This is a genomic window from Tropicibacter oceani, from assembly GCF_029958925.1.
In the GTDB taxonomy this organism is placed as follows: domain Bacteria; phylum Pseudomonadota; class Alphaproteobacteria; order Rhodobacterales; family Rhodobacteraceae; genus Pacificoceanicola; species Pacificoceanicola oceani.
The window spans coordinates 2,758,639-2,816,309 of record NZ_CP124616.1 but is presented as its reverse complement, the minus strand read 5'-3'; the positions used below and the strand labels follow the sequence as shown (position 1 = coordinate 2,816,309).

At 63.1% G+C, this 57,671-nt stretch carries 41 protein-coding genes, 4 tRNA genes and 3 rRNA genes (2 of these 48 only partly in view); 27 read left to right on the top strand and 21 right to left on the bottom strand.

Going from position 1 to position 57,671, the window contains the following annotated elements; genetic code table 11:
- Positions 1-2,105, top strand: the 3' portion of a protein-coding gene (gene mfd / locus QF118_RS13530; RefSeq protein ID WP_282299577.1) for a transcription-repair coupling factor. The gene continues 1,360 nt to the left of window position 1, outside the view; only the last 2,105 of its 3,465 coding nucleotides appear in the window; its start codon lies beyond the left edge, outside the window; the stop codon is at positions 2,103-2,105.
- Between the two features lie 93 nt (positions 2,106-2,198).
- Positions 2,199-3,104 (top strand): endonuclease/exonuclease/phosphatase family protein, encoded by a 906-nt coding sequence (locus QF118_RS13525; RefSeq protein ID WP_282299576.1) that lies wholly within the window; start codon positions 2,199-2,201, stop codon positions 3,102-3,104.
- Between the two features lie 51 nt (positions 3,105-3,155).
- Here QF118_RS13525 and QF118_RS13520 read toward each other — a convergent pair whose 3' ends face one another.
- The 4 genes from QF118_RS13520 to QF118_RS13505 are packed head-to-tail and all read right to left on the bottom strand — an operon-like array spanning position 3,156 to position 6,160.
- Positions 3,156-4,235: a methyltetrahydrofolate cobalamin methyltransferase gene (locus QF118_RS13520; RefSeq protein WP_282299575.1), complete on the bottom strand. Its 1,080-nt coding sequence runs from the start codon at positions 4,233-4,235 to the stop codon at positions 3,156-3,158.
- Positions 4,232-4,891, bottom strand: a complete 660-nt coding sequence (locus QF118_RS13515; protein ID WP_282299574.1) for an HAD family hydrolase — start codon at positions 4,889-4,891, stop codon at positions 4,232-4,234. Before QF118_RS13515 ends, QF118_RS13520 begins: the two co-directional genes overlap by 4 nt.
- A gap of 13 nt (positions 4,892-4,904) precedes the next feature.
- Entirely contained in the window at positions 4,905-5,837 is a 933-nt protein-coding gene (locus tag QF118_RS13510; protein ID WP_282299573.1) for a methylenetetrahydrofolate reductase, read from the bottom strand.
- A 26-nt stretch (positions 5,838-5,863) separates the two neighbouring features.
- Entirely contained in the window at positions 5,864-6,160 is a 297-nt protein-coding gene (locus QF118_RS13505) for a virulence factor (RefSeq protein ID WP_282299572.1), read from the bottom strand.
- Positions 6,161-6,425: 265 nt separating this feature from the next.
- Here QF118_RS13505 and QF118_RS13500 point away from each other — a divergent pair, with 265 nt between their 5' ends.
- Together QF118_RS13500 and QF118_RS13495 are read left to right on the top strand one after the other, a co-directional pair.
- Entirely contained in the window at positions 6,426-7,538 is a 1,113-nt protein-coding gene (locus tag QF118_RS13500; RefSeq protein ID WP_282299571.1) for a Ppx/GppA phosphatase family protein, read from the top strand.
- A gap of 118 nt (positions 7,539-7,656) precedes the next feature.
- The gene (locus tag QF118_RS13495) at positions 7,657-8,382 is read left to right on the top strand and encodes an RlmE family RNA methyltransferase (RefSeq protein ID WP_282299570.1); all 726 of its coding nucleotides are present in this window, start codon (positions 7,657-7,659) and stop codon (positions 8,380-8,382) included.
- On the opposite strand, the gene QF118_RS13490 is transcribed toward QF118_RS13495, so the two are convergent.
- Positions 8,371-8,595, bottom strand: coding sequence for a hypothetical protein (locus QF118_RS13490; protein WP_282299569.1), 225 nt, complete (start codon positions 8,593-8,595; stop codon positions 8,371-8,373). The two genes, QF118_RS13495 and QF118_RS13490, sit on opposite strands and share 12 nt — an antisense overlap.
- 174 nt (positions 8,596-8,769) lie before the next feature.
- Between QF118_RS13490 and QF118_RS13485 the strand changes: the two genes are divergently transcribed.
- The 4 genes from QF118_RS13485 to QF118_RS13470 are packed head-to-tail and all read left to right on the top strand — an operon-like array spanning position 8,770 to position 12,563.
- On the top strand, positions 8,770-9,396 hold the full coding sequence (locus tag QF118_RS13485) for an SGNH/GDSL hydrolase family protein (protein ID WP_282299568.1): 627 nt from the start codon (positions 8,770-8,772) through the stop codon (positions 9,394-9,396).
- A complete protein-coding gene (locus tag QF118_RS13480) occupies positions 9,393-9,839 on the top strand; it encodes a lipocalin/fatty acid-binding family protein (protein WP_282299567.1) in 447 nt (148 codons plus the stop codon). Before QF118_RS13485 ends, QF118_RS13480 begins: the two co-directional genes overlap by 4 nt.
- Positions 9,836-11,281 (top strand): carnitine 3-dehydrogenase, encoded by a 1,446-nt coding sequence (locus tag QF118_RS13475; RefSeq protein WP_282299566.1) that lies wholly within the window; start codon positions 9,836-9,838, stop codon positions 11,279-11,281. Before QF118_RS13480 ends, QF118_RS13475 begins: the two co-directional genes overlap by 4 nt.
- 13 nt (positions 11,282-11,294) lie before the next feature.
- Positions 11,295-12,563: a glycerate kinase type-2 family protein gene (locus QF118_RS13470; protein ID WP_282299565.1), complete on the top strand. Its 1,269-nt coding sequence runs from the start codon at positions 11,295-11,297 to the stop codon at positions 12,561-12,563.
- On the opposite strand, the gene QF118_RS13465 is transcribed toward QF118_RS13470, so the two are convergent.
- Positions 12,554-13,303, bottom strand: coding sequence for a hypothetical protein (locus tag QF118_RS13465; RefSeq protein WP_282299564.1), 750 nt, complete (start codon positions 13,301-13,303; stop codon positions 12,554-12,556). The two genes, QF118_RS13470 and QF118_RS13465, sit on opposite strands and share 10 nt — an antisense overlap.
- A 113-nt stretch (positions 13,304-13,416) precedes the next feature.
- Here QF118_RS13465 and QF118_RS13460 point away from each other — a divergent pair, with 113 nt between their 5' ends.
- The gene (locus QF118_RS13460) at positions 13,417-14,292 is read left to right on the top strand and encodes a glycosyltransferase family protein (RefSeq protein ID WP_282299563.1); all 876 of its coding nucleotides are present in this window, start codon (positions 13,417-13,419) and stop codon (positions 14,290-14,292) included.
- Between the two features lie 3 nt (positions 14,293-14,295).
- Here QF118_RS13460 and QF118_RS13455 read toward each other — a convergent pair whose 3' ends face one another.
- The 7 genes from QF118_RS13455 to fabI form a co-directional block, all read right to left on the bottom strand.
- Positions 14,296-14,832 carry a hypothetical protein gene (locus tag QF118_RS13455; RefSeq protein ID WP_282299562.1) on the bottom strand — a complete coding sequence of 179 codons (537 nt, stop codon included), beginning with the start codon at positions 14,830-14,832 and terminating at the stop codon, positions 14,296-14,298.
- 263 nt (positions 14,833-15,095) lie between these two features.
- Entirely contained in the window at positions 15,096-16,610 is a 1,515-nt protein-coding gene (gene trpE / locus QF118_RS13450; protein WP_282299561.1) for an anthranilate synthase component I, read from the bottom strand.
- Positions 16,611-16,624: 14 nt separating this feature from the next.
- Positions 16,625-18,451, bottom strand: a complete 1,827-nt coding sequence (locus tag QF118_RS13445; protein ID WP_282299560.1) for a peptidyl-prolyl cis-trans isomerase — start codon at positions 18,449-18,451, stop codon at positions 16,625-16,627.
- A gap of 56 nt (positions 18,452-18,507) precedes the next feature.
- Complete coding sequence (locus QF118_RS13440) at positions 18,508-19,704, bottom strand: aminotransferase (protein ID WP_282299559.1); 1,197 nt, start codon at positions 19,702-19,704, stop codon at positions 18,508-18,510.
- Positions 19,705-19,838: 134 nt separating this feature from the next.
- Positions 19,839-20,357: a xanthine phosphoribosyltransferase gene (gpt, locus tag QF118_RS13435; RefSeq protein ID WP_282299558.1), complete on the bottom strand. Its 519-nt coding sequence runs from the start codon at positions 20,355-20,357 to the stop codon at positions 19,839-19,841.
- A gap of 12 nt (positions 20,358-20,369) precedes the next feature.
- Positions 20,370-20,972, bottom strand: a complete 603-nt coding sequence (locus QF118_RS13430; RefSeq protein WP_282299557.1) for a LysE family translocator — start codon at positions 20,970-20,972, stop codon at positions 20,370-20,372.
- Between the two features lie 6 nt (positions 20,973-20,978).
- A complete protein-coding gene (fabI, locus tag QF118_RS13425) occupies positions 20,979-21,785 on the bottom strand; it encodes an enoyl-ACP reductase FabI (protein WP_282299556.1) in 807 nt (268 codons plus the stop codon).
- A 120-nt stretch (positions 21,786-21,905) separates the two neighbouring features.
- Between fabI and pdxH the strand changes: the two genes are divergently transcribed.
- The 5 genes from pdxH (at position 21,906) to QF118_RS13400 (ending at position 28,026) form a co-directional block, all read left to right on the top strand.
- On the top strand, positions 21,906-22,511 hold the full coding sequence (gene pdxH, locus QF118_RS13420; RefSeq protein WP_282299555.1) for a pyridoxamine 5'-phosphate oxidase: 606 nt from the start codon (positions 21,906-21,908) through the stop codon (positions 22,509-22,511).
- Positions 22,512-22,652: 141 nt separating this feature from the next.
- On the top strand, positions 22,653-23,180 hold the full coding sequence (locus tag QF118_RS13415) for a cold-shock protein (RefSeq protein WP_282299554.1): 528 nt from the start codon (positions 22,653-22,655) through the stop codon (positions 23,178-23,180).
- Complete coding sequence (locus QF118_RS13410) at positions 23,156-23,632, top strand: DUF192 domain-containing protein (protein WP_282299553.1); 477 nt, start codon at positions 23,156-23,158, stop codon at positions 23,630-23,632. The genes QF118_RS13415 and QF118_RS13410 overlap by 25 nt, the downstream gene beginning before the upstream one ends.
- A 58-nt stretch (positions 23,633-23,690) precedes the next feature.
- Positions 23,691-23,767, top strand: a tRNA-Pro gene (locus tag QF118_RS13405).
- Positions 23,768-24,351: 584 nt separating this feature from the next.
- On the top strand, positions 24,352-28,026 hold the full coding sequence (locus tag QF118_RS13400) for a vitamin B12-dependent ribonucleotide reductase (protein ID WP_282299552.1): 3,675 nt from the start codon (positions 24,352-24,354) through the stop codon (positions 28,024-28,026).
- Between the two features lie 186 nt (positions 28,027-28,212).
- Here QF118_RS13400 and QF118_RS13395 read toward each other — a convergent pair whose 3' ends face one another.
- Complete coding sequence (locus QF118_RS13395) at positions 28,213-29,355, bottom strand: Hint domain-containing protein (RefSeq protein ID WP_282299551.1); 1,143 nt, start codon at positions 29,353-29,355, stop codon at positions 28,213-28,215.
- A 938-nt stretch (positions 29,356-30,293) separates the two neighbouring features.
- Between QF118_RS13395 and QF118_RS13390 the strand changes: the two genes are divergently transcribed.
- From QF118_RS13390 to QF118_RS13365, 6 genes are all read left to right on the top strand, one after another.
- Positions 30,294-31,755 (top strand): 16S ribosomal RNA (locus QF118_RS13390).
- A 239-nt stretch (positions 31,756-31,994) separates the two neighbouring features.
- Positions 31,995-32,071, top strand: a tRNA-Ile gene (locus QF118_RS13385).
- Between the two features lie 81 nt (positions 32,072-32,152).
- Positions 32,153-32,228 (top strand) — tRNA-Ala (locus tag QF118_RS13380).
- A 427-nt stretch (positions 32,229-32,655) separates the two neighbouring features.
- Positions 32,656-36,187 (top strand): 23S ribosomal RNA (locus QF118_RS13375).
- A gap of 198 nt (positions 36,188-36,385) precedes the next feature.
- Positions 36,386-36,500, top strand: a 5S ribosomal RNA gene (rrf, locus tag QF118_RS13370).
- The 16S, 23S and 5S rRNA genes sit together here with 3 tRNA genes alongside, the layout of an rRNA operon.
- Positions 36,501-36,574: 74 nt before the next feature.
- Positions 36,575-36,651: transfer RNA gene (locus QF118_RS13365), tRNA-Met, on the top strand.
- A gap of 12 nt (positions 36,652-36,663) precedes the next feature.
- Here the strand turns inward: QF118_RS13365 and QF118_RS13360 are convergent.
- Together QF118_RS13360 and QF118_RS13355 are read right to left on the bottom strand one after the other, a co-directional pair.
- Positions 36,664-37,320 (bottom strand): response regulator transcription factor, encoded by a 657-nt coding sequence (locus QF118_RS13360; RefSeq protein WP_282299550.1) that lies wholly within the window; start codon positions 37,318-37,320, stop codon positions 36,664-36,666.
- The gene (locus QF118_RS13355) at positions 37,317-39,482 is read right to left on the bottom strand and encodes a sensor histidine kinase (protein WP_282299549.1); all 2,166 of its coding nucleotides are present in this window, start codon (positions 39,480-39,482) and stop codon (positions 37,317-37,319) included. Before QF118_RS13355 ends, QF118_RS13360 begins: the two co-directional genes overlap by 4 nt.
- A gap of 175 nt (positions 39,483-39,657) precedes the next feature.
- On the opposite strand from QF118_RS13355, the gene QF118_RS13350 reads away from it, so the two are divergent.
- Both QF118_RS13350 and QF118_RS13345 read left to right on the top strand, forming a co-directional pair.
- Positions 39,658-40,368 carry a hypothetical protein gene (locus tag QF118_RS13350; protein ID WP_282299548.1) on the top strand — a complete coding sequence of 237 codons (711 nt, stop codon included), beginning with the start codon at positions 39,658-39,660 and terminating at the stop codon, positions 40,366-40,368.
- A 155-nt stretch (positions 40,369-40,523) separates the two neighbouring features.
- A complete protein-coding gene (locus tag QF118_RS13345; protein WP_282299547.1) occupies positions 40,524-41,795 on the top strand; it encodes a surface lipoprotein assembly modifier in 1,272 nt (423 codons plus the stop codon).
- A 30-nt stretch (positions 41,796-41,825) separates the two neighbouring features.
- Here QF118_RS13345 and QF118_RS13340 read toward each other — a convergent pair whose 3' ends face one another.
- The 5 genes from QF118_RS13340 to QF118_RS13320 all read right to left on the bottom strand — a co-directional run bounded on the left by QF118_RS13340 (position 41,826) and on the right by QF118_RS13320 (position 49,236).
- Positions 41,826-43,277 carry a Dyp-type peroxidase gene (locus QF118_RS13340; protein ID WP_282299546.1) on the bottom strand — a complete coding sequence of 484 codons (1,452 nt, stop codon included), beginning with the start codon at positions 43,275-43,277 and terminating at the stop codon, positions 41,826-41,828.
- A 3-nt stretch (positions 43,278-43,280) separates the two neighbouring features.
- Positions 43,281-44,516 carry a hypothetical protein gene (locus QF118_RS13335; RefSeq protein WP_282299545.1) on the bottom strand — a complete coding sequence of 412 codons (1,236 nt, stop codon included), beginning with the start codon at positions 44,514-44,516 and terminating at the stop codon, positions 43,281-43,283.
- Between the two features lie 39 nt (positions 44,517-44,555).
- The gene (locus QF118_RS13330) at positions 44,556-46,418 is read right to left on the bottom strand and encodes a thiamine pyrophosphate-binding protein (RefSeq protein WP_282299544.1); all 1,863 of its coding nucleotides are present in this window, start codon (positions 46,416-46,418) and stop codon (positions 44,556-44,558) included.
- A gap of 3 nt (positions 46,419-46,421) precedes the next feature.
- The gene (locus QF118_RS13325) at positions 46,422-48,191 is read right to left on the bottom strand and encodes a flavin monoamine oxidase family protein (RefSeq protein WP_282299543.1); all 1,770 of its coding nucleotides are present in this window, start codon (positions 48,189-48,191) and stop codon (positions 46,422-46,424) included.
- 463 nt (positions 48,192-48,654) lie between these two features.
- Positions 48,655-49,236: a hypothetical protein gene (locus QF118_RS13320; RefSeq protein ID WP_282299542.1), complete on the bottom strand. Its 582-nt coding sequence runs from the start codon at positions 49,234-49,236 to the stop codon at positions 48,655-48,657.
- 14 nt (positions 49,237-49,250) lie between these two features.
- Between QF118_RS13320 and QF118_RS13315 the strand changes: the two genes are divergently transcribed.
- The 5 genes from QF118_RS13315 to QF118_RS13295 form a co-directional block, all read left to right on the top strand.
- The gene (locus tag QF118_RS13315; RefSeq protein ID WP_282299541.1) at positions 49,251-49,487 is read left to right on the top strand and encodes a hypothetical protein; all 237 of its coding nucleotides are present in this window, start codon (positions 49,251-49,253) and stop codon (positions 49,485-49,487) included.
- Between the two features lie 160 nt (positions 49,488-49,647).
- A complete protein-coding gene (locus tag QF118_RS13310; RefSeq protein WP_282299540.1) occupies positions 49,648-54,882 on the top strand; it encodes a DUF6603 domain-containing protein in 5,235 nt (1,744 codons plus the stop codon).
- Between the two features lie 2 nt (positions 54,883-54,884).
- Positions 54,885-56,270 (top strand): hypothetical protein, encoded by a 1,386-nt coding sequence (locus QF118_RS13305; RefSeq protein WP_282299539.1) that lies wholly within the window; start codon positions 54,885-54,887, stop codon positions 56,268-56,270.
- 1 nt (position 56,271) lies between these two features.
- Complete coding sequence (locus QF118_RS13300) at positions 56,272-57,465, top strand: hypothetical protein (RefSeq protein ID WP_282299538.1); 1,194 nt, start codon at positions 56,272-56,274, stop codon at positions 57,463-57,465.
- Positions 57,462-57,671 carry the start of a hypothetical protein gene (locus QF118_RS13295; RefSeq protein ID WP_282299537.1) on the top strand. It continues 3,750 nt past the right edge of the window, so 210 of the gene's 3,960 nt are visible here — the first part of the coding sequence; it begins with the start codon at positions 57,462-57,464; its stop codon lies beyond the right edge, outside the window. The genes QF118_RS13300 and QF118_RS13295 overlap by 4 nt, the downstream gene beginning before the upstream one ends.

Here is a 57,671-nt window from a genome sequence, read left to right as displayed (position 1 = left end):
ACGTGCTGGGCGATCGCCTGATCCGCCAACCGCGCAAGAAACGCCGCGCCGAAAACTTCCTGACCGAACATCAAAGCCTGTCGCCCGGCGACCTGGTGGTTCATGTCGACCACGGCATCGGCCGCTACATGGGGCTCGAGGTGATCACCGCGGCCGGGGCTGCGCATGAATGCATCAGCCTGGAATATGCCGAAAGCGCCAAGCTGTACCTGCCGGTCGAGAACATCGAACTGCTGAGCAAATACGGCCACGAAGAGGGGCTGCTTGACCGCCTTGGCGGCGGCGCATGGCAAGCCAAGAAGGCCAAGCTCAAGGAACGTATCCGCGAGATGGCGGATCGCCTGATCCGCATCGCCGCCGAACGCGCCCTGCGCAAGGCCCCGGTGATGGACCCGCCCCCCGGTGCCTATGAAAGCTTTGCCGCGCGCTTTCCCTATCAGGAAACCGATGACCAGCTGTCGGCCATCAGCGACGTGATGACCGATATGCACTCTGGCCAGCCGATGGATCGCTTGATCTGCGGCGACGTCGGCTTTGGCAAGACCGAGGTCGCCATGCGCGCGGCCTTTGTCGCCGCCATGTCCGGCGTTCAGGTGGCGGTGATCGCGCCGACGACCCTGCTGGCGCGTCAGCACTACAAAAGCTTTGCCGAACGGTTCCGGGGCTTTCCCCTGCAAGTCGCGCCGCTGTCGCGGTTTGTCGGCACGAAACAGGCCAATCTGACGCGCGAGGGGATTTCGAAGGGGACCGTCGACATTGCCATCGGCACCCATGCGCTGCTGGCCAAGGGCATCCGCTTCAACAACCTTGGTCTGTTGATCATCGACGAGGAACAGCACTTTGGCGTGCAGCACAAGGAACGTCTGAAACAGCTGCGCAGCGACATCCACGTTCTGACCCTGACTGCCACGCCGATCCCGCGCACCTTGCAGCTGTCGCTGACCGGCGTGCGCGACCTGTCGATCATCGGCACGCCGCCCGTCGACCGCCTGGCGATCCGCACTTATATCAGCGAATTCGATCCCGTCACGATCCGCGAGGCGCTGCTGCGCGAACATTATCGCGGCGGGCAGTCGTTTTACGTGGTGCCACGCATCACCGACCTGCCGGAAATCGAGGCCTTTCTGAAAGAGCAGATGCCCGAGGTGACCTATGTTGTCGCCCATGGCCAGATGGCGGCGGGCGAACTGGACGACCGGATGAACGCCTTTTACGACGGCAAATACGACGTGCTTCTGGCGACGACGATCGTCGAATCCGGATTGGATATTCCCACGGCCAACACCATGGTCGTGCACCGCGCCGATATGTTCGGGCTAAGCCAGCTGTACCAGATCCGCGGCCGTGTCGGGCGATCGAAAACCCGCGCCTATGCCTATATGACCACGAAACCGCGCGCCAAGCTGACCACGACCGCCGAAAAGCGTCTGCGCGTTCTGGGCAGCCTGGACACGCTGGGGGCAGGGTTCAACCTTGCCAGCCAGGACCTGGACATTCGCGGGGCGGGCAACCTTTTGGGCGAAGAACAGTCCGGCCAGATGCGCGATGTGGGCTATGAACTGTACCAATCCATGCTGGAAGAGGCGATCTCCAAGATCCGGTCGGGCCAGATGGAAGGGTTGACCGAGGACGATGGCCAATGGGCGCCCCAGATCAACCTGGGCGTGCCGGTGCTGATCCCCGAGGACTATGTCCCCGATCTGGACGTGCGGTTGGGGCTGTATCGACGCCTGTCGTCACTGACGACCAAGGTGGAACTGGAAGGCTTTGCCGCCGAGTTGATCGACCGTTTTGGCAAGCTGCCGCGCGAAGTGAACACCCTGCTGCTGGTGGTGCGGATCAAGGCCATGTGCAAACGCGCCGGGATTGCCAAGCTGGACGGCGGCCCCAAGGGGGCGACTGTGCAGTTCCACAACGACAAATTCGCGCGCCCCGAAGGGCTGGTGCAGTTCATCAACGCGCAGAATGGTCATGCCAAGGTCAAGGACAACAAGATTGTCGTGCGCCGCGACTGGTCGACGGAAAAGGCCAAGATCCAGGGCGCCTTTGCCATCGCAAGGGACCTGGCCGAGGCGGCCGGGACGATCAAGAAACGTCAGGGGTAGGGCCTTTGGCAGGCCGCCGGGGGTTTTGCACCCCCGGACCCCCGCAGGATATTTGTGGCAATTGGAAGCAGCGGGGCGGGTTGACGGAAGTTCATGTCCGTCCGACGCTGGGCCATGCGCATTGCCAGCCTGAACATGCAGAACCTGCGACTGCTCACCGAAGGGGGGGCGCATCTGTATGGGGCGCGCGACCGCGACGATATCGAGGACCCGGCGCTGGACGCGGAGGACCGGCGGCTGAGCGCGGAACTGCTGGCGCGGACCGGGGCGGATGTGATCGCGCTGCAAGAAGTGTTCGACCAGCAAAGCCTTGATTTCTTTCACGACCATTGGCTGGCGCGGATTTGTGCGCCCTATCCGTATCGGGTTTGTCTGCCGGGCAATGACGGGCGGGGGCTGGATGTGGCGGTGATGGCCCGGCGGCCCTGGGATACGGTGATCAGCCATGCGGCGCTAATGCCTGGGGACCTGGGGCTGGCGGTGCCAGAAGGCGGCGATCCGGCGATGCCGGTCTTTCGACGCGATTGTCTGGAGCTGCGGTTCGGGGCGCTGACCCTGTTCGTGGTGCATTTCAAGGCGCCTTATCCCGATGCCGACAGGGCCTGGGCCGTGCGGCGGCTGGAGGCGCAGGCGGCGACGCGGCTGGTGCAGGGGGCGGGCGCGCTATGGTTGGTGGTTGGGGATCTGAACGAGCCGGAAGGGGCCGAGCGGGCCGTGGCGCCGCTGGAGGCCCTGGGCGAGAACCTGATGTTGAGAGTGCCGCAGGCGCAGCGCTGGACCTATTTCGAGACACATGACCAGCGCTATGACGCGCCAGATGGGATGATCGCCTCGCCCGGGTTGGCGGCGCGCTATCCGCAGGTGGTGCCGCAGGTGTTGAAATGCGGGATGGGGCGGGAAACTGGCCGCTATCATGGGGCGCGGCTGGTGGGGACCGGGGTGCACAGGCCGCACGCCAGCGATCATGCGGCCCTGGTGGTGGAGTTCCCGGAGTTGTGAATGAAAAGAGCCGCTTGCGCGGCTCTTTTGAGGTAGTGCGTGAGGTTTCGATCAGCCGCGACGGCGGCGGCTTCCGGCGCGGCCACCGCGCCCGCCACTGGCGCCAGCCTCGGCGGGGGCCTTGTTGAACTTGATCCACTCACCGCCGGATTCGTCGTTGTTGGTCAGGAAGTTGGCGGCACGGATCGCCTCCATTTCCTTGCCGGGGCGGGGTTTGGTGCTGCCCATGCCAAACAGGGTGACAAAGGTTTCGTCGTCGATGTCCTCGGGCAGGATGATGCCTGCCGCCTCGACCGCTGCGCGCTTTTCGGCGATGGCCTTGGGGCCGACGGGCAGGGCGACCGGGTTCATGATCGCCGATGTCATGCCCGCGCCCATGGCCATGGGCAGGAAGGCGTTGTTGATGCCGTGCCGGTTGGGCAGGCCGAACGAGATGTTCGATGCGCCGCAGGTGGTGTTCACGCCCAGTTCCTCGCGCAGGCGGCGCACAAGGGTAAAGACCTGAAGGCCGGCGGTGCCCATGGCGCCGATCGGCATGACCAGCGGATCGACCACGATGTCATGCGCCGGGATGCCGAAATCGGCGGCGCGCTGCACGATCTTCTTGGCGACGGCAAAGCGCACGTCGGGGTCTTCGGAAATGCCGGTGTCGTCGTTGGAAATCGCCACCACCGGCACGTTGTATTTCTTGACCAGCGGCAGGACCAGTTCCAGCCGTTCCTCTTCGCCGGTGACCGAGTTCAGCAGCGGGCGGCCCTTGGCGGCCTTTAGCCCGTTTTCCAGCGCGCCCGGTACCGACGAGTCGATGCACAAAGGCGCATCGGTGACGGCCTGCACGCATTCGATCAGCTGGGTCATCAGCGTCGGTTCGACAAAGTTGTTGTCGGCATAACGCGGGTCTTCGGCCATCTTGTTGGAAAACACCGCGCCCGAGTTGATGTCGAGCACCGTGGCCCCGGCGGCGACCTGCGCCAGCGCGTCGGCCTCGACCCGGGAAAAATCGCCGCGCTCCAGCTCTTCGTTCAGGATCTTGCGGCCGGTGGGGTTGATGCGTTCGCCGATCACGCAAAACGGCTGGTCAAAGCCGATGATTGCGGTTTTTGTCTGCGATTCGATGACGGTGCGGGTCATACTGTCTCTCCTGAAAGGCGCGCCAGGATGGCCGGTAGCGCCGTGTCGTTGAAATCTGCGATGGTTTGATGGGCGCCTGCGGCGCGCAATTCTGCGTCGCTGGCCGAGGACCGGATGCCCACGGTATAGGCGCCCGATCCGCGCGCCGCGCGCAGGCCCGATGGGCTGTCCTCGAAGGCGATGCAGTGGTCGGCGGCGACGTCCAGCGCGCGCATGGCGGCCAGGTAGGGGTCCGGGTCGGGTTTGCCGCGGGCGCATTCGTCGCCGATGATCAGCGTTTCAAAGGCATCGCGCAGCCCGATGGCGTTCAGCATGTATTCGGCGTTGATGCGCGGGGCATTGGTGACGATGGCGACGCCCCAGCCGCTTGCCTTGGCCTGGGCGATCACGCGGTCGGCGCCGGGCATGCAGGGCTGACCGCCGATCAGGCGTTCGCGAAAGCGGGTTTCCTTCAGGTCCGACAGGGCCTGCGCATCCTCGCCGGGGAAAAGCTGCGGAAAGCTTTCCAGGTTATGGGTGCCATGGATGTGCTTCATGTAAAAAGCCTCGTCCATGGATTTGCCGCGTTCTGCGAACATCTCGGCAAAGACGGCCAGGTGCAGCGGGTCGGACTGGATCAGCGTACCGTCCAGATCAAAAAGCAAAGCGTGTTTCATGGGGCGGCTTTTATCAGCCTGCCTTGGCGGCGGGAACCGCAGAAGCACCGCCATTTTCAATTGCCCAGGTGGCATTCGTCTTGATCCCGCCCAGCGGGAAGAAATGCACGCTTTGGATATTGAAATCGGGGTTGGCGGCCTTGTGCGCGGCCAGTTGGCCCAGAACCTCGGTCGGCTCGTAGGGCAGCAGCAGTTTGCTGACGTCCATGGCGCGCTTTTGCAGGACCTTGAGCGAGGGGCCGACACCGCAGGCAATGGCGAATTTGATCAGGGTTTGCAGTTTCGCCGGGCCCGCGATGCCGATGTGGATCGGCAGGGTGATGCCCTCGGCCGTCAGGCGGTTGGCCCAGTCGATGATGGGGCCCGCGTCAAAGGCGAACTGGGTGGCCAGCGCCATCTGCGCATCGCTGCGGTTGCTGAAATCCTGTTTCCAGCGCAGGGCGTCCATGACCAGCGCATCGCCGCCCTTTGGGTCGATGTCCTTGTTGCCTTCGGGATGGCCCGCGACGTGCAGGCGTTTGAACCCCGCCTTGTCGAACAGCCCGGTTTCCATCAGCTGCATCGAGCTGTGGAAATCGCCGTGCGGCTGGGCCACGCCGCCGGCCAGCAGCAGCGCCTGATCGACACCGGCCTCGCCCTGATAGCGGGCGATCCAGTCGCCCAGCGTGGCCTTGTCCTTGATGATGCGCGCGGGGAAATGCGGCATGACCTTGTAGCCTTCGCCCGCGATGCGTTTGGCGGTGGCGACCATGTCCTCGATCGGGGTGCCCTCGATATGGGCGATGTAGACGCGGGTGCCGCTGGGCAGCAATTCGCGGAAATCCTCGACCTTTTCGGCGGTGCGCGGCATGACCTCGATCGAATAGCTCTGAAGGAAGGCTTCGAGATCGCCATTGGCGGTGGCCGGGCTGCTGTCGTCGCGCTTGCGGAAGTTGAAAAGGGCCATGATCTTGTCCTTCATGTTCACGGGCCTCAGGCCCAGCCGTCGTTGTCGATCAGCGCCTTGATGCGCGCGGTGTCGTATTCGGTGTCGATGCGCGCCGCTTCGGCGTTGGCGGCCTCTTGCATGTCGCCCTCGACCTCGCCGCTGGGGACCTTGCGCCATTCGGCCAGGTAGGCGTCGGTGTCCGAGGCGCCGACTTTCATGGCGGCGCGGTCGATGGCCTTTTCAAAGCGTTCGGGCAGGATCGCCTTGGCGCCGCGACGGCCCTTGCCGACGATGACCTGGGCGGGGATGTCGCGCCAGTAAACGATTGTCAGTTCAGCCATGTGGTGTCGATTCCTGTTGTCTTGTCCTGGTTCTAGCGACAGGCCCGGGCTTTGCAGGGTCGAATTTCGACTTGTGCCGCGCCATGAGCGACAGGCTAGGGACCAAGGCGCGATTGTCCAGCCTTGGCGGCCCCCCGAGGGCAAAAGATTCGCCGCGCGCGCAGCTTTGGGAAAATCCTTCCCAAGCGGGCGGTCAACGTGCTTGCGCGATGTTGGAACGGGGCGTATCGTGACCCCAAGTTGATATCGGAAAAGGCGCAACATCATGGCGCCAAAGCGTCCCAAGGGTGCGGGCGCTTTCCCGAAACCGGTCGAGAGCACCGCGCCTGACAGGCCTGACCCCAATGCGCTTTATGCGGCCTTGGATTTGGGTACAAATAGCTGCCGCATGCTGATCGCCCAGCCAAAGGGCAGTCAGTTCCATGTGGTCGACAGCTTTTCGAAGTCCGTCCAACTGGGGCACGGGCTGGAAAAGACTGGCCGGCTCAGCCGTTCGTCGATGGCACGAACGGTATCGGCCCTGCGCGTCTGCCAGCAAAAGATCGAACGCCACAAGGTGCAGAACATGCGTCTGGTGGCAACCGAGGCCTGCCGGCGCGCGCGCAATGCCCGTGATTTCATCCGCCAGGTCAAGCGCGAGACCGGCCTGACGCTGGACATCATCCAACCCGAGGAAGAGGCGCGCCTGGCGGTGATTTCCTGCGCGCCTCTGGTCAGCACCAAGACCGAACAGCTGTTGGTGGTGGACATTGGCGGCGGCTCGACCGAGCTGGTCTGGATCGATCTGTCCAAGGTCGAGCCGCGCGACCGACCGCGCGCGATCATGCGCCTGCACGCCGGGTTCCACGCGCCTGCCAGCCCCTTTCCGACGGCGCGTGTGGTCGACTGGATTTCGGTTCCGCTGGGGGTGGCGACGCTGCGCGACCAGTTCAGCGATGTCGACGACGACGCCGCGCGCTACGCGTTGATGAGCTGGTATTTCGAGGAAAACCTGGCCGAGTTCGCGCCCTACAAGGACGAACAGCAGCGCGAGGGGTTCCAGATCGTCGGCACCAGCGGCACGGTGACGACGGTCGCGGCCTCGCACCTTGGGTTGCGGCGCTATGACCGGACCAAGGTGGACGGTCTGCGGATGAGCAGCGACCAGATCGAAGAGGTCATTCAGCGCTATCTTCAGATGGGGCCGACGGGGCGGCGGCGCGATCCGCGCATCGGACCGGACCGGCATGCGCTGATCATGAGCGGCTCGGCCATCTTGCAGGCGTTGTTGCGGCTGTGGCCGACCGATCGTCTGTCGGTGGCCGATCGCGGCCTGCGCGAAGGGTTGCTGTATGCGCAGATGTCGGCGGATGGCGTTCTTGAGGATGGGCCGCTATAGAGCGGACGGTGAAAAATTTTTAGATTAAAAATTTTCACCGGTGGGGGCTCTGCCCCCGTCGCAAGAGCGACTCCCCCGGGATATTTGGGGCACAAAGAAACACGAAGGCTGAGTGATCATGGCGAAGGGACCGAAAAACGATTCAGGGCGCGGGCAACGCGATCTGAAGGTCAAGGTAAAGTCTGCGCGCGGGCGCAAGCTGTCCTCGACACTGTGGCTTCAGCGGCAGTTGAACGATCCTTATGTCAAGCGCGCCAAGGCGGATGGCTATCGCGGGCGCGCGGCCTACAAGATCCTTGAGATCGACGACAAGTACCGGTTCCTGGTGCCGGGGGCGCGGGTGGTCGATCTGGGCGCGGCGCCCGGGGGGTGGTGTCAGGTCGCGGTCAAGCGGGTCAATGCGCTTGGCGAAAAGCAGGGCAAGGCCGTGGGCACCGTTCTGGGCGTGGACCTTCAGGAAATGGACCCGATTGCCGGCGCCGAGTTGCATCAGCTGGATTTCATGGAAGACGGCGCCGACGACAAGGTCAAGGCCTGGCTGGGCGGCAAGGCTGACGTGGTGATGTCGGACATGGCGGCCTCGGCCTCGGGGCACAAGCAGACCGATCACCTGCGGATCATCGCCCTGTGCGAGGCGGCGGCGCAGCTGGCTTTTGACGTGCTGGAGGACGGCGGCACCTTTGTGGCCAAGGTTCTGGCGGGCGGGGCCGAAGGATCGCTTCAGCACATCCTCAAGCAGCGGTTCCAGAAGGTGGCGAATTTCAAGCCGCCGGCCAGTCGGTCGGATTCCTCGGAAAAGTTCGTCGTGGCGACGGGGTTCCGGGGCGCCCTGTCAGAAGAATAGGGTCTTGCGGCGCGCGGTCAGGCTGGGGCGATCCAGCGAGCGCGCGGCGCGGTCCTGAAAATCGCGGGCAAAGCCCGGGGACACCGTGCGGTAGAAGTTGGCGGTGTTTGGTTCCGGGTCTTCGGGTTGGGGCACCTGCCTGTGCAGTCTGAACAGCAGGCTACGTCGGCCTTGCAGGTCGGGCGGCGGCAGGGGCGGATCGGTTCGGGTCATGGTGGCAGCACTCCCATTGGCAGATGTTCGTGATAGCGGCTGATTGCGGCAAGATTGGAGCCAGCGCGTGCCAGGGCTGCGGCAAAGCCGGTTCCTGGGGGATTGACCCCGGCGGCAAAGCCCGGTCCGATGTCGAAAACCCGCCGGGGTGCGGTCAATTCGGGAGAAAACGGCATGGCGGTGATTCTGTGTTACGGCGACAGCAACACCCATGGCACAAGGCCCATGGCACTGGCTGGTGTGTCCGAACGCTTTGACGTCGGGCGCCGCTGGCCCGATGTCATGGCGGCCGAGCTGGGCGACAGCCACCAGGTGATTGCCGAAGGGCTGCCGGGGCGCACGACGGTGCACGACGACATGGTCGAAGGCGGCGCCCGCAACGGGCTGAGCGTGTTGCCCGCCATTTTGCACAGCCACAAGCCGCTGGACCTTATGGTGCTGATGCTGGGGACCAACGACCTCAAGAACCGGTTTTCCGTCACCGCCTATGAAATCGCCCGCTCGGTCGAGCGGTTGGTGCTGGCGACCCGGGCCGAACAGCTGGTCGATCGCATCGTGATCGTCGCCCCCGCGCCGGTGCGTGAATGCGGAACGCTGGTGGATGTCTTTGCCGGGGCCGAGGCCCGCCAGCAGGGGCTGGAGGCGCATTTACAGGACGTGGCGGGCCGCCTTGGCTGCGGTTTCGTTGCAGCGGGGGACACGGTGGCCGTGTCCGGGCGCGACGGCGTGCATTGGGAAGAAGAGGCGCACCTGCGCTTTGGCGCGGTCATGGCCAAGGCGCTGCGGACCGACCTGGCATGAGGGCGCTTTGGGGTCTTGTGTTGCTGGCGGGCTGCGCCGCCAAGGCGCCGTTGCCCGAAGTGCCGGTGCCGCTGCGCAATCCGACGGTGCAGGTCGCATCGCAGGCGGATGCGACGCTGGACCGGCTTCAGGGCGACTGGATCGTCCTGCAGGGCGCCGGGATGCCAGCGGGCAGCCGGCTGCGCATCGACGGGCAGGGGGTGCAGGTCAACGGCACACGCCTGAGCTTTGTTCCCGAAGGATACGGGCGGTTTCGGCTGGGGGAACAGGCCGTCTGGGTGCATTGGCTGGATGCGGACAACCGCACGGCGGCTTTGGGCGATCCGGCGGGCGGCCGGGTCTGGATCATGGATCGCGGCGGCAAACCGGCAGAGCGGCTGGCCGCGGCGCGGGAAATTCTGGAATGGTACGGCTATGACCTGAGCCGGATGGAGGCGAAATGAACAAGATTGCGGCAATCGTCGGCGGCGGTGTCATCGGGGGCGGCTGGGCCGCGCGCTTTGCGCTGATGGGATGGGACGTGCGGGTCTTTGACCCCGATCCCGAGGCTCAGCGCAAGATCGGCGAGGTCGTCGCCGGGGCGGAGCGTGCCCTGCCGATGCTTTATGATGCGCCCATGCCCGCGCGCGGCACGATCAGCTTTCACACCGATTTGGCCGAGGCAGTGGCCGGGGCGGCCTATATCCAGGAAAGCGTGCCAGAGCGGCTGGAGCTGAAACACAAGGTGCTGGCTGCGATCCAGGCCGCCTGTTCCCCCGAGTCGGTCATCGGGTCATCGACCAGCGGTTTCAAACCGTCGGAATTGCAGCAGGGCGCGGCGCGGCCCGGCCAGATCGTTGTCGCGCATCCTTTCAACCCGGTTTACCTTCTGCCGCTGGTCGAACTGGTGCCGGGCGACGACGCGGACGAGCCGATCTTTGAACAGGCCTGTGACATCCTGCGCGCCATCGGCATGTACCCCCTGCACGTTCAGGCCGAAATCGACGCCCATATCGCCGACCGTTTCCTTGAGGCCGTCTGGCGCGAGGCGCTGTGGCTGGTCAACGACGGCATCGCCACGACCGAGCAGATCGACAATGCCATCCGCTATGGCTTTGGTCTGCGGTGGGCGCAGATGGGGCTGTTCGAAACCTACCGCGTGGCGGGCGGCGAGGCGGGGATGCGGCATTTCATGGAGCAGTTCGGTCCTTGCCTGAAATGGCCGTGGACCAAGCTGATGGATGTGCCCGAGTTCACCGACGAGCTGGTCGATCTGATCGCCGGTCAATCGGATGCGCAATCGGGGCATATGTCGATCCGGCAGCTTGAGCGGCTGCGCGACAACAACCTGGTCGCCATGCTGCGCGCGCTGAAGGGGCAAGAGGCGGCGGCGGGCAAGCTGATCCTGGATCACGAGGCGACGATGCAGCAGCCGCTGGTTGACGAGGTGCCGTTGATCACCGTGCGGCGCAAGGTGCCGGTGGATTGGGTCGATGTAAACGGCCACATGAACGAAGGACGCTATGGCCAGGTGTTCAGCGATGCCTCGGAGGCGGTGATGACCCATGTCGGCGCGGACCGGGCCTATATCGCGGCTGGGCACAGCTATTTCACCGCCGAGACCAGCATTAAGTACCTGGCGGAAACCCTTGTGGGAGAAGACATTCTTGTTGAAACGCGGGTGACGCTGGGGGATGGTAAAAAGCTGCGGCTGTGGCACGAGATGAAGCGGGCGGCGGATGGCGAAATGCTGGCCAGTTGCGACCAGTTCCTGCTGCATGTCTCGCTGGCGACGCGGCGATCCTGCCCGCCGCTGGCGGATGTGCGCGATGCGGTCGAGCGTCTGGCGCGGTTGCACGCGGGCGCAAGCGAGGGGCCAGCCCCTCGCGCTCCCCGGGATATTTGAGGCAATTGGAAACATGGAAGACCGCAAGTTTCTGAGCGATCTGTTCGACACCGCCGTTGCGGCCGCCGATCCGATGAAGGCCTTGGCCGGGGTATTGCCCGACAGGCCCAGTGGGCGCACCGTGGTGATTGCCCTTGGAAAGGGGGCGGCGCAACTGGCGGCGGCCTTCGAGGTGCTTTGGGATGCCCCTGTCGAGGGGGTGGTGGTCACGCGCTATGGCTATGGGGCACCTTGCCGGTATCTGCCGGTGCTGGAGGCGGCGCATCCGGTGCCGGATGCGGCGGGCATGGCGGCGAGCGAGGCGGTGTTCCGGGCGGTCGAAGGGCTGAGCGAGGACGATCTGGTTGTGGCCCTGGTCTGCGGCGGCGGATCGGCCCTGTTGCCGGCGCCGCCGGATGGGTTGGGCCTGGAGGATGAGCAGGCGTTGAACCGGGCGCTGCTGGCCTCGGGGGCGCCGATCGGCGTGATGAACGCCATTCGCAAGCATGTCAGCCGGATCAAGGGCGGGCGGCTGGCGGCAGCGGCGGCGCCGGCGCGGGTTGTCAGCCTTGTGGTGTCGGACGTGCCGGGGGACGATCCGGCGCAGGTTGCCTCGGGACCGACGGTGCCGGATGCGGTGTCGGCGCAGGATGCGCTGGCCATGATTGCGGCCCGCAATATCGTTTTGCCAGAACGGGTTATGGCGCATATTTCAGGCAAAATCTCAGCCGCGCCAAGGCCCGATGACGCGGTGTTTGCGCGCAACAGCGTGCGGGTCGTCGCCTCGGCCCGGTTGTCGCTGGAGGCGGCGGCGGCGCGCGCCGAGGCCTTGGGTGTTCCGGCGGTCATCCTGTCAGACGCCATCGAGGGCGAGGCCCGGGACATCGGGTTGATGCACGCCGCCATTGCCCGGGAAATCGCCCTGCGCGGGCGGCCCTTTGCGGCGCCGGTGGTCCTGCTGTCGGGCGGCGAAACCACGGTCACACTCAGGGAAAACCCGGGCCGTGGGGGGCGCAACACTGCCTTTTTGCTGAGCCTTGCGCAGGGCATCGAAGGGTTGCCCGGGATCACCGCCCTGGCCGCCGATACCGACGGGATCGACGGATCGGAAGACAACGCCGGGGCCTTTGCCGATGGTGGGTCATTGCCGCGCCTGCGCGCCCTTGGCCAGGACCCGTCGGCCTATGTCAAGGCGCAGGACCCCTATGGCGCCTTTGCCGCATTGGAGGATGTTTTCGCGCCTGGGCCGACCGGGACGAATGTCAATGATTTCAGGGCGATATTGATCAAACCTCAGGTATAGTCATACCCCAGGGCGGTTTCCTGCGCGGGGTCGATGCGGCCAAGTAGATAAGCCAGGTCGGCCTGGTCCAGTTGGCTGGGCGTTTCAGGGCGCTGGTCGATCGCGGGCAGGAATTTTGACCCCAGCCGTTTGAGCACCGGGCGAAATGCGCTGTCCGGCGCCGGAACGCCGAGACCCTCATGCAGCGCCTCAAGAAAGACCTGGGGCGCGGCTTGAACCGCTTCGAGCCGGCAAAACACCACCGTGCAGCCGCGTTCGAAAAAGGAGAGAAGGCCCTGCAGCTTGGCCTGGCGCAGGGCAAAGAGATCGGCAAAGGGGCGGCCGGTCAGCGGGTGGCGGTCGTGTTGCAGCGGCTGGCCCTGACCACCAAGCGCCGCGACCTGCGGGAAATAACGCGGCCTGTCCGCGAGGGTGCGCCATTCGGCGCGGATGAACTGGGAAAAGCCAAGCGCCTGCATGTCCGGCGGGCAATGCCAGGGCTTGGCATGCATCGAGCGCGCCCAGTCGCGGGCATCGCGCACCACGCAAATCACCGCCACGTCGGGGGGAATTGCGGTCATGTGGGGAAAACCGTGTTTCCAGCCCAGATCCTCGATCGGGCGCAGGGCGCTGTTGCGTCCGATCAGGCGCTTGACGAAATTGGTCCCCGAGGAGCGTTCGCCAAACACCTGGTAGCGGGTCGGAACCTGCGGGCCGGGCATGAATTGCCAGCCGGTCCGGGGAAAATCCTGCGCGATCATCGGGGCCTCGTTCGTGTTGCGCGCAAGGATAACGCGCGGCGGCGCAGATTGCGATTCTCAAAACGCTGCGGGTGGGGTAGGCTGCGGCAAAAGAACAACGCGAGGCAGAGCAGATGCAATCGGTGGCCGCCGCCCTGACAATGGTGCGCGACGATGCCTTTTTCCTGAAGGCATGGCTGCGCCACTACGGTGACGCGCTGGGACGCGAGAATTGTTATATCGTCAATCATGGCCGGGGGGACGAGGTTGCCCAACTGGCGCAGGGCTGCAACATCATCGGCATCCCGGGCGATCCGCACAAGAACTTCGACATGAAGCGGTGGCGGATGCTGAACAACTTTGTCCAGGGGCTGCGCTGCTATTACAACCATGTGATCGTCGGCGATGTCGATGAACTGGTGGTGGTGGACCCCGGCGCCGGCATCGGGCTGCTGGACTATCTGCGCGCGGCAAAGCTGCGGCGCAACCTGACGCCCCTGGGCCTTGAGGTCATCCACCGGATCGACATCGAGGATCAGCCGATCACCGATACCATCCTTGGGCCCCGCCGGCACGTGCGCCTTGCGCCGCATTATTCCAAGCCTTGCGTCATCAGCACCGGCCACAAGATCGCGCGCGGCGGCCATTTCACCCAAAGCGACAAGCTGTTCGCGCCGGATGACCTGTACCTGTTCCACCTCAAGTTCTGCGATTTCGCGGCCTATGCCCGCGCCATGGATCAGCGCAACAGCGTGACCGCGGCGCTGGACGGCGGGGTCAAGGATATCGCCATCGGGCGCCATTGGTTCGCCGAGGCGCGCGGCGAGGATCGCGCGGTTTTCGAAGGCTTTGCCGCGCTGCCGGTGCAGGCGGGCTTTGACATGGGGCCGATCCGTCAGCGCATGGTGCAAAGCTGGCAGGCGCGCGGAGATACCGGGTTTTGGCAGTTCGATCGGCCGGATTATCCGGGGCAGTACGTGTTGCCGGACCGGTTTGTCGGGGTGATCTGACGCTTAGCGACCCTGCGAGGACACGAAAGCCACGCTGCCCAGGTCGATGCTGGGGATGGCGCCGGACATGGTGGCCGAGGCGGTTTGCACAAAGCTGCGCGAATTGCCGTCCATCATGTCGAAACCGGCGTCCCAGACGCTGGTAGGGGTGTAGACCAGCACCAGCGCGCCCAAAGCGCCAACAAGCAGGCCGCCTGAATTGCGCTTTTTGCCACCGGTCTTGGTGAAATAGCGCACGAGGTGCAGCAGCAGCATGACGCCCGAGGCCGCCAGCAGCGCCGCCAGTGCCATAAGCACATAGCCGTGGTAATCGGTGTGCAGGTTGCCCTGGTGCAGCGACTGTTCGATCACCGTGCGGTTGTTGGCGACCGAGATGACAAGATAAGCCCAGCCAAACCCCAGCAGGGCCGAGCCGATGGGCCGCTGCGCTGTCGCATCCTTCATCGCGCCGCGTTCACCGTTGCGGTAGAACGTCGGGTCGACGGATTTGATCCGTCGGCGAAAATCCTGATGGGTTTGTTTGCGAAGCGTGCGTGCCATGGCCAGAGGGTTAAATTCCAATTGGGGCATGTCTTTGGTGAAATGAGGCAATGATTGCCTTAATCTGGCTTGGATCGTTAAAAATGGGTTGAAATCTGGCGTGACCTAAGGTGAAGGACAGCCAGAGCATCCCCAAAATGCGCGGAATGGCAGAACGAGCGCCGTATTTCGCGCTATGGGCGAGGCCGCGCGTTACGAATCAGTTAACCCTTGTGCGCGAAACAAGGCAGCCTGCCCCAGAGTAGGCGCTGGAAACCGGTCGCTCAGCCGTTGCCATTGCCCGCAAAGCGCGCCGCATCGGCCGCCGCACGGCGGATCGCGTTCGATTTGTGAACGGTCTCCTGGTACTCGGCCTCGGGGTCGCTGTCATAGACCACGCCGCCGCCGGCCTGGATGTACAGCTTGCGATCCTTGACCAGCGCGGTGCGCAGGGCGATGCACATGTCCATATCGCCGCCGGCGCTGAAATAGCCGACACCGCCGCCATAGACGCCGCGCTTTTCCGGCTCCAGCTCGTCGATGATCTCCATCGCGCGGACTTTGGGCGCGCCGGATACGGTGCCCGCAGGCATCCCGGCGAAAAAGGCGGAGAGGGCGTCCTGATCCTCGGCCAGTTCGCCGACGACGTTGGATACAATGTGCATCACGTGGCTGTAGCGTTCGATGATGAACTGTTCGGTCGGACGCACGGTGCCGATTTTCGACACCTTGCCGGTGTCGTTGCGGCCGAGGTCCAGCAGCATCAGGTGTTCGGCCAGCTCTTTCTTGTCGGCCAGCAGATCCGCCTCGAGCGCGCGGTCCTCTTCGGGGGTCGCGCCGCGCGGGCGGGTGCCTGCGATCGGGCGAATCGTCACCTGGCGATCAAAGACCCGGACAAGGATTTCCGGGCTGGCGCCGATGACCTGAAAGCCGCCAAAGTTGAAATAGAACATGAAGGGCGACGGGTTGGTGCGCCGCAAGGAGCGGTACAAGGCAAAGGGCGGCAGCGGGAAATCCTGCGTCCAGCGCTGCGACGGCACCACCTGAAAGATGTCCCCGGCGCGGATGTATTCCTTGGCCGCCTCGACCGCCTGTTTATAGCCGTCGTGGGTGAAATTCGACACCGGTTGCCCCAGATCGGCGCTGTCGCCCAGATCGCGCGTCGCCTCGGGCAGGGCGCGTTCCAGATCGCGCACCGCATCCATGACACGCTCGGCCGCCTGGGCATAGGCGGCGCGGGCCGACAGCCCGTCCTGCACCCAGGCAGGGGACACCACGGTGACCTCGCCCTTGACGCCGTCAAGGACCGCGATGACCGAGGGGCGCTGCAACATGGCGTCGGGCAGACCAAGCGGATCGGGGTTCACGTTGGGCAGGTGTTCGACCAGCCGGATCATGTCATAGCCCAGATAGCCGAACAGGCCGGCGGCGGCCTGCGGCAGGTCCTCGGGCAGGTCAATGCGCGATTCCGCGATCAGGTCGCGCAGGGCGGTCAGCGGATCGGCGGACTGATCCTGAAAGGCATCGGGGTCAAAGCGCGCCTGGCGGTTGATCCGCGACGTGGTGCCGTGACACTGCCAGACCACATCCGGTTTCATCCCGATGATGGAATAGCGCCCGCGCACTTCGCCGCCGGTCACCGATTCCAGCATGAAGGCATCCTTGGCCGCGCCCGTCAGTTTCAGCATCAAGGACACCGGAGTGTCCAGATCGGCGGCAAGGCGGGTATAGACCAACTGGTTCTGCCCGGCGTCGTAGCCTTTGGCAAAATCGTCATACATCGGGGTCAAACTGGACATCTGGGAAACGGACCTTACTGGAAATTCGCGTGAACGGCGTTGATCACCTGCTGGTCGATCACCACGCCGGCGCGTTGCTGGATATCGCTGGACAGCGCCTGGAACAGGTCCTGCGCGATGTCGGCTGCGGCCTGATCGCCAAAGATCTGCCTTAGCGTCTGCACCTCGTCGCTGCTGCGGTCGGGGGCAATGACCTGGTCCAGCCGCAGCACAAAGGCGCTGCCTGCGCCGGGCAGCGAGGCAATGGCGCCCGGCTCGAGCGTAAAGGCCTGGGCGACCAGCCCGGCCGGCAGGTCCGAAGGCTGGGCATTGCGGCTGAGGCCGGTTTCCGCGCGGGCGGTCAGGCCCAGGTCCTCAAAGCTGGCGCCGCCGCGCATCTGCTCGGCCAGGGACTGGGCCTGTTCCAGCAGCGCATCGGTGCGGGCCTGCTGTTCCCAGCCTTGCTCGACCGCATCCCGCACGTCCTCAAAGGGCTGGGGGGCCGGATCGCGGATTTCCTCAAGGCGCATGGCAAAGATGCCGCCGTCGCCCAGCTGGCCGATCTGCGGGTAATCGTCGGCGGTCAACGCCTGCGCGGCCTCGCGGAAGGCTTCGTAGCTGGCGATGCCCTCGGCGGTCTCGGCGCTCCAGCCGATCTGGCCCAGTTGCAGGTCGCTGTCCTGCGCCAGTTCCTCGAGCGTGGCACCGGCGGCCAGTTCATCGTCCAGGCTTTGCGCCATGCCGTCGATCACGCGGCGGGCACGGTCCAGCGCCAGCGCGTCGCGCAGCACCGGCTGGGCCTCTTCAAAGGTGGTTTCCTGCGCGGGCAGGACGGCGTTCAGACGGAACAGCGCCGGGCCAAGGCCGGTCGGCGCGGGGCCGGCGATATCGCCCACCTCGGCGGCAAAGACCGCATCGGCGGCACCGTCCAGATCGGCGCGGGTGACATCGCCCATGTCGGTATCTGACAGCGTCAGGCCGCGTTCCTCGACAAGCGCCTCGAACGTCGTCTCGCCGGCGGCCAGCCGGTCGGCGGCCGCCTGGGCCTGGGCCTGGTCGCCAAAGACCAGCCGTTCGACCAGCCGCCGTTCGGGCATGTTGAATTCCGCCTCGCGTTCGGCATAGGCGTCGCGCAGGCTTTGCTCATCGACCTCGACGGTGTCGACGATCATGTCCGGGGTCAGCCAAGCATAGGTGATCTGCTTGGTTTCCGGCAGGGTAAAGCGGTCGATGTTCGCCTCGTACCAGGTGGTCAGCTCGGCGTCGGTGGGGACGGGCAGGCCGGTGGTCAGGGCCTCGGCGCCCAACTCCGCCCAAGTGAAGGCGCGGCGTTCGGCGGCATAGTCGATCAGCGTGTCGATATAGGTGTCCGGCAGCCGGGTGCCTGCCAGCACGGCGCCTTGCAGCAAGGTGGCGGCGCTTTCGCCGCGCAGCTGTTCTTCGAATTCGCGTTCGGTCAGGCCGATGTTGTCCAGCGCGGCGGCATAGGCGACGCGGTCCAGTTTGCCATCGGGGCCGTGAAAGGCCTGGATGTTGTTCAGTTCCTCGGCCAGCTGCTGGTCACCGACGGAAATTCCCAGGGTTGCGGCTTCGTTTTCCAGCGCGGCGCTGACGACCATCTGGCTGAGTACGCGCTGCGGCAGGCCCATGGCCTGCGCCTGCACAAAGCTGACCGGCTGGCCGACCTGGGCCTCGATCGCGCGGATTTCGTTCTGCAGGGCGCGGGCATAGCCATCGACAGGCATGTCCGCCCCGCCGACCGAGCCGATCTTGCGCACGTTCCCCGAGAAATTCGTGACCCCAAAGCCGCCAAGCCCGAGCACGAGCATGGCAATCAGGATCAAGCCAAGAGATTTGGGCATGCCGCCGCGTTTCGATGCCATTTGGTTCTCCCCCGGGGTTTAAAGGCTGGCCTTGTCTACGCTGCACCTTTCGGGGCTGCAAGGGGCCAGTCCAGCGCCGCAAGTCGCGCGGTGAAATCGGCGATGCCGGCGGCGTCGGTATTGGCAAAGGCGACGCGGAAATGCCGGTCGCCGCTGGGATCGCCCTTGGGAAAGAACATCGAGCCGGGCAGCAGCAGCACGCCCGCTTCGCGCACCAGTTTGGGCGCGATCTGGGCGGCGGTGTCCGCGAACGGGTGTTCGATATAGGCGAAATAGGCGCCCAGCCCCAACAGTTTCCAGCCCTTGGCCTGAAGGGCCGGGAAGTGTTCGGCGATGGCGCGGCGGCGGGCGAGGATTTCATCGCGCTGCTCGGCCACCCATTGATCGAGATTGCGCAGCCCCCATTCGGCGGCCATCTGGCCCATCTGCGGCGCGCAGATGGCGACGGTGTCCTGGAATTTCTCCATCTCGTGCAGCAGGGCCGGATCGGCGATGATGGCCCCGGCGCGGTGGCCGGTCAAACGGTAGGACTTGGAAAAGCTGTAAAGCTGGATCAGCGTTTGATCCCAGTCTGTTACGGCCAAAAGATCATGCGGTGCGCCGGACTGGCTGTGGAAATCGCGGTAGGTTTCGTCAAGGATCAGCCGCAGCCCGTATTTGCGCGCCAGATCGAAAAAGGCGCGCAGGGTCTGCGGCGGATATTCCACGCCGCCCGGGTTGTTGGGCGACACCAGCGCGATGGCGCGGGTGCGGTCGGTGATCAGCGTTTCGGCGGCGGCAGCATCGGGGATCAGGTCAGGGCCGGTGTGCAGCGGCACCGCCGTCACGCCGGACATGTCCAGCCACATCTTGTGATTGAAGTACCACGGAACCGGCAGGATCACCTCGTCGCCTTCGGTGGTCAGGGCAGCGATGGTCGCGGCAAAGGCCTGGTTGCAGCCTGCGGTGATGGCGATCTGGCCCGGCTGGACGGTGCCGCCATAGTGGCGCGCCCAGTTTTCGGCCAGCGCCGCGCGCAGGCTGTCGTTGCCCAGAACCGGGCCATAGAGATGGGTTTGCGGCGTCTCGATCGCGCGGGCCATGGCGGCGCGCATCTGCGGCGGGGGCGGGTCGACCGGGGCGGCCTGGCTGAGGTTGATCAGCGGGCGGCCGGGGGGGAAGGTGACGCCGTCAAGCCAGCGCCGGGCTTCGGGGATGGGCGGGGGGAAGGTGGCCTTGGTCCGGGTTGTCATGCTGTGGTCCCCTTGATCTGATCGAGGCCCTGGCGGGCCGCATTCCGTCCTGGGGGCAGGCCCCCAGACCCCCGTTGGGGGCTGTCAGCCCCCAAACCCCCGAGGATATTTGTGGCACAAAGAGGCCCCTTGGGTCAGTCTTCGCCGCGGTAGGGTTTGACGTATTGCAGCGCCATGTCCCAGGGGAAGAAGATCCAGGTGTCCTGGCTGACCTCGGTGATGAAGGTATCGACCTGGGGGCGGCCCTGGGGTTTGGCGTAGACGCTGGCGAAATGCGCCTTTGGGTAGTGGCTGCGCACCAGTTCGAGGGTTTTGCCGCTGTCGACGAGGTCGTCGATGATCAGGATGCCGGTGCCGTCGCCGACAACCGTGGCGTCGGGCGCCTTGAGCACCTGGGCCTCGCGGCGCTGGTCGGCCTTGCCGCCGCCCGAGTGGTAGGATTTGACGCTGACCGTGTCGACGGTGCGGATGTCGAGTTCGCGCGCGACGATCATCGCCGGGGCCATGCCGCCGCGGGTGATGGCGACCACGGCGCGCCATGCGCCTTCGTCGGGGCCTTTGCCCTGCAGGCGCCAGGCCAGGGCGCGGGCGTCGCGGTGCAATTGGTCCCAGCTGACGTGAAAGCCTTTTTCATGGGGCAGGCGGTTGTCCATCGGGGTCTCTCCTTATCGGTCGAGCAGAAGGCGCAGGCCAAGCGCGCCCAGAAGGGCGCCGGCGATGCGGTCGATCATGGGTTTGAGGCGCAGGTATCCCGCGCGGGCGGGCGGTGTGGCCAGCAGGGCGGCGAAAGCGGTATAGATACAGCATTCGACGATGAAATGGTTGGCGGTGATCAGCGCCTTGTCGGCCAGCCCAAGGTCCTTGGGGAAGATCACCAGCAGGACCGAGGCGGCAAAGAGCACGGATTTGGGATTGGCGAGGTTCACCAGCACTCCGCCCAGAAAGGCGCGTGCCCCGGGGCGGGCGCTGTCGGCCACCGGCTGGCGCGCGTCGCGCCAGAGCGTGTAGGCGATCCAGATCAGGTAAAGCGCGCCGGTGATCTTGAGCAGGGCAAAGGCCCAGGGCACCAGAGCGAAGACCGCGCCCAGCCCCAAGAGGGCAGCGGCTGTCCAGCCCGAGGCCACCAGTGCCAGGCCAATGCCGGTGGCGGCCCCGGTCAAAAAGCCGCCCGCGATCGACTGGCGCAGTGCAAACAGGAAGGCCGGACCCGGCACGGCCATCGCCGCCAGAAGCGTGACGTTGAAGGCCAGGATATGGGTCCAGTCCATGCGGGATCAGCCCTTGGTGATGTCGGGGGCGTCCACCGCCTTCATCCCGACCACGTGATAGCCGGCGTCGACATGGTGGGTTTCGCCGGTCACGCCGCTGCCCAGATCGGACAGCAGGTACAGCGCCGATTTGCCGACGTCCTCGATGGTGACGTTGCGGCGCAGCGGCGAGTTGTATTCGTTCCACTTCATGATGTAGCGGAAATCGCCGATGCCGGAGGCGGCCAGGGTCTTGATCGGGCCGGCGCTGATGGCGTTGACGCGGATGCCGTCCTTGCCCAGATCCTCGGCCAGGTAGCGCACCGACGCCTCGAGCGCGGCCTTGGCCACACCCATCACGTTGTAATGCGGCATGATGCGTTCGGCGCCGTAATAGGTGAGGGTGACGGCGCTGCCGCCGTTCTTCATCATCTTTTCGGCGCGCTGCATCACGGCGGTAAAGCTGTAGACCGAGATGTCCATGGTCATGGTGAAGTTGTCCTTGGACGTGTCCACGTAGCGGCCGCGCAATTCGTTCTTGTCGGAAAAGCCGATGGCATGGACGATGAAATCCAGGCTGTCCCACTTTTCCTTGAGCGATTTGAACAAAGCGTCGATCGAGGCGCCGTCGGCCACGTCGCAGGGCAGCACGATATCGCTGCCCAGTTGCCCGGCCAGCGGGCCGACGCGCTTCATCAAGGCGTCGCCCTGATAGGAAAAGGCCAGTTCCGCGCCCGCGTCGGCGCAGGCCTTGGCGATGCCCCAGGCAATCGACTTGTCATTTGCCAGCCCCATGATGAGACCGCGCTTTCCCGCCATCAACCCGTTTGACATATTGCCTTCTCCACCCAGATAACCCGTTTATCGTCGTTTAGGCGATCCCCCTGACGCCATCAAGCCTGCAATCGCGGTGCGGGGCGGCGGGCAGGGCAATTCGGGCAAGGAGACAAGGACATGACGGACAGAAGCGGAATTTTTGCAGGCGATGATCCTTTTGCCATCGCACGCGCCTGGATGGCCGAGGCCGAGGCGCAGGAAATCAACGATCCCAACGCCATTGCCCTGTCGACGGTGGATGCGCAGGGCATGCCCAATGCCCGGATGGTGCTGCTGAAGGAAATCGAAGACGCCGCGTTCGTGTTTTACACCAATTACACCAGCACCAAGGCGCAAGAGATCGAGCAGGCCGGCAAGGCCGCCTTTGTCATGCACTGGAAATCGCTGCGCCGTCAGATCCGGGTGCGCGGCACGGTCGAACGCGAAGAGGGGCCAAAGGCTGACGAATATTATGCCTCGCGCTCGCTCAAAAGCCGGCTGGGGGCCTGGGCGTCGCAGCAATCGCAGCCGTTGTCGTCGCGCGCCGCGCTGATGGCCGAGGTTGCAAAGGTCACCGCCAAACACGGGCCGTCGCCGTCGCGTCCGCCGTTCTGGGGCGGGTTCCGCATTGTCCCGGTCGAGATCGAATTCTGGGCCGATGGCGCCTTTCGCCTGCATGATCGATTCCGCTGGACCCGGGCGGATGCGGGCCAGCCTTGGGAAATTGCCCGCCTGAATCCCTGAATTCAGCTGATTTACGTTACACCTTTTCCAGAAAACGCAGGGGAATGTCACAAAAATGCTCTTTCGGACAGGTTGAACTACCCCTGTGGAATGCGCCAAGACGGTGGTGGGATACGTCACTAAAGACACTGGAAGTATGGTTTGACACAACAAGACAACGCAGAAGAGCGGGTCAAGGGTAAGGTGAAGTGGTTCGATCCGGTCAAAGGGTTTGGCTTTGTCATCTCGGACGACGGCGGGGCTGATATTCTGCTTCATGCCAATGTGCTGCGCAATTTCGGACAAAGCTCGGTCGCTGATGGCGCCGGGATCGAGATTGGCGTGCAGCGCACGGATCGCGGCGTGCAGGCCACCGAGGTTTACCATATCCAACCGCCTGAAGGCAGCGCCGGGATGCCGCTGGCCGATTTCGAGGACATCGACCAGGAGGTCATGGCCAATGCGCCGCTGGAACCCGCGCGGGTCAAGTGGTTCGACAAGGCAAAGGGATTCGGGTTTGCAAATGTCTTCGGCAAGCCCGAAGATATCTTCATTCATATCGAGGTGCTGCGGCGCTCGGGTCTGGCGGATCTGCAACCGGGCGAGGCGCTGGCCATTCGCGTGGTCGATGGCCGCCGCGGCCGCATGGCGATGGAGGTATTCGCATGGGAAGCCGCCTTGGCGCGCTGACGTTGGCCTGGGGCCTGGCCCTGGGCGCGACCCCGGGTTTTGCCGCGGTCCTTTGCGACGATGGTGCGGTCTGGCTGCGCGGTGATTTCGGCAAGGTACGCTTTGGCGTGGACGTGGCTGATGATGCGGCCGAACGGGCGCGGGGGCTGATGTTCGTCGAGGACATGCCCAGCAGCCGCGGCATGCTGTTTGTCTATCCTTCGGCGCAGCCTGTGGCCTTTTGGATGAAGAACACGCTGATCGGGCTGGACATGATCTTTGCCGACGAAACCGGCGTGGTGCAAAAGGTGCATGCAAACGCCATCCCCGGCGATCTGACGGCGATCGAGGGCGGCGGCGACATCCGGTACGTTCTGGAAATCAACGGCGGGCTGGCGGCGCAGATGGGCATCCAGCCGGGCGCGCAGCTGCGCCATCCCGCGATCGAGGGCGCCGCCTGGCCCTGCGAATAGGCACAGGGGCGAAATTGCCCTTTTCTTGCCGGTGACTTGACGCTAAACGAGGCCCAGTCGGGGCGTGGCGCAGCCTGGTAGCGCGTCTGTTTTGGGTACAGAAGGTCGTGAGTTCGAATCTCGCCGCCCCGACCACTTCTCCATATCTTGTATGACTGATGGTTGCTGGCCCGTGATCCTTGTGGCGCGCGGCTTGTGTCCGCGTCTTTGCCCGTTCAGGCGGCAGGGCTGGCGATTCTGCTCTCAAACGGCCGCTTGAGGCTTGATCGTGGTGCCGATGCCACAACATCTGGACAGCTTTGCGCGCCAACACACAAATGCTGCAATCCCGCCGCAACTCTTAACGCCTGTGGATAACTTGCCGTAACTGCGGCAGAAATCCAAAGGTTTCGGCCCCGCCGCGTTTGCGGGCCCTTGTGAATGAATCGGGGGACAACACAGGCCCTAGTGTGCGGCCCCACCGTCAACACTAAATATATGGGTAATTCGCCAAAAAACCCGTTGACGATCTGCTAAGGTTTGCGCCATTTTGTGCAAGCTAGGCCGGAGCCACACCAGATATAGTGGTCGCGCCAAGGGACAGAGACAAAAACCACAAGAGAGCAAAGGCTTTCAGGCGCGTATGTTCGATACGGGCCACGGTTGAATTTTGCCCTTATCGCACCGGCGGCCTGGCGCAGGGAAAACGGGACACACGTAGAGAAAACGGGGCAGTTCGGATGAAAATCGAAAGAAAATTCACCAAGGCAGGGCAGGACGCTTACGAGGGTATCGAATTCACGACGACGACGTCGGAAATTCGCAACCCGGACGGCAAGGTCGTGTTCAAGCAGGACAACCTCGAAGTGCCCGCCAAGTGGAGCCAGGTCGCAAGCGACGTGATCGCCCAGAAGTATTTCCGCAAAGCCGGCGTTCCGGCTGAGCTGAAGAAGGTCAAGGAAAAGGGCGTGCCCGAGTTCCTGTGGCGCTCGGCGCCCGCCACGGCCAAGACCGAGCGCATCGGCGAAACCAGCGCCAAGCAGGTCTTTGATCGCCTGGCCGGGGCCTGGACCTATTGGGGCTGGAAAGGTGGCTATTTCACCACCGAGGCCGACGCCCAGGCCTATTTCGACGAAATGCGCTATATGCTGTGTACCCAGATGGCCGCACCGAACAGCCCGCAGTGGTTCAACACCGGTCTGCATTGGGCCTACGGCATCGACGGTCCGGGGCAGGGGCATTACTATGTCGACTTCCAGACCGGCGAGCTGACCAAATCCACCAGCGCCTATGAGCACCCGCAGCCGCACGCCTGTTTCATCCAGTCGGTCAAGGACGATCTGGTGGGGGACGGCGGCATCATGGACCTGTGGGTCCGCGAGGCACGCCTGTTCAAGTACGGGTCCGGCACCGGCACCAACTTCTCCTCCTTGCGCGCCGCGAATGAACCGCTGTCGGGTGGTGGCAAATCCTCGGGCCTGATGGGCTTTCTCAAGATCGGTGACCGGGCGGCGGGCGCCATCAAGTCGGGCGGCACCACGCGCCGCGCCGCCAAGATGGTGATCTGTGACGTCGATCACCCCGATATCGAGGAATTCATCAACTGGAAGGTGCTCGAAGAACAGAAGGTGGCGTCCATCGTCGCCGGCTCCAAGATGCACGAAAAGATGCTGAACGGCATCTTCGCGGCGATCAAGGTCTGGGACGGCGCCGAAGCCGACGCCTATGACCCCGCCAAGAACGAGGCGCTCAAGGGCGCGATCCGCGCCGCCAAGGGCGTGATGATCCCCGAGACATATATCAAGCGCGTGCTGGACTATGCGCGGCAGGGCTATGCCAGCATCGAATTCCCGACCTATGACACCGATTGGGACAGCGAAGCCTATGCAAGCGTGTCGGGCCAGAACTCCAACAACTCGATCCGCGTCACCGATGCCTTCCTTAAGGCCGTGCGCGAAGACAAGGAATGGGAGCTGATCCGCCGCACCGATGGCAGCGTCGCCAAAACCGTCAGCGCCCGCGACCTGTGGGAAAACGTCGGTCACGCGGCCTGGGCCTGCGCCGATCCCGGCATCCAGTTCCACGACACCGTCAACGCCTGGCACACCTGCCCCGAAGACGGCGAGATCCGCGGCTCGAACCCCTGTTCGGAATACATGTTCCTGGACGACACGGCCTGTAACCTGGCCTCGATGAACCTGCTGACCTTCCTGCACGGCGGCAAGTTCGACGCAGAAAGCTATATGCACGCCACGCGTCTGTGGACCCTGACGCTGGAAATCAGCGTGACCATGGCGCAGTTCCCCTCCAAGGAAATCGCGCAGCGGTCCTATGATTTCCGTACGCTGGGCCTTGGCTATGCCAACATCGGCGGTCTGCTGATGAACATGGGCTTTGGCTATGACAGCGACGAAGGCCGCGCGCTGTGCGGTGCCCTGACTGCGATCATGACCGGCGTCGCCTATGCCACCTCGGCCGAAATGGCGGGTGAACTGGGTGCCTTCTCGAAATACGAGAAGAACAGCAAGCACATGCTGCGCGTCATCCGCAACCACCGCAACGCCGCCTATGGCGCGACCACCGGCTACGAAGACCTGGCGATCAAGCCGGTGCCGCTGGACCACGCCCATTGCCCCGATGCCGACCTGGTCGAACTGGCCATGGGCGCCTGGGACGAGGCGCTGGAACTGGGCAAGAAGCACGGTTACCGCAACGCCCAGACCAGCGTGATCGCCCCCACGGGCACCATCGGTCTGGTCATGGATTGCGACACCACCGGGATCGAGCCCGACTTTGCCCTGGTCAAGTTCAAGAAGCTGGCCGGTGGCGGCTACTTCAAGATCATCAACCATTCGGTGCCGGCGGCGCTGGACAAGCTGGGCTATGGCAGCGCGCAGATCGAAGAGATCATCGGCTATGCCGTCGGTCACGGCACGCTGGGCAATGCTCCGGGGATCAACCACACCTCGCTGATCGGTCACGGCTTTGGCCCGCGCCAGATCGAAAAGATCGAGGCCGCGCTGGCCACGGCCTTTGACATCCGGTTCGTGTTCAACCAGTGGACCCTGGGCGAAGAGTTCTGCCGCGAGACGCTGGGCATTCCGGCGACCAAGCTGAACGACCCGACCTTTGACATGCTCAAGCACCTTGGTTTCTCCAAGCGCGAGGTCGAGGCCGCCAACGATCACGTCTGCGGAACCATGACGCTGGAAGGCGCGCCGCACCTCAAGGACGAACACCTGAACGTCTTTGACTGCGCCAACGCCTGCGGCAAGAAGGGCAAGCGTTACCTGTCGGTCAACAGCCACATCACCATGATGGCCGCTGCGCAGTCGTTCATCTCGGGCGCGATCTCGAAAACCATCAACATGGCGAATGACGCCAGCATCGAGGATTGCCAGAAGGCCTACGAGCTGTCCTGGTCGCTGGGTGTGAAGGCCAACGCGCTGTACCGTGACGGATCCAAGCTGTCGCAGCCTCTGGCCGCCGCGCTGGTCGAGGATGACGACGAGGCCGCCGAGGTGCTGGAAAGCGGCTCGACCCAGGAAAAGGCCAAGGTCCTGGCCGAGAAGATCGTCGAAAAGGTGGTCATCAAGGAGATCATCAAGTCGCAGCGCACCAAGATGCCGGAACGCCGCAAGGGCTATACCCAAAAGGCCATCGTCGGCGGGCACAAGGTTTACCTGCGCACCGGTGAATACCAGGACGGCAGCCTTGGCGAGATCTTCATCGACATGCACAAGGAAGGCGCCGGTTTCCGGGCGATGATGAACAACTTTGCCATCGCCGTGTCGGTTGGTCTGCAATACGGCGTGCCGCTGGAGGAGTTCGTCGACGCCTTCACCTTTACCAAGTTCGAACCGGCGGGCATGGTTCAGGGCAACGACAGCATCAAGAATGCCACCTCGATCCTGGACTATATCTTCCGCGAACTGGCGGTGTCCTACCTGGATCGCACCGATCTGGCCCATGTCAAACCCGAAGGCGCGACCTTTGACGACATCGGCCGCGGCGAGGAAGAGGGCGTGTCCAACGTCAAGGAACTGTCCGAAAGCGCCGCGTCGCGCAGCCTCGAGGTGCTCAAGCAGATCAGTTCGACCGGCTATCTGCGCAAGCGCCTGCCGCAGGAACTGATCGTGCTTCAGGGCGGTCAGGCGGGCGGGGTGGCCTTTGCCCAGACCGGCACCGATCCGGTGCAGGCGCTCAGCACGCTGGTGCCCGAAACCGGGCTTGGCGCTGCCGCGACCTCGACGGTGGCCGTGACCAGCGGCACCATGTCGATGGACCAGCGCACCAAGGCCAAGATGCAGGGCTACGAGGGCGATCCTTGCGGCGAATGCGGCAACTACACGCTGGTGCGCAACGGCACCTGCATGAAGTGCAACACCTGCGGGTCCACCTCGGGCTGCAGCTGACGCGATACGCAGAGGGGGGCCGTCACCGCCGACCCTCTGCGCCTTCCGGGGCACGTGCGCGTGTTCCTGACGCGGGTAAGGCCGCAGGCAAAAACTCGAAAACGGGCGGTGATAAATAAGTGAGCCTTATCAGCGAACCTACAGGGGCCCCGGCGGGGCCCTTTTTTTGTTCGGCGCAGGGGGGGATCACCCCGCCAGCCGTGGTGCGCCAGGCTGGCGGCCGCTACGCTCGGCGACACCATTTGCGAACAGGGCCGATTGCGTCAGTTTCGCATCGCGTCCCGCCGCCAGCAGGGCGCGGGTTTCCCCATAGGTCAGACAGGGGCGCGCAAGCGAACTGGGCGATGGCCCGATCTGGTGCAGCGCGCGGCGCAGCCCTTGTCGTTGATCCGGTGTCAGCATCTCGATCGCCATCGGCCCGGGATAAAAGCTTTCGGTGGCCAGACCTTCCGCGCTGATGATTTCGTGCTGGCGGCACATCACATGTATATAGGTCACGGATTTCCTGCCGCGCAGCAGCCGGATGCCATTGCGGCCCAGCAGCGCGCGCGCCGGCACAAGAACATCGCGCCCGCCAAGGTGCAGGCAGATCCGGTGCTGAGGCGATACTTCGACCTGCGCGCGCGGGAGACCGGAACCCAGCGCATTGGCCGGTATCACGATAGGCTTGCGCGGATCATTGCGACCGGCAAAGACAATGCGCCGCCGCGCCGTCCAGACCACATCGACCAGGCCGTGGTCTGCACTGGCCAGCCTGTCGCCGATCTTTACATCACCGGCGGGGCAGGGGCCGCGATCGGTCTGGATGGGGGTGTCGTGGGCAAAGCAGACGACGTTTGCATAGGCTTCTTCGCTGGCGACCCCGTCGGAACTGGAGGCGCCGCCCGCGCCATCGCGCGCCTGTGTCGGCGTAAAGGTCGAGCCTGCAGGGATCACCGGGTACAGCGCCTGCGGCGCGAGGCCAACGTTGTCGCCGGCGATTCTGACGACCCAGACTTCGGAACCGGAACCGTCCAGCAGGGAAAACTCGTTTTCTACGATCGACCCGGCCGGGTAGGTCACGCCGTTCAGCGTGACCGCTTCGGCCAGGACGGCCGCGCCACCGGTTTCCGCGTCGCCATCTTCAAAGAAGGCGTCGTCATCGACGACCTTGATATGAGACGGGGTGCCGCCGTTATAAGTATACGTCTGCCCAACCCAACTGGGATTGGCGCCATTGTATCCGGATGTCCCGGGCGCATTGGCGTGTTCGTCGAATTTCAGGTTGCTTGGGGCAAGCGACGCAGGCGTTGTGACCTGTGACCAGTCGTAGATCCCTATCAAAGGCATGTCTTGTCCTTGGTATACCATTTGTCATGGGGACGTGTCTGACAGGATATCTTTACAGACGGGTAAATCCGCGTTGCCTGAACGGTCAGCCACCGGTCCCAGGGCACACATGACTTTGCCGGGCTTTGCGGCGATGTCAGGCGGCCGAGTCGCTTCATCCCCGTGGGGCTGCGGGTGCGTATTTAACCTCAGGATTGTTTTTCGCCGCCCGACATCCAGCGTGGGTAGATTTTCGCTGGCTTCAGACGCATGTCCCGAACGTTTCTTTGAAAATCGGGCTGCAGGGCAGGGTGCGTCGCGAAAGATGCCTGTTGATAACTAAAACGTTTAGTTTCAGTAATTTGGCGTGATTATCTGCGCGGTCTCCGCAGGAAATTCCCGGCAAGACCAGGGCAGGGGGGGCGGTAAAAGGCAGGTTTTTCATGCTGCAGTGCAAAAAACATCAAAAAACTGCTTGCGGAGGTTTGGGAGTAACCGTAGAACCCCCTTCACCGGCGGCGCTGAGGCGCTGCGGGGCACTGGACGGACCGGACGACACGCTGCGAGGCGGAGGTTTGACGGGAAGTTTGTGAGACACTACTGAGGTAATGACGGGCGGGCGCGCCGAGAAGTTAGGGCGCATCCGGTTGATCGTTGTCTCGACGTTATTTGACATCGCGAGTATCTGAAGAGATATGCGGGCGACTTGGGTTCATTTCGATGGACAAATGTCTGCATATCAACGCTGGTAGGGCTTCGGTCCGATGATCCAGTGTCAGCTTCACTGTTTGTAGCGGCTTTCGGTTTCTGATGAAACCTGAAGCACGTTATCAAACAGATGACTTCCAATGCGTGTTGGTTCCTAGCCGGGTCAACATAGGGATCTGCCCCCAAAGCGGTCCTGAGTATTGGAGATGTGCAGAGGTTCGAACGTCAAGGATAAGCTGGTAACAGCTTTTCAACTTGAGAGTTTGATCCTGGCTCAGAACGAACGCTGGCGGCAGGCCTAACACATGCAAGTCGAGCGAGACCTTCGGGTTTAGCGGCGGACGGGTTAGTAACGCGTGGGAACATACCCTTCTCTAAGGAATAGCCACTGGAAACGGTGAGTAATACCTTATACGCCCTTCGGGGGAAAGATTTATCGGAGAAGGATTGGCCCGCGTTAGATTAGATAGTTGGTGGGGTAATGGCCTACCAAGTCTACGATCTATAGCTGGTTTTAGAGGATGATCAGCAACACTGGGACTGAGACACGGCCCAGACTCCTACGGGAGGCAGCAGTGGGGAATCTTGGACAATGGGCGCAAGCCTGATCCAGCCATGCCGCGTGAGTGATGAAGGCCTTAGGGTCGTAAAGCTCTTTCGCCAGGGATGATAATGACAGTACCTGGTAAAGAAACCCCGGCTAACTCCGTGCCAGCAGCCGCGGTAATACGGAGGGGGTTAGCGTTGTTCGGAATTACTGGGCGTAAAGCGCACGTAGGCGGACCAGAAAGTTGGGGGTGAAATCCCGGGGCTCAACCCCGGAACTGCCTCCAAAACTCCTGGTCTTGAGTTCGAGAGAGGTGAGTGGAATTCCGAGTGTAGAGGTGAAATTCGTAGATATTCGGAGGAACACCAGTGGCGAAGGCGGCTCACTGGCTCGATACTGACGCTGAGGTGCGAAAGTGTGGGGAGCAAACAGGATTAGATACCCTGGTAGTCCACACCGTAAACGATGAATGCCAGTCGTCGGGCAGTATACTGTTCGGTGACACACCTAACGGATTAAGCATTCCGCCTGGGGAGTACGGTCGCAAGATTAAAACTCAAAGGAATTGACGGGGGCCCGCACAAGCGGTGGAGCATGTGGTTTAATTCGAAGCAACGCGCAGAACCTTACCAACCCTTGACATCCTGTGCCACACAGAGAGATCTGTGGTTCCCTTCGGGGACGCAGTGACAGGTGCTGCATGGCTGTCGTCAGCTCGTGTCGTGAGATGTTCGGTTAAGTCCGGCAACGAGCGCAACCCACATCCTTAGTTGCCAGCAGTTCGGCTGGGCACTCTAGGGAAACTGCCCGTGATAAGCGGGAGGAAGGTGTGGATGACGTCAAGTCCTCATGGCCCTTACGGGTTGGGCTACACACGTGCTACAATGGCAACTACAGTGGGTTAATCCCCAAAAGTTGTCTCAGTTCGGATTGTTCTCTGCAACTCGAGAGCATGAAGTCGGAATCGCTAGTAATCGCGTAACAGCATGACGCGGTGAATACGTTCCCGGGCCTTGTACACACCGCCCGTCACACCATGGGAGTTGGTTCTACCTGACGGCCGTGCGCTAACCTTCGGGAGGCAGCGGACCACGGTAGGATCAGCGACTGGGGTGAAGTCGTAACAAGGTAGCCGTAGGGGAACCTGCGGCTGGATCACCTCCTTTCTAAGGATGTATCTGGATAGATCGGCTTGCCGATCTCGTGATACACTTAGCAACGTTCCGGTACCTTTGCCGGAACAACATCAGACGAACCTGGGTCGTCCTCATATCTCTTCAGACAAGTAACGCGGGCCGCCGGCTCGTATGGAAATTGCCAGTTTTGCTGCAAGCCTGGCCGCTTTCGGGAGCTTGCGCAGCAAGCCCCTGTCGCGGCGATGCGGTTTTGCCTTGCAAAACTCGCTGGGTCGGTAGCTCAGGTGGTTAGAGCGCACGCCTGATAAGCGTGAGGTCGGAGGTTCAAGTCCTCCTCGACCCACCACCAACTCTCGCGTAGCGACGAGTTGGAGTTGCGACAGTGCATTGCGCAGCAATGTCACGAGAGCAACGCCTTCACCATTTAGGGGCCTTAGCTCAGCTGGGAGAGCGCCTGATTTGCATTCAGGAGGTCAGGAGTTCGATCCTCCTAGGCTCCACCATTCACGACGATTAGATCGATAAGCACCTTTGGGTTCTTATCCGTCCAATCGGACACGCTGCCTTTGCAAGAAGGTCAGCAGTAATTCACATCGTATAGAGAGATAATCAATCAACATTGCTTGATTGGCTGGAGTAACAGTCAATCTCAGTTGGTTCCGCCCCAGGGCGGAAGGCGAAACACGGGTCTAGCCGGCCGGTGGTTTGTATCCCTTCTGAAAAAAGCAATCGTTGTCCAAGTCAAGTACACTAACCACTCATTCATTCCGCACGGAATGACTGAGAAGGTTTTGGGCCGCGAGGCCTGAAACCTAAAGTTCCCGTAAGCATACGGGAGCGGGAAAGTATGCTTTTGGTTCAGAAAGACAGGTGCCTCAAGCGAACCAGCTGGGCACTGCGCAAGACGAAAGCCTTGCTATTTCTGGATCAAATCAAGCGCGAGAAGGGCGTTTGGTGGATGCCTTGGCAGTAAGAGGCGATGAAGGACGTGATACTCTGCGATAAGTCATGGTTAGCCGAGAATAGGCTTTGATCCATGAATCTCCGAATGGGGCAACCCACCTGATACTCGGTTATTATTAGCCCTCGTGGTTATTGATAATCGGGTAAAACAGGTACTTATTACCTGAATACATAGGGTTTTAAGAGCAAACCCGGGGAACTGAAACATCTAAGTACCCGGAGGAAAGGACATCAATAGAGACTCCCCTAGTAGCGGCGAGCGAACGGGGACCAGCCGAGCCTTGAGTGTGAATAGAATGGTCTGGAAAGACCAACCATAGTGGGTGACAGTCCCGTATATGAAGCACGATAGGACGTATCAAGTAGGGCGGAACACGTGAAATTCTGTCTGAAGATCGGGGGACCACCCCCGAAGGCTAAGTACTCCTTACTGACCGATAGTGAACCAGTACCGTGAGGGAAAGGTGAAAAGCACCCCGACGAGGGGAGTGAAACAGTACCTGAAACCGGACGCCTACAAACAGTCGGAGCTTGACTGGACTCTAATGATAATCTGCGCCATGACCGTTCGGAAACGAATGGAGAAAATCATGGCTGACGGAACCTTTGCAGTATTGATGCTCGTACTCGGTCTGACCGACATGAGCCGCAACCACTGCGGCACCGAGAGCGGGTGCCTTGGCAAGTCGGAGACGACGCCAAGGTTTGCGATCTCGGCAGGCCAGGTTCTTGAGCGGCGCGCAAGCGAAGCCAGCGAAATCTATCTGCGCTACGATCTGGGTCACAACCGTGGCCCCTTCGGAAGTGCGGCGGGACTTTCGGTTGGCGAGCATGGTGAGACATGGGTTGGCTTCGGCCAGACCTATACGATCCAGATGCGGAACGCGCCGATCTTTGCGCAATTGCACTCCATGCCGGGTCTGTACCTGGATAATGGAGGGTTCGACCTGGGTGGTCCGATCGAGTTTAGATCGGGGATCGAGGTTGGCTACGAGAACGACCGCGGTTGGCGGTTTGGTCTCAGCTACGACCATCGGTCGAATGCCGGGATCTACGACGACAACCCCGGGATCGAGACCGTGCAGTTCCGTGTCAGTGTTCCTACGCGGTAGGGATGCGGCAGCAAAACATAATCAGCACCTGGAATTGATAGGGGGTTGCCTCCCGGGACATTGCTTTGCAATGCCCTGCCGGCAACTTGCCAATCATTTGCAGGCAAATGATTGTCATTAGTGTCCAGTCTTGTGACGGCGTACCTTTTGTATAATGGGTCATCGACTTGGTCTATCTAGCAAGCTTAAGCCGTTAGGTGTAGGCGCAGCGAAAGCGAGTCTTAATAGGGCGTCGAGTTAGATGGATCAGACCCGAAACCGAGTGATCTAGGCATGACCAGGATGAAGGTAAGGTAACACTTACTGGAGGTCCGAACCCACACCTGTTGAAAAAGGTCGGGATGAGTTGTGCCTAGGGGTGAAAGGCCAATCAAACTCGGAGATAGCTGGTTCTCTGCGAAATCTATTTAGGTAGAGCGTCATCCGAATACCCCGGGGGGTAGAGCACTGGATGGGTAATGGGGCCCCACAGGCTTACTGATCCTAACCAAACTCCGAATACCCGGGAGTACTAGATGGCAGACACACTGCGGATGCTAACGTCCGTAGTGAAGAGGGAAACAACCCTAACCTCCAGCTAAGGCCCCTAATTCATGGCTAAGTGGGAAAGCAGGTGGGACGACCAAAACAACCAGGAGGTTGGCTTAGAAGCAGCCATCCTTTAAAGATAGCGTAACAGCTCACTGGTCTAAACAAGTTGTCCTGCGGCGAAGATGTAACGGGGCTCAAGCCATGAGCCGAAGCTGAGGATGCCGTAAGGCATGGTAGCAGAGCGTAGTGTGACATAGTCTCATGTGTCCTTACCCACTTCGGTGGGATTGGACACAAGAGGCTTTCTGTGAAGCCGGCGCGTGAGCGATCCGGTGGAGAGATCACTAGCGAGAATGATGACATGAGTAGCGACAAAGAGTGTGAGAGACACTCTCGCCGAAAGTCCAAGGGTTCCTGCTTAAAGCTAATCTGAGCAGGGTAAGCCGACCCCTAAGGCGAGGCCGAAAGGCGTAGTCGATGGGAACCAGGTTAATATTCCTGGGCCAGATGGAAGTGACGGATCATGAAGGTTGTTCACCCTTATTGGATTGGGTGGGCCGCTCATTGGTCCCTGGAAATAGCTCCATCATGAGATCGTACCCTAAACCGACACAGGTGGACTGGTAGAGAATACCAAGGCGCTTGAGAGAACGATGTTGAAGGAACTCGGCAAAATACCTCCGTAAGTTCGCGAGAAGGAGGCCCGGTTCCTAGGCAACTAGGGGCTGGGGGCACAAACCAGGGGGTGGCGACTGTTTACTAAAAACACAGGGCTCTGCGAAGTCGCAAGACGACGTATAGGGTCTGACGCCTGCCCGGTGCCTGAAGGTTAAAAGGAGGGGTGCAAGCTCTGAATTGAAGCCCAGGTAAACGGCGGCCGTAACTATAACGGTCCTAAGGTAGCGAAATTCCTTGTCGGGTAAGTTCCGACCTGCACGAATGGCGTAACGACTTCCCCGCTGTCTCCAACATCGACTCAGCGAAATTGAATTGCCGGTCAAGATGCCGGCTACCCGCGGTTAGACGGAAAGACCCCGTGCACCTTCACTACAGCTTCGCACTGGCATCAGACACAACATGTGCAGGATAGGTGGTAGGCTTCGAAGCAGGGACGCCAGTCTCTGTGGAGCCTCCCTTGAGATACCACCCTTGTTCTGTTTGATGTCTAACCGCGGTCCGTTATCCGGATCCGGGACCCTGCGTGGCGGGTAGTTTGACTGGGGCGGTCGCCTCCTAAAGCGTAACGGAGGCGCGCGAAGGTTGGCTCAGAGCGGTCGGAAATCGCTCGTTGAGTGCAATGGCATAAGCCAGCCTGACTGCGAGACTGACAAGTCGAGCAGAGACGAAAGTCGGCCATAGTGATCCGGTGGTCCCAAGTGGGAGGGCCATCGCTCAACGGATAAAAGGTACGCCGGGGATAACAGGCTGATACTGCCCAAGAGTCCATATCGACGGCAGTGTTTGGCACCTCGATGTCGGCTCATCTCATCCTGGGGCTGGAGCAGGTCCCAAGGGTATGGCTGTTCGCCATTTAAAGAGGTACGTGAGCTGGGTTTAGAACGTCGTGAGACAGTTCGGTCCCTATCTGCCGTGGGTGTAGGAGATTTGAGAAGAGTTGCCCCTAGTACGAGAGGACCGGGGTGAACGAACCACTGGTGGACCTGTTGTTGCGCCAGCAGCAGTGCAGGGTAGCTATGTTCGGACAGGATAACCGCTGAAGGCATCTAAGCGGGAAGCCCCCTTCAAAACAAGATCTCCCTGAGGGCCGTGGAAGACCACCACGTCGATAGGCCAGAGATGTAAGCATGGTAACATGTTCAGTTGACTGGTACTAATTGCCCGATAGGCTTGATTTGATCCAGTAATAGCCAGGCTTGGCTATCTGTGACAAACAAAAGCATACGCTCCATAAAGCGTACTGACTTGGACAACACTTGATTGATGAACGCTGCGCCCGGAATTACGAGGGGCGGGAACGGGCATTGCTGCGCAATACCCTGCCTCCCGCTCAAACCAAGTAAAACCCAATCGCGCAGCGATTGGTTTTTACTTGGTTTGGTGGTCATAGCGAGAGCAAAACACCCGGCTCCATTCCGAACCCGGCCGTTAAGTGCCTTTGCGCCGATGGTACTGCATCTTAAGGTGTGGGAGAGTAGGTCACCGCCAAACCTAGTAAAAACCAATATCTCTCTAAACGTGTGATGCCTCACTCCATAAAACTTAACGTGAGGCAAAACAATTGGCGCGGGGTGGAGCAGCCCGGTAGCTCGTCAGGCTCATAACCTGAAGGTCGCAGGTTCAAATCCTGCCCCCGCAACCAATATCCCCCAAATCACCGCTTTCGGACACCATCAGGCGCCGCACGCAGACCCATACGGTTCGCGTGCCACGCAGCCTCGGCCCGCGAGCTGATCCCCAGTTTGCGGTAGACGATCTTGATATAGCTCGCGACCGTCGTCTCGGCGATGCCCAGGGTATTTGCGACCTCGGCATTGCGCAGGCCGCGGGCGATCAGTCCCAAAACTTCGGTCTCTCGTTCAGTCAGCTGCGCCTCGACCCCGGCGGCGGGGCCGGTCAGGCGGAAATGCTCCATGATCCTGCGCGCCACCGAGGGCGAGATCGCCGGTATCCCGATCGACAGCTGCGCCAGTTGGCGTGCCAGAACCGCCGGAGCGTTCTCCTTGAGCAGATAGCCATCGGCCCCCGCCGACAGCGCCCCGACGATGCTGGCGTCATCGCCCATGACGGTGGTCACCACCTTGATCATCTCGGGGTGGCGGCTGCGCATCTGGCGCAGCACGTCCAGCCCCGACCCATCGGGCAGGCCAAGGTCAATCAGGGCCAGGTCAAAGGGCGTGTCGACCAGTGCCATGGCGCTGCGCACGGTTTCCGCGGTTTCAATCCGCGCTTCGGGATAGACATCGCTGACCAGGTCGCTCAGCCAACGGCGGGTTTCCTGGATGTCCTCGACGATCAAGACATGTTTCATTCCGCCGCCTCCTTCAGCTCTGCGCCCAGCGGCAGGGTCGCGGTCAGGGTTGTGCCCTCGGGGCTGGTGCTAAGATCAAAGCGGCCGCCGGCCTGGGCAGTCCGGCCGCGCAGGTTGCGAAACCCGTTGCCCGTCGATCCCCGGCTTTCGTCAAAACCGCGGCCATTGTCGGCCATCGACAGGTGGATGCGCTGGTTTTCGGCCCTGACCTGGATGATGACGCCATGGGCACCCGCGTGGCGCACGATGTTGCTGGTGCCTTCGCGCAGAAAGGCGCGCAGCGTGTGGACGACCTGCGGCGGCACGGTGATGTCCGGGAACTCGGTCGCCTCCCAGGTGACGGCGATATCGGCGGCCTCAAGATGGCCGATGATCTCGGCACGCAGATCGGCCATCAGCCGGGGCAGGTGCCAGTTGTGCTGGTCCGGATTCGAAATGATTTCGCGCAGGTCGGTCAGCGTTTGGCGGATCAGCAGATCCTTGCGATCCCCGCCCGAGGTGTGCAGTGCGCTTAGTAGCAGAACGCCGATATTGTCGTGCATGTCGCGGTTGATGCGCGAGCGTTCGGCGATGACCGCCTCGCGGTAGGTCTGGTGCTGGTCCAGACTGTTGGCGATCAGCGATTGCAGCGCGCGCACGCGGGCCAGATCGCCCGAGGAAAACAGCCGCGTACCACCATCGGCCAGTTCCAGCCGCAGCGCCGGGAGCCCCGGCAGCGCCCCAAGCTGCAGGGCGCGGCCGTTGTCCAGCAAATGCGGTTCGGTGTTGTGCTGCCGCGTGGTCGCGATGGACAGCGGGTTGAACAGATCGGTCCAGAAGTTGCGCAGCAGGCCCAGCCGCAGGGCCGGGTCGTCGCCATGGGCGATCTCGGTCACGCGCTTGTACAGCTCTTCTGCGGGCATTTCACGGTGCTGACGCATGCGCCGCGCCAGACGGTCACGAAGGGGCAGGTAAACAAGCCCCACGGCGGCCAGAGCCAGCCCAAGCGCCGGGGCGCGGTCCAGCGACAACCCATAGATCAGCGCCGCGTCCAGCAGCAAAAGCAGCGCAACGCCAACGCCATAGGACAGGATCTTGAGCGACCAGTCCGACAGGTCGAACAACCGATAGCGGGTGACGGCCATGGCGATGCCGCCATAGATCAGCAGAAAGAACAAAAAGGCGGTGCTTTGCCGAAGCCAAGGCTCTTGCTGGCCCAGCAGGATCGGCAGGGTGGTGGTCAGCACAAAGCCCCCGGCACCGATGGCCACCGAAAGCCCCAGCCAGCCCAGCATCGCCCGCGCCGCCGGATCGCGGCGGTTCAGCGCCACCTGCGAACCGATGGCCAGCAGCAGCACCACCATGGTGATGGCAATGGCGTCCTGCAGGGTTGGAACATAGCGCGGCCAGTCGACGAACAGGACCAGACAGGCCCAGGCGCAAATCGTCATGGCCGGCAGGGGCAGCAACATGCGGTGGACGATACGGCGCGGATAGATCAGGAAAAGCGTCACCATGCCGATCCCGAACAGCAGCGAGCCAGAGCCGTTCAACCGGGTCAGCAGGCGAAAGACCTCCAGCGGCAGGGCGATTTCGCGCGTTCCATAAACCGCGGCCGAGCCCGAGGCCAGCGCCAGCCCGACCCCCGCCAGCAGGAACATCCGCGCCGCCATGTCGCGCGGCCGCAGGCAGACAACCCAGCTGCCGATGATCAGCCCGGTCAGGGCCACGGTCAGCTGGGTCCAGAACTCGATCGACAGGTCCGCCAACGGGCGTTTTGCCTGTGCGCTCACGCGGACGTCGCGCTCTGCGCCGTCCTGCTGCACGATCAGATCGACCGGCCCGGCGCGCAACGCGGCATGGATCTGGTCCTGGTGGGCATAGAACTGCGTCAGCAGATCGGCGCTGCCCAGCATGTCGGGTTCTTCGATCACATCCATGGCGCGCAGCGCCAGCGGCGGCTGACCGGCGGGCGCGACGGCCAGCAGAGTGGCCCCTTGCACCTCGGCCGGTGTCGGCCCGTCGTCGGCGACCGCGCCTATCGTGACGACATCATCGCGCAGGTCCAATGTGATGCCCAGCCAGGGCTGCGCCATCGCAACCCAGACCACAAGCAGCGCCATGGCCAGGTTCACGACGACACTGGCGGCGAAAACCGGACCGGGGGCAAAATACCAGCGCATGAACGTCCTCCCAAACTCTGCGCGACGCGGGCGCGACCGGGGCAAAGGGTAAATGACTGCGTGCAAATGCCTAGCCTGAAAATGAATTCGCGCCCCTCCCCTGAACAGGGGGGAGACGGGCATTCGTTGACGTTGGATAAGTCAGGTAATTTTAACCCTGATTTCGGAGAATTTCATGCAATCCCACAAGCTCTACACGACGATTCTGGCCGCAGGGCTGGTTACCGCGTTGTCCGGATGCCTGCAGTCCGGCGGCGGGGGCGGCGGCGGTTTTGGCGGCGGCGGTGGCGGCGGCGGGTCCGACTACGAGGCGGCCTTTGATGCGGCGTCCGGGCGGGCGCCCACCTCGGACATGCCGACGCGCATCCAGGCCGAATACGAAGGCCAGTTCAAGGTTGGCGTGAACGGCGGTTCGGCCGATCTTCTGGGAAGCCAGATCGACCCGCAGATGGCCGAGATTGTCGGCGATCTGGAAATCGGCGTCGACTGGACCGATGGCCAGACGGCGAACCCGTTCACGGGCAAGGCCGACAACATCACCGTGACCGAGGCAGGGACCTCGAACTCGGTGGTGCTGGACGGCGAGCTGACCGTTGACGCAAGCCTTCCGGCGAGCCTGACCCGGACGGTCATTCCGGCGCAGGTGGTTGGCGGCCAGTCGATCCCCGAGGTCCAGACCGGCGCCATGCTGCTGCACATGACCGGCCAGCTGAGCCATGATGGCCAGCGCGGCGACGTGACGGCGCAGCTGGGCGGCAACTTTGTCGGCCCCCAGGGCGAAGGCATGATCGGTGCGGTTGTCGGCGGCATCAAGGACGTCGACGATCCGACCGCACAGATCTTTGATGCCGGCTTTGGCGGCACCTTCTACCTGCTCAAGAAATAAACCTCGTCCCCGTGGCGGCCCCCGGCATTCGGGGGCCGCTGTTTTGCCTTGTGCCAAAAGGACGGTCATTGCAGAATTTCAAACCGTTCATTTGAGATAACGACAGCGCCGCCAGGCCAGAACCCGGGCCTGGCGGCCTTTTCTTCGAGGTGGCGATGCGACGTCTGCTTTTGACCCTTGCGCTGTGCCTGTACGCGGGCCTTGCCGCGGCCGGTGCCCTGGACGAGGCCGAGCAGGCCATCCTGAACGGCGATCCGGCGCGCGCCATCGCCCTTGCCGATGCGCACGAACCTGCCAACCAGACCGAAACCCTGCGCCGCCTGTGGATTCTGGGCGTGGCTGAAAACCGCGCGGGCCATCCGGACCGGGCGGTCAAGCCGCTGGCGCGGCTGGTGGCGCTGGCGCCGGACAATGCCGGGTTCCGGCTGGAGCTTGCCAGCGCCCTGATCCGCTCGAACCAGCAAGAGCGCGCGCGCTTTCACCTGGAACAGGTCAAGGGCGCGGGCCTGCCGCCCGACGTCCAGGCCCGTGTGCAGGCCGCGCTGAACCAGATCGAGGCGCCCAAGCTGCTGCAGGGCTATTTCCGGTTTGCCATCGTCCCCGAAAGCAACGCCGCCAAACGCACCGCCGCCGACCGTCTGTCGCTGGGCGGGCTGGTGTTCGGGGTCAACAAGGCCTCGCGCGCCGAGCCGGCGACCGGGGTCGAGCTGGGGATGGGCGTGGCGGCCATGCCGCGCCTGACCGACCAGCTGCGCCTGCGCTTTTCGGCGGATGTCACCGGCCGGATCTTTCCCGAAGGCACCCCCGACGACGCAACCCTGCGCGGCGGCATCGGGCTGGTGCATTTTGGTGCCGACGGGCGCCAGGCCATGGCCGAAGTGTACCGCGCGCAGCGCTGGCTGGACGGCGACGACTATACCGCCACGCTGGGCGCGCGCCTGACCTACAGCCAGCTTCTGGGCGCGCGCACCCGCGTCACCGGTCAGGTCGAGCGGGAAAGGATCAGCTATCTGAGCGGCTTTGACGTGCAGCGCAGCGGTGTCAGCCTGTCGTTCAGCCATGCCGCTTCGGCGCAGGTGATGCTGCGGCTGGGGCTGCGCGCCGAACAGCGCGACAGCGCCTATGCCCAGGCCGCCGGCCATGCGCGCGGCGTGACCATCGGCGGGGATTACCTGTTCAAGGGCGGCCTGCGCGCCGGGCTTGACCTGTCCTTTGACTACAACGCCTATGACGGGGTGCACCCGCTGCTTGGGCTGGCGCGGACCGACCGCAAGACCACCGCCGCGCTGCAACTGACCAACCAGAACTGGAACTACCTTGGCTTTGCCCCGGTGCTGAAGATCACCGCCGAACGGCAGCGATCGACCATCGTTCTGAACGAATACGAAAACCTGTCGCTGAGCATGGGCCTGACCCGGTCTTTCTAGTCCCGGGACAGGCCGCTCCGCTTTGCGCCTTCAGGCGATGTTGGGGGTTTCGGCCCGCCTGGGATCGTTCAGCGCCGCCTCGGCGCGGCAGGTCTGGGCGATGAAACGCAGCGCCGCCAGCCCGGGCATGAAGAAATAGGCGCCCCCCTTGACCGTCACGAATTGCGGCAGCTTTTCCAGCACCCGGCGATAGGGCTTGCGCGGAATGGTAAAGCGGTCGATCCCCTCGACACCCAGCCGCGCCGGACGCGGAGTTCCGATCACCGGGTCGACCTCTTTTTGCAGACCCTGAAAGAAGGTGTTGTTGCACCAGGCCGATTGCACGAATTCGAACTGCCGCACGATCGAGGCGTTGAAGCACATGAATTGCAGGCCGGTTTCGCCGTTTTCCTCAAAGATGCGGGCACGGCGCAGGATGCGGTGGCGCAGGGTGACGTCCAGCGACACCCCGGCGTTCTGGATGTTGACCGCGCGGTTGTTGCCGCGCCGGACATGCGATCCGACCGGGCAGTGCAGGCCCTGCACATCGTCGGTGAAATCAAAGCTGTTGTTGTCGGCTTCGGTGGCGGTGGGGGCCAGCGCGCGCCCGTCGATGCCGCGCCCGATCATCTTTTCGGCCAGCTTGACGGGGGTGTCTTCACCCTGGCCGGTGGCGGTTTCCTTGACATAGTCCCAAAAGGCATCGGTGTGCTGCGCCAGCTGCCGGAACACCAGGTATGACCCGTTCCGACCCAGATCGCGCCGGTCGCGCCATTGCGGATGCGTCGGCAGGATGCCATCGGGGTCCAGCCCGGCGCTGGTGGCCGGGGTTTCGGGCAGGGTGCCGGTGCCATCGGGATAGCCCAGGATCAATTCGCCCGGCGGCACCACCATCAGCGACGCCTCTTTCGGGTTGGTCTGGGCCAGGCGTTTCTGCCGCGGCGTGCCGTCCAGGATCGGCTGCGATACGCCATCCTTGAAACCAAAGGGTTCGCGGTTGTCGGTCTCAAGCTTGCCGAACAGCTTGTACAGGCAATCGGCGCCGTTGTTGGCGCAAAGACAGTCCATCAGGCGGGTTTCGGCCTCGTCCCTTGTCGGGGCAAAGGACATCAGGATGCCGTGCACCTCGTTCTGCCCGCCCCAGTCCCAATGGTCGGGGGCGTTTGCCTCGACATCGCCCAGGATGCGGCTGCGTTCCGGGGCGACCATGCCGCCGGTAAAGGAATGGTCATAGCTTTCGCCGATATAGCCATCGGCCAGCAGGGTTTTCAGACCCGGCGCGGTCAGCGCGATGTTCATGCGGTGGCGTTCGCCCTTGTCGGGCTGGCGTTCGGCGGCGCTGGTGATCTGGCCCTGCGCCAGCATCCTGCCCAGCCAGTCCTGAAAGGCGGCGCGGTCGGTGACGCGGAACAGCCCATAGGCGGCCTGGTCCATCTGCACGTAGCCACGGAAAAAGATGCCCTGGATGTCGGGGCTTTTGCTGAGATCGGGATAATCGGTCATGGGTCAGACATGCTCCAGCCAGGATGTGTCGCGGCTGCCTTTGCGGGCCAGTTTCAGATCGGCGCGCAATTGGCGGTTACGGGTGATGTTGGTGACGCTGACCGATGGATAGGCGCTGTACCAGACCAGCGTCGGCACCATCGAGCGGCGGGCATAGTCGATGAATTCGGGGCCCTTGGCCGCGCCGCCTTTCAGCATGAACCAGGTTTTCGGAAAGCCCAGCGAATGCGCCCAGGCCAGGTTCAGCCCGGCCGAAGCCTTGAGCGTGAAGTCATCCAGATAGCTGCGCCACGACCCGTCGTAGTTGCTGACAAAGATCAGCCGCCGGTTGTCGTTGGCAAAGGACCAATGGGCAAAATGGATGGTGTTGATTTCACCAAGAAAGCTTTTGCGAAAGACCAGCGTGACAAGGTTGCGCAGCAGGCCCAGGCCCATGCGTTTGGCCAGTTGGCGGCCGGGATCGGTGTGCAGGTAGACAACGCTGATCATGTGGTTGGTGGGGATGAAATCCTCGGCGATTTCCAGCGATCGGCGCAGGTCGGGGTCGGGGCGGGCGCGGTCCTCGGTGGCGGCGCGTTCCTTGATCAGGTTCCACAGCGCCAGCACCAGAAAGCCGATGCCATGCAGCAAAAGCGCCAGCCCGGCGCGGATCTTTGCCGGCAGCGACAAACCGGTTCCGGGGTCGGGCACCTGGTGCCAGCGGTCCTTGGTGGCCGGATCGTCGTCCAGCGCTTTCAGGACGGCGGTTTGTGCCTGATCGGGCGGCAGCGCCACACCGGCGGCCCCCAGGGTACGATCCACCACCTTGTAGACCGAAGCATCCAGCCGGATCTGGTCGCGCGTCATGTTCACCGCGGAAATGAAGCCGGCGGCGGGGTGCAGCACGTGCTGCAGCATGTAATCGCGCAGCGCCGCCAGGCTGGTGACATCGCCGCCCGTGCAATGGCCATAAAGCGACAGCAGGAACGCCCCGTCATCGCGGCGTTGCGCGGTGTCGATCAGCTGTTGCAGATGCGCCTCGATCGGCCCGTCGATGTTGTGTTCAAAGACCAGCGACCAGCCATCTTCGGGATCGTCGAAAAGGGCCAGGCTGGCGAAATGCAGCGTGTCGATCCGGGCAAAGCCGAAGGGGTCATCGCCCGTGTCGGGGCAGATCAGGTCATGGCCTTTGAGCGCGCTGACAATGCCAGCCTGCTGGCCGGGCTTGACCGGGGTGACGACGGTGAATTTGTTCTGCATCGCAAGCTCGCTTTTTCGGGGCATCAAGGGGCGGTCAGGTCAGGTCGGGCAGGTCATTTTCCAGCGGGTGGTGTCGGGCAGGTCCTTTTCGGGAATGCGCACCGCCACCAGCGTAAAGGTCGGCTTGCCGGTGACCTTGTTGATCGGGCGCGTGTCCAGCCCTTTCAGCACGGCAGAGAGTTCGGCATTGGTGCTGACGGCATATCCGACCCCGCCAAAACCCTCGGCTATCTTGACGTAATCCCAGATATGGCCCTGCGGGATGGCGGTCAGGGGTTCAAACTCGGGCGGCGGCGCGCCGGGGCAGAAGGCATCGGGGTTGATCAGCCACTGCTCGACCGCGTAAACTCGGTTGTCCATGACGAAAAACACGTTGTCCTGCCCCAGCTGCGCGCCCAGCCCGATGGCGTTGACGGTTTCGGCAAAGGCCGCGTCGCCGGCCATGGTGATGACCCGCCGGGGCCTGTCCTGCAGCGATTGCGACAGGGCGACACCGGTGGTTGCCCCGGTGCCATAGCCAATGGCGGCCCAGGCCAGTTGCGCGACATAGCCCCGCTGGACGGCTTTGACATTGGTCAGCGCGACAAAGCTGAAGCCTGAATCGGCGACGATCACGGGGTAGTCTTCGGCGGTGCAGCGCTCAAGATACTCGTGCACCAGAAGCGATTTGAAACTGTCGTAGGTCAGCCCATCCTCGGGCGGAAATTTCGACACCGGCGGGATGTCCCAGGGCGTTCCTTGCAACCCCGGAAAGGGCGATCCGCGCAGGGGCTTGGCGCGCAGCCGCCGGATCAGCTCGTCGATCAGATCGACCATGGCGACATTGCCCCAATAGGCCAACCCGCGCCCGACCAGAACCGCGCCGTTACGCGCCTGAACATGGGTCGGGCCGGGCAGGGGGTCGTCGCTGGGCACATAGTCGGGGGTGACCACGCCAAGATAGTTGAAATCGGTGTCCTGCACCCCCAAAGCGACAAAGCAATCCGCCGTCTCGGCCAGATCCTGCACGTTCTGCTGGCTGGATCGCCCGATATAGCAGCCCGAAAACCGCAGGTCCTCGCGGGTTTCATCCAGCACCGATTTGCCAAGCCCGCTGGTGACATAGGGCGCATCGGCCAACTGGCACAGCGTGGCAAAGGCATCTTCGGCCCCGGCGCGGGCGATCTCGCTTCCGGCCATGAAAACCAGCCGTCTGGCGCGGCGCATATGCGCTTCGACCGCGTCGGCGGCATGGCCCAGCGACGCCGCATCAACGGGCAGGGGTTCGGGTACCAGCGGCGTGTCCGGCACAGGCCGGCAGGGCGACAGGCTTAGCGGATTTGCGATCTCGATATAGACCGGGCGGCTGGTGGTGATGCAGCAGCGCAAGGCGGCGTCGATCTGATCGGGCGCGCTGGCCGGATTGTCGATGCGCACCGCCATTTCGGTGACCTCGCTCAGCACCCGGTAATCAGAATGCGATCCGTCCAGCATGTGGTGGTACAGCACGCCCTGATCGCGCTCGGAATTGAACTGCGCCTGCGAGGGGCTGCCATTGATCAGAACCAAGGGCACCCGTTCGACAAAGGCCCCGCCCACCGCCTGCACCGCATTCAGCGCGCCAACGCCATAGGTAAAGGCCGCGCAGCCCACGCGCCCCTTGACCGACCGCGCATAGCCGTCGGCGGAATAGACGGCGGACACCTCGTTGTTGGGGTGGATGCGCTGCAATCCGGCGTTCAGCGCCGGATCATCCAGCGTGTTGACGTATTCGGCGATGTAATCCCCCGGAATGGCAAAGACGTGGCGTACGCCGATCTGCGCCAGCCGTTTGTTGAGGTAACTCGCCACGGTTTCGGTCGCACCTTTTGCGGACGGCTCGGGCTTGGGGTGATTGTGCAGGCCAAGAAAGTGATGTCGCATGGCTTATCCCCCCCACAGGCCAAGCGGGCGCGCCTTGGGCGCCGCTTTGGTTTCGGGTTCGGGGCAGGGTTTGTTGGTCAGCGGCGCGATCGGACTGCCGAACAGCGCCATGCCCAGCTTTTCCAGCGCCAGGTTGCAGGACCGCAGCGACCCATTGACCCAGCCCTGCATGTCGGAAAATGCCTCGTTGCAGACATAAAGACCCTTGACCGGGTTGGCCAGAAAGGCGCGCACTTCGCTGTCGCGGGTGTTCATGCGCCACTGGTGATAGGCGAATTCGAAGTCCTCGTTGCCATCCCACAGACGATAGCTGGTCAGCACCGGATCGGGGACGCAATTGGTGCCGAACAGCAGCGCCAATTGCTTTTGCGCCTCTTGCACCACGGCGACCGAGGCGGGGTACATCACCTGAGGCACCTTGGCGTTCTGCTTGCGCTGCAGGTCCGCGTCGAACTTGGGCCCGACGTTCTGCAAGCCATGCCAGAAATTGGTGTTGTCGAAATCGCAATAGATCGTCAGCGCGGCGGCGGCATCGCGGATGTCGGGCAGGCCGGTCTGAGGCTCTGACCCCTCTTCGGGAAGGGCATAGAAAGGATAGACCGCATTGACCGGCAGGTTGGAAAAATTCGGCCCGAACTTCACCGCAGGGCGCCCGGTCATCTCATTGTGCCACCACGGCTTGGTGAAATAGAGGTTGATCTTCATCAGCTTCATCCCAAGCGAGGCATAAAGCGCATCCCACAGCCGTTCCGCATCCGGCGCGGAGTTCAGCGCCGGGGATCGGTAATACAGGTCCTGACAGCCCTTCGAGGCGGCGGCGAGCACAAGCTGCCGGGCATTGAGGTGCTTCTTGGTGGCGCCGGCCATGACCGGGCGGGCGTTGACCGGCAGGATCGCCTGGGTCAGCGTCAGGTCGAAATTGCCCTCGGCGCCGGAAATGCTGTCGACATTGGTGCTCAGCACAATCCGCACGCGGCCCGGATAGTCGTTTTCCAACCGCTGGGCGATGGCATTGGGCAGGGTGCTGAAACCCATCTGAAAGGTGTAGTAATGCGGGTCCTTGGGGAAATCCGCCAGGATCTGAAAGGCATCCCCGGCATTGGCCAGGGATTTTAAAGGCCCAGCAAAACCAATGGTTTCCGTCAGCATCTGAATGCATTCTTCGGAATAGCCCATGTCGCGCAGCAGGCCCCACATCTGCCATTCGTTCATCGCAATTCCGCGCCAGGTGCAGTTTTCGCGAAAATCGGTCCAGTCATCCGGCGTGATCCCCTGACGATAGGGCCTGTTGTTGGCCATCAACACGGTGCGATAGGCGGCGGTGACCAGATCGGTGGGGCTCAGCCCGGTTTCCTCGGGCTTGAGATCGTAAAGATCGCTCCAGATCATCTGGTCGCTGTCAGCGGCGTCCTGCAGCGTGAACGTTGTGCCACGGATGGAAAAGCGGTTGGGCATGTCGGGCGTGCCCATGGGGAAACTGACGATCTGGTCACAAAGGCCAAGCGCCGCGTTCAGGGTCATCAACTCGCTCATGTCATAGTTGAAACGCATCCCGCCTTCTTCTTCGCGGACCTTTTCGCCGGGCGCGATTTCCACGATGTCGCTGTCCAGCCGCCCGCCGGTACGGTCCAGCCGTTCCAGAACGGTGACGGTGACATCAGGGTCGGCGTCCAGCAGGCGCCAGGCGCAATAAAGGCCGGATATCCCGGCGCCGACGATGGCGATATCGCTGTGGCAGCTGTCGTCGAGCGACTGAAAATCGGTTCTGAGCATGAAATTTCCCCCCGGGGCAATAGTCCGCGCGCGGCGCGGCATCAAAATCGAAAAGCCCCGGAAAACGGCAACAAAAGGGGGCGGCGAAACGCAAGAAATGGACGGCAACTGAATGAATGTGAAACAACCATAGGGGGATTGACGGGATGTCGCAACTGATTTCATGTGCGACTTTCAGGGCGCCCGGGGTGACGCTGTCAAAGCCCTTTCAGTTTTGCGCTTTGCTTTAGGGGTGAGTGGTAAGGTGTTGATAATGATTGATATAGGGACTCGTTTTCAGCTGTGTACACAGCAGCTGCGCCTCTTGGGACGGTATTGTTTTCCTGCTGCGAGGCGCAGAATTTCTATCGTCTGGCGCGATGTTCAGTAAAGTGGCGGGCGGTCGCGAAACAACTGTAAGGAGAAAGGTGCGGCAGTGGCCGCCGCTCCTCAGACGCTGCGCGAGAAAAGACGCGCAAGCGCTTTATCTGAATACATATTTTCTTGCATAGATCATCGTTTCCGCCTGGCAGCCATTGCCGGTGACATTCGCGACCTCGCCGTTTGCGTATTTGTAGTAATAGTGGAACGCCTTGCCGCTGTCGCAGGTTTGGGAATTGGGGTCCCAGGTTTTGTAAACCCAAACCGATCCGCCCAGCAGGTTGCTGCGGTCGCCGGTCATGTAGGGTTCGGTCACCAGCCGCATCCCGCCGTTCCAGGACGAAAAATGCAAACGGCGCATGCCGCGGTTGCGCATGATCATGAATTCGTTGTCATGCAGCAACTGGGGGTTGTCCGTGACCTGAACAAAGGCGTCATAGACGTTGGGGGCAAAGACGTACCATGTCAGCGCCTCGGCGATCTTGTTCAGGGCGTCATTGTCGATCGTGCCGACGGACAGGGTGCCGGGGATCGACACGTTGCCGTCCGGGGCGATGGCAATGGCATCCTGGGCGCGGGCGCTGCCAATCGGCGCCAGGAACAAGATCAGGCAAAGGCTGAGCGGTTTGAAAAAGGACATCATGGAAAAGAACCAATCATTTTCGTGGGCGGTTGGTGTCGGCAAGGCGGGGCGCCTGGGTGAAATTACCGGAGACCGTCAAAAGAGGGCTGCAAACGCGTAAGACCAATAAGGTGACTCAAGGCTGCGCGATATCTGTGGTTGAATCAATGAAAAAGATTTCTCTTGATTTATGGGGGGTCGGCTGTACGGTCAAAACTGTCGCATCGGTTGGCGATATTGCTTTTCTGATATTTTTCAGTGGTTTGCGACAGGAATTTGATGACTCTGATCCGGGTCGTTGCGGTTTTGAATGACGAATATGGCCCAAGTTTTGCGCCAACCCGCGAGAGCATTTCCCGCGGCTTTCAAGGTGCGTCCTGCCCGCCTGATCCGATCGAACAGCCTTAGCCAAAGGTCGCCCTTTGCCGATACGGTACGGCGGCCGTTGCGAAACCTTTTGGGGGCCGCCGCGACATGTCCTTAGAAGCTCCGGTACTGGATGATCTTGATCCCCGCCTGGGAAAACTTGGCGTGCTTCTGGGGCTATTGCAGGCCCAGGGCGATGAGGGGGAGTATCTGCTGCAGACCGATTGGTTCGCGGATCCCATCGGCCACATCAGCGCCATCGTGCGGGACCATCCGCATGAATTGCTGGATGAAATCCTGTCGTTCCTGGGCGAAAGCCAACCCAGCCCGCTTGACCCCGAAGGCGGCGAAGTCTGGCACGCCATCGAGCTGACCCGGGACGGCAAGCGCGTTCCGACCGGTCTGAGCCTTGTCGCGATCCCGCTTGGCGAGGGCGAAGAGGACGGCGGTTCGGCCCGGATGTCGCTGGGCATCGCCTTTGATCCCTTTTCCCATCTGACGGACAAACCGGCCATTTCGGTGCAGGTGGTGGCGCAGCTTCCGGTTCTGGATCTGGCGACGCGGCGGTTTTTGCCAGGCCAAAAGGGCGAGCCGCTGAAACTGGCGCTGAGCCTGCGCAGCGGCACCGGCGAGCCCTTCAGCGCTGGCGAAACGGTGATCCAGCTGACCGGGCTGGACCTGACGGCCGATCTGTTCACCGATGCGGTGCCCGATGTGCAGGTCATGCTGAAAGGCTTTGGCATGGGCGGGGCCAAGCCCGCCGACATGGACCTGTTCAAGGTGATAAAGGACCCGACCCTGCTGCTGGGCGATGCGCTGCGGGCACTGCTGACCGAGGCGCTGAACCAGGCCAGCAAGCGCGCCGCCAAGGGCAAGACCGGCGCGGCGCTGCAACGGGCCAAGGGGATGGAGCAGGGCGCGCTGTGGCTGCTTGGGCTGCCATCGCCGCAGGGGCAGGCCTCGGACATTCCGCCGGTCGATTGGGCGAAACTGGTCGGCAGCGGCTTTGGCGCCGAATGGAAACGCTGGTTCACCGGCATCGTGCATGATGCCGACACGCTGCGGGCCTGGCTGCATGGGCTGTATTGCATGGCGCAGGGGCTGGATGTCTATGCCCGCAAGGATGACCGAGCCACGGACATGAACGGATCGGGCACGCTGGATGATCCGTTCAGTGTCACCTGTTTCGATGGCGGCAAGACCGCGCCATCCTTTGCGCTGACGCTGGCGGTGGATGACAGCGGCCCGATCAGCCTGGCGCTTGGCGCGCGCATGGTCACGCCGACGAAACACCCGTCGGACAAGATCGACCTGGATTTCGACATCTCGGCCAAGGCATCGCTGGCGCAGATCCCGCTGGACGGGCCGGTGGCGGTGCATGTCCAGCCGGAGTTCGAGATTGCGGTCAAGGCCGCGCGGCCCTCGGGCGATCCCTTGTTTGAACATGACGATGACACGCCTGCCTTCAGCATCAGCCCGACAGAGTTCGACATCGGCCTGCGCCTGACCCCGGACCATCCGCATCCGCAGCCCTTTGGCGAATTCAAGGCCGACGACAAGACCCTGACGCTGGAACAGATGTTGACGCGCAGCATGGACCAGGCCCAGCCGCAAGAGGTGCTGCAGGCGTTGGTCGCGAAACTGCACGAAGATGCGGTCTGGAAACAGGTCTTTGACAATCTTCTGCCGCCGGAAAGCGGGCTGACCTACAACAAGGGCGGTTTCGATTTCGCCTTTGCGACCACGATCCAGGACCGCCCGGTTTCGGCCAATCTGCGCGCCGGTCTTTTCCGCGATAGCGGACTTGGCTTTGCGGGCAAGGTCGATCTTGCGGTCGATCCGCTGGGCCTGTCGCTGACCACCACGGCGGTCGTCAGGGACGTGTTGCACCCTGCGCCGCCTGATTTCGGCTTTGCCGCCAAGGCCGGGCCAGCGGGGGACGACCAGTCCTTTGTGCCCAGCCTGATCGCCCAGCGCCCCCTGGGCAAACCCTTTGCCGTGACCGCGACGCTGCCGGTCGAAGGCTTTGACGACCCGCTGCAGCTGGGGCTGGTGCCCTTTACCGGGCTGACGGGATTTTCCGCCGACAAACTGGTGCCGCTGCTCGAAGAGGCGGTGCTGGATCATCCGGCGGTCAAGGACTGGCTGAACGCGCCGGTGACGCAATCGGTCGAAACCTGTTCCTGGGCGAACATCCTTGTCGACTGGGGGTTCTTGACCCGCAAGCCGGCCGGGGATGGCGATGCGGCGGTGCTGCGCCTGCCTGTGCAGGCCTCGGGCGCGGTCGATGTCGACGCGCTGTTGGCGCTGCGCCCCGAAGCGTTGATCACCGCGGCGCTGCGCGATTACCTGGGCGATGTGACCGAACAGCTTTTGTACCGTATCGGCGAAGACGACGGGATTTACCTGACCCATGCCAAGGCCGAGGGCGGCGACAAGCTGCAGGGCCGCTATGGGCTGCGCCTGGCGATGGCCGATATCGAGGTCGGCGGCAAACCCAAGGGCGCCGCCAAGAAGGGGGCAAAACCCGGAAAGGCCAAGCCCGGCAAGCCCGGCACCAAGGTGGTGTTGCAGGCGGGCAAATGGATGTCCACCGCCGCCAAGGACAAAGCCGCCGCCAAGGACAAAGCCGCCGCCAAGGACAAAGGCAACGACAAAGACAAAGACAAAGACAAAGACAAAGACAAGGCCAAGCCCGCCGATACCGACAAGGACAACTGGCTGACCCGGTCCTGGACCGACAAACAGGCGCCGCCAGCGCGCGGCATTCATCTTGACCTGGTCACTGTCGATGCCAAGGGCGCGGGCTTTGCCCCCGGTCTGCGGTTGGTCAGTGTCGGCCTTGACGTGGAAGGCACGGAAAAGAAACCGCTTTTTGACATCAAGGGCTATCGCAGCCAGGGCATGCAGGCGCGGCTGTATTTCGACGATGGCGGCGGGCAGATCGCCCTGGGCGGCGGGGTCAGGATCGACCGCGCCTCGATCCCGCTGGGGCCGCCGTCGGGGCCGGGGGCGGCGTCAAAGAACCCGGTGGCCAGCGGGCTGCTGTCCTCGGGCGGCAAGACGGCCAAGGGCAAGGGCAAGGCCAGCGACGCCAAGCCGGTGAACCCCGAATTCGGGGTGCAGATCAGCTATGTGCAGAAATTCGACGGTCAGATCCTGAACGATGACCCCAAGGCGGGCGGCAAGGTCTGGATTCCGGTCAACAAAAGCTTTGGCCCGATGTTCTGCCGCAAGCTGGGGCTTGGCTTTGACAGTGCGCCGCACCTGCTGGTGGGCTTCGACGGCTCGGTCGAGCTGGGGCCGCTGGGCGTTGATCTGATGGACCTGTCGGTGGGGATCCCGCTGACCCACCCGCAGGATTTCAAGGACTATTCGCTGGAACTGGGCGGGCTGGATCTCAGCTTCAAGGGCGGGCCGGTGGAAATCAGCGGCGCCTTTCTGGAACAAAAGCTGCCCGCAACGCCGCAATTGCCCGGAGGCACGGTGCAATACACCGGCGCGGCCATGCTCAAGACCGAGGTATTCTCGATCTCGGGGTTCGGGTCCTATGCCAGCCTCGATGGCGCGCCGTCGATGTTCATCTTTGCGGTGCTCGACCAGGACCTGGGCGGCCCGGTGTTTTTCCACGTCACCGCGCTGGCGGCGGGGTTCGGGTTCAAGCGCAGGCTGATCCTGCCCGATATAGACGGGGTGCAGGATTTCCCGCTGGTCAAGGCGATCCTCGAGCCGGCTTACATCAGCAACGCCGACGATCCCGAAGAGGCGCTGAAGAAACTCAGCGCCGCCATCCCGCCCGATCCTTCCAGTTACTGGCTGGCGGCGGGCCTGCGGTTCCGGTCCTTTGAACAGATCGAAACCGTGGCGCTTTTGGCGGTGACCTTCGGGTCGGACCTGACGGTGTCGGTGCTGGGGGTGTCGACGCTGACCGTCCCGGCCAACCTGCCCAAGGGCACCAAACCCATCGCCTATGCCGAATTGGCGCTGAAGGCCGAATTCAACCCGGCCGTGGGCGTGCTGTCGGCCGAGGCGCGCCTGACCTCGAATTCCTATGTCCTTGATCCCGATGCCAAGCTGACCGGAGGCTTTGCCTTTTACACCTGGTTCAGCGGCGATCACGAAGGTGATTTCGTCGTCACGCTGGGCGGCTATCACCCAAAGTTCACGCCGCCCCCGCATTACCCCGATGTGCCGCGCCTGGGGCTGGACTGGAAAAAGGGCAACATGCGCATCACCGGTGCGCTGTATTTCGCCCTGACCCCGTCCTGCCTGATGGCGGGCGGCAAGCTGGCGGCGGTCTATGACATCGGCTGGGCCAAGGCCTGGTTCACCGCCTATGCCGATTTCATCATCAGCTGGAAGCCCTTTCACTACGAAATCTCGGTCGGGGTCTCGATCGGGGCCAGCGCCACGGTCAGCGTCGACCTGGGGCTGTTCACCGTTTCCAAGACCTTCAAGTTTGAACTCGGCGCCGACCTGCACATCTCGGGGCCGCCCTTTGCGGGCAGCGCGCGGATCAAGTTCTATGTGGTGTCCTTTACCGTCCACTTCGGCGACAGCGGCCATGCCGGACAGGACCCGATCGGCTGGGCCGATTTCAAGGGCTCGTTCCTGCCCAGTCCCGATACGGTCTGCTCGGTGGTCTATGCTGGCGGGTTGATCCGCGAATGCAAGGACGACAAGGGCCGCAAGATCGCCATCGTCAATACCAACGATCTGGCCGTGAACCTGCAATCGCTGGCGCCCAGCACCGATGTGCGCTGGAACGGCGGGGGCGTCGCGGGCGGCACGGACGGTCAGAAACGGCTGGGGATCAAGCCGATGTTCGCCAGCGCGCTGGACAGCCCGTTCAACGCGGTGATGACCGGCCCGGGCGGCAAAGCCCTGCCGGACGATCTGTTCGAGGTGCGGCTGCAGCGCAAGGGCTTTCCCGATGCCATGTGGGGGCAGGGCAAGCCCGACACCCGGACACCGGCCGCAAAGCTGCTGCAAAAGGTGCCCGCCGGCCTGACCGTCACCCTTAGTGCCAAGGGCAAGGCCAGCCAGGTGCGCCACGCCTTGCCGGCGATGCAGCTGGCGGTCTTTGCCTACGAGCCGATCGACAAGGTGATCCGCTGGGGCGATCTGGCGATCCCGGCCGACATCACCGCCAAGGGCGCCAGCACGATGGCGCAGATCATCACCAGCGACAAACGCGGCGCGGTCATGGCGGCGCTGCAGGCGGCCACGCCGCATCCGCTGAACGACAGCGATCTGACCCGCACCGCCGCGCAGGCCGCCACGATCTATCAGTCCGAGCCGACCTATGCCGCGCTTGGCCAACTCTTGCCGGAGGAGCGGTAACCATGGCCGAAACAGCCCCCCCGTCGGATCAGCCGCCGCTGCAGGCCGGTCAGATCCGGTTCTATCAGGCCGCGCCCCCGGCGATGCCGCCGGGCGATTACACCCTGACCGTCACCCAGACGCTGAGCGGCGGCAAGGGCGACCGCTATGAGGCGCAGCGCGGCACTGCCTCGGACAGCTTTCGCACCGACAGTCCCTTTGCGGTGGCCGGTCCGCGGTTCTACCTCAAACCCAGTGAAATCTATTCGGTCTATCCGCCCAAGGGTGATTTCGGCCCGCATGACAACGCGCTGCCCCAGGTGGTGTTCACCCGCCGCACCCTGCCGTGGGAACGGACGCTGGATGGCGCACCGCTGGACCCGGACAACCCGGTGCCCTGGATGGCGCTGCTGTCGCTGTCACCCGGCGATTTTGCCGATGGCAAGCTGCCCAAGGTGACCGCATCCACCGTGGCGGACCTGCTGGCGCCGCCTGCCGGAACGCTGGGGCCGCAGGGGCTGCGGCTGGAGTACGGCGAGGATGGCAAGGACCTGTGCAACACCCTGGACCTGCCGATCGCAGTGTTCGCCGAAATCTGCCCCAGCGCCGAGGACCTGCCGTTTCTGGCGCATGTGCGCGAAGTCAGGACCGCCGGCAAGGAAACCCTGTCGCTGAAACAGGATGGCTGGTTCACCGTGGTCCTGGGCAACCGCATGCCCGAAACCACCACGCAGGCCGAAGGCATCCCCAACCTGGTCTGCCTTGTCTCGCTCGAAGGGTTCAGGGACCACCTGCCGGTGCTGGACGCCAATGCCACGCCAAAGGTGGGCGGCGCGGGCGCCGACACGGCGCAATCGGTGCGTCTGGCGGTGCTGGCCAGCTGGCAGTTCACCTGCTACGGGCACAATGACTTCAAGGTGCGGATGACCGACCTGGACGACCGGTCCCTGCTGTCGCTGGGGGCCAGCAAGCTGCCCGGCACGACCGATGGTGAAAAGGCGGTCAACACCGCCTTTGACCTGGGCTATGCGGCGCTGAACCACACCACCCGGACAGGCGAAAAGACCGTGTCGTGGTATCGCGGTCCGCTGATCCCGCTGCGCATGCCGCCGCGTTCGCCCTATGCCTTCATTCCCAGCGCCGACCGGGCGCTGCGCTATGACGATACCGGCATGTTCGCCGCCGAATATGCGGCGGCCTATGAACTGGGGCGTCTGCTGGCCTTGCAGAACCGGGCGGTGACCAGCGCCATGGCGCGCTACCGCTCGTCCGTAAAGCTGGCCCAGACCCGCGCGGCGCGGCGCCTGGCCAATGCCGACCGCTTTGGCGTCACTGACCTGAAAAAGCCCGGCGACACCTTCGAAGACGTGGTCGCGGCGCTGTTTGAAACCTCGAAAGGATTGGGCTGACATGGCACAGGACGTCGACCCGGACCTGCCCGAAATGCCCGATGTGCTGCGCCGGTTCCTGGCGCGCTCGGTGCTGCTGTACGGGGTGCCGTTCAGCTACCTGGTGCCGGACGAAAGGATGCTGCCGCCCGAATCCATCCGTTGGTTCCACATCGATCCCGGATGGATCGCGACCCTGGCGCAGGGTGCCACCAGCGTCGGGCGGCCAACCCCGAAGGACAGCGAGATCGACACCTACCTGCGCTACAACGCGTTGACCCATGCGCTGTCGGGCGCCGCCGGGCTGCGCGCCGCCCCCGCTGACGCGGGCGAGCCGACAGTGAAACAGGCCGACTGGCCGCTGACCGGCTTTTTGATGCGCTCCGAGGTGGTGGCCGGCTGGCAGGGCGTCGAAATGCACGCCATGGACAAGGCCGGGGCCGAATTGGCGCCGCTGCGCATCGACCGATTGTCGCCGGGCATCATGCTGTGCATCTTCAACGGGGTGGTCGATGTGCTGACGGTCAAACAGCCGCCCGAAGGCATGCATTTCGGCCTGTCGCCGGATGCGGGCGGCGGCTATCGGCGGCTCAAGCTGCGCAACCTGAACGGCAGCTTTGCCGTGACCACGATCAAGGGCCCGCTGGCGCAGCAATCCGCCAGCCGCGACGCCAGCGCCCGCTGGGCCTATAAGGGCGATGCAGCATGGGCGGGCGGCACACTGAGCGCCGATCAGATCACCGCCCTGACAGCCGGGTTCAGCGCCACCGCCCAGGATTGGGACTATGCGGTCGACAATGCGCGGATGGGCCTTTTGGACAAGGGCGGCGTGACGCTGGGCTTTACGGTCACCACCACCCAGCCGGGGCGCGATGACGTCGTGCAGGACGTCGCCCTGTCGCTGTCGGGCACGGGCGCGGCGCCGCAGATCGTGCAGGTGCCAGGCAGCGGCGCCAAAAGCCAAAGCAGCACGGTCGATCCGGGCGCGTTTTTCCCCGCTTGCTTCAAGACCGACCTGCAGGCCCCGATGCGCGCCCCCGCCAGCGCCGGACGGCGGCCGACGCGCACGGTGCACATCGCCCGGCTGGCGCAGGACATCCAGGCGCAGTTGCAGGCGCATCAGCAATCGGTGCCGAAATTCACCTCGGCGGAATTCGGCGTGCAAATGGTCGAAAGCCCCGGCTTCGTCACCTTCAAGGCGCAGGACACACCATGACCAAAGCAGGATCAGGCTGGCTTTTGGCCCCGATGGAGCTTTCGGCCCTTGTCGTCGGCGTGGACGCGGGCAGCGGGACCCATGCCTGGAATGACCTCAGCCCGGATTTTTCGCGGATCTACAATGATCTGGCCCATAGCGGGCCACAGCTGGTCCGACTGTTTCCGCAGGGCGGCACCACGCCCGCGCCGGGCGGCGGCATCCAC

What these genes read in the sequence shown, in the direction of transcription:
- QF118_RS13525 (WP_282299576.1), top strand. Translation starts at nt 2,199, where the DNA reads ATGTCCGTCCGACGCTGGGCCATGCGCATTGCCAGCCTGAACATGCAG.
- QF118_RS13520 (WP_282299575.1), bottom strand. Translation starts at nt 4,235, where the DNA reads ATGACCCGCACCGTCATCGAATCGCAGACAAAAACCGCAATCATCGGC.
- QF118_RS13515 (WP_282299574.1), bottom strand. Translation starts at nt 4,891, where the DNA reads ATGAAACACGCTTTGCTTTTTGATCTGGACGGTACGCTGATCCAGTCC.
- QF118_RS13510 (WP_282299573.1), bottom strand. Translation starts at nt 5,837, where the DNA reads ATGGCCCTTTTCAACTTCCGCAAGCGCGACGACAGCAGCCCGGCCACC.
- QF118_RS13505 (WP_282299572.1), bottom strand. Translation starts at nt 6,160, where the DNA reads ATGGCTGAACTGACAATCGTTTACTGGCGCGACATCCCCGCCCAGGTC.
- QF118_RS13500 (WP_282299571.1), top strand. Translation starts at nt 6,426, where the DNA reads ATGGCGCCAAAGCGTCCCAAGGGTGCGGGCGCTTTCCCGAAACCGGTC.
- QF118_RS13495 (WP_282299570.1), top strand. Translation starts at nt 7,657, where the DNA reads ATGGCGAAGGGACCGAAAAACGATTCAGGGCGCGGGCAACGCGATCTG.
- QF118_RS13490 (WP_282299569.1), bottom strand. Translation starts at nt 8,595, where the DNA reads ATGACCCGAACCGATCCGCCCCTGCCGCCGCCCGACCTGCAAGGCCGA.
- QF118_RS13485 (WP_282299568.1), top strand. Translation starts at nt 8,770, where the DNA reads ATGGCGGTGATTCTGTGTTACGGCGACAGCAACACCCATGGCACAAGG.
- QF118_RS13480 (WP_282299567.1), top strand. Translation starts at nt 9,393, where the DNA reads ATGAGGGCGCTTTGGGGTCTTGTGTTGCTGGCGGGCTGCGCCGCCAAG.
- QF118_RS13475 (WP_282299566.1), top strand. Translation starts at nt 9,836, where the DNA reads ATGAACAAGATTGCGGCAATCGTCGGCGGCGGTGTCATCGGGGGCGGC.
- QF118_RS13470 (WP_282299565.1), top strand. Translation starts at nt 11,295, where the DNA reads ATGGAAGACCGCAAGTTTCTGAGCGATCTGTTCGACACCGCCGTTGCG.
- QF118_RS13465 (WP_282299564.1), bottom strand. Translation starts at nt 13,303, where the DNA reads ATGATCGCGCAGGATTTTCCCCGGACCGGCTGGCAATTCATGCCCGGC.
- QF118_RS13460 (WP_282299563.1), top strand. Translation starts at nt 13,417, where the DNA reads ATGCAATCGGTGGCCGCCGCCCTGACAATGGTGCGCGACGATGCCTTT.
- QF118_RS13455 (WP_282299562.1), bottom strand. Translation starts at nt 14,832, where the DNA reads ATGGCACGCACGCTTCGCAAACAAACCCATCAGGATTTTCGCCGACGG.
- trpE (WP_282299561.1), bottom strand. Translation starts at nt 16,610, where the DNA reads ATGTCCAGTTTGACCCCGATGTATGACGATTTTGCCAAAGGCTACGAC.
- QF118_RS13445 (WP_282299560.1), bottom strand. Translation starts at nt 18,451, where the DNA reads ATGCCCAAATCTCTTGGCTTGATCCTGATTGCCATGCTCGTGCTCGGG.
- QF118_RS13440 (WP_282299559.1), bottom strand. Translation starts at nt 19,704, where the DNA reads ATGACAACCCGGACCAAGGCCACCTTCCCCCCGCCCATCCCCGAAGCC.
- gpt (WP_282299558.1), bottom strand. Translation starts at nt 20,357, where the DNA reads ATGGACAACCGCCTGCCCCATGAAAAAGGCTTTCACGTCAGCTGGGAC.
- QF118_RS13430 (WP_282299557.1), bottom strand. Translation starts at nt 20,972, where the DNA reads ATGGACTGGACCCATATCCTGGCCTTCAACGTCACGCTTCTGGCGGCG.
- fabI (WP_282299556.1), bottom strand. Translation starts at nt 21,785, where the DNA reads ATGTCAAACGGGTTGATGGCGGGAAAGCGCGGTCTCATCATGGGGCTG.
- pdxH (WP_282299555.1), top strand. Translation starts at nt 21,906, where the DNA reads ATGACGGACAGAAGCGGAATTTTTGCAGGCGATGATCCTTTTGCCATC.
- QF118_RS13410 (WP_282299553.1), top strand. Translation starts at nt 23,156, where the DNA reads ATGGGAAGCCGCCTTGGCGCGCTGACGTTGGCCTGGGGCCTGGCCCTG.
- QF118_RS13400 (WP_282299552.1), top strand. Translation starts at nt 24,352, where the DNA reads ATGAAAATCGAAAGAAAATTCACCAAGGCAGGGCAGGACGCTTACGAG.
- QF118_RS13395 (WP_282299551.1), bottom strand. Translation starts at nt 29,355, where the DNA reads ATGCCTTTGATAGGGATCTACGACTGGTCACAGGTCACAACGCCTGCG.
- QF118_RS13360 (WP_282299550.1), bottom strand. Translation starts at nt 37,320, where the DNA reads ATGAAACATGTCTTGATCGTCGAGGACATCCAGGAAACCCGCCGTTGG.
- QF118_RS13355 (WP_282299549.1), bottom strand. Translation starts at nt 39,482, where the DNA reads ATGCGCTGGTATTTTGCCCCCGGTCCGGTTTTCGCCGCCAGTGTCGTC.
- QF118_RS13350 (WP_282299548.1), top strand. Translation starts at nt 39,658, where the DNA reads ATGCAATCCCACAAGCTCTACACGACGATTCTGGCCGCAGGGCTGGTT.
- QF118_RS13345 (WP_282299547.1), top strand. Translation starts at nt 40,524, where the DNA reads ATGCGACGTCTGCTTTTGACCCTTGCGCTGTGCCTGTACGCGGGCCTT.
- QF118_RS13340 (WP_282299546.1), bottom strand. Translation starts at nt 43,277, where the DNA reads ATGACCGATTATCCCGATCTCAGCAAAAGCCCCGACATCCAGGGCATC.
- QF118_RS13335 (WP_282299545.1), bottom strand. Translation starts at nt 44,516, where the DNA reads ATGCAGAACAAATTCACCGTCGTCACCCCGGTCAAGCCCGGCCAGCAG.
- QF118_RS13330 (WP_282299544.1), bottom strand. Translation starts at nt 46,418, where the DNA reads ATGCGACATCACTTTCTTGGCCTGCACAATCACCCCAAGCCCGAGCCG.
- QF118_RS13325 (WP_282299543.1), bottom strand. Translation starts at nt 48,191, where the DNA reads ATGCTCAGAACCGATTTTCAGTCGCTCGACGACAGCTGCCACAGCGAT.
- QF118_RS13310 (WP_282299540.1), top strand. Translation starts at nt 49,648, where the DNA reads ATGTCCTTAGAAGCTCCGGTACTGGATGATCTTGATCCCCGCCTGGGA.
- QF118_RS13305 (WP_282299539.1), top strand. Translation starts at nt 54,885, where the DNA reads ATGGCCGAAACAGCCCCCCCGTCGGATCAGCCGCCGCTGCAGGCCGGT.
- QF118_RS13300 (WP_282299538.1), top strand. Translation starts at nt 56,272, where the DNA reads ATGGCACAGGACGTCGACCCGGACCTGCCCGAAATGCCCGATGTGCTG.